This is a genomic window from Streptococcus sp. DFI.7.26 (genome assembly GCF_022240605.1).
In the GTDB taxonomy this organism is placed as follows: Bacteria; Bacillota; Bacilli; order Lactobacillales; family Streptococcaceae; genus Streptococcus; species Streptococcus xiaochunlingii.
The window spans coordinates 460,386-515,620 of record NZ_JAKOGN010000001.1; the positions used below are offsets into that span (position 1 = coordinate 460,386).

54 protein-coding genes, 1 pseudogene and 1 riboswitch are annotated in these 55,235 nt (G+C 38.9%); of the genes and pseudogenes, 10 read left to right on the forward strand and 45 right to left on the reverse strand.

Translation table 11 applies throughout. The annotated features are described in order from the left end of the window. The first annotated feature begins 102 nt into the window (after window positions 1–102). On the forward strand, window positions 103–744 hold the full coding sequence (locus L0M85_RS02335) for a hypothetical protein (protein ID WP_238656381.1): 642 nt from the start codon (window positions 103–105) through the stop codon (window positions 742–744). An 83-nt stretch (window positions 745–827) separates the two neighbouring features. Here L0M85_RS02335 and xerS read toward each other — a convergent pair whose 3' ends face one another. The 7 genes from xerS to L0M85_RS02370 form a co-directional block, all read right to left on the reverse strand. Continuing rightward, entirely contained in the window at window positions 828–1,898 is a 1,071-nt protein-coding gene (gene xerS, locus L0M85_RS02340) for a tyrosine recombinase XerS (RefSeq protein ID WP_003001539.1), read from the reverse strand. A gap of 192 nt (window positions 1,899–2,090) precedes the next feature. Beyond that, a complete protein-coding gene (locus tag L0M85_RS02345) occupies window positions 2,091–3,074 on the reverse strand; it encodes an acetylxylan esterase (protein WP_238656382.1) in 984 nt (327 codons plus the stop codon). A gap of 106 nt (window positions 3,075–3,180) precedes the next feature. Next, window positions 3,181–3,948 carry an alpha/beta hydrolase gene (locus tag L0M85_RS02350; protein WP_238656383.1) on the reverse strand — a complete coding sequence of 256 codons (768 nt, stop codon included), beginning with the start codon at window positions 3,946–3,948 and terminating at the stop codon, window positions 3,181–3,183. Window positions 3,949–4,014: 66 nt separating this feature from the next. After that, entirely contained in the window at window positions 4,015–5,586 is a 1,572-nt protein-coding gene (gene ffh / locus L0M85_RS02355) for a signal recognition particle protein (RefSeq protein WP_009731038.1), read from the reverse strand. A gap of 17 nt (window positions 5,587–5,603) precedes the next feature. Next, the gene (locus L0M85_RS02360) at window positions 5,604–5,819 is read right to left on the reverse strand and encodes a hypothetical protein (RefSeq protein WP_049514330.1); all 216 of its coding nucleotides are present in this window, start codon (window positions 5,817–5,819) and stop codon (window positions 5,604–5,606) included. Between the two features lie 2 nt (window positions 5,820–5,821). Continuing rightward, complete coding sequence (locus tag L0M85_RS02365; protein ID WP_003001435.1) at window positions 5,822–6,154, reverse strand: putative DNA-binding protein; 333 nt, start codon at window positions 6,152–6,154, stop codon at window positions 5,822–5,824. Window positions 6,155–6,312: 158 nt separating this feature from the next. Then, window positions 6,313–7,011 (reverse strand): GntR family transcriptional regulator, encoded by a 699-nt coding sequence (locus L0M85_RS02370; RefSeq protein WP_238656384.1) that lies wholly within the window; start codon window positions 7,009–7,011, stop codon window positions 6,313–6,315. Window positions 7,012–7,149: 138 nt separating this feature from the next. Between L0M85_RS02370 and guaA the strand changes: the two genes are divergently transcribed. After that, complete coding sequence (gene guaA / locus L0M85_RS02375; protein ID WP_006596353.1) at window positions 7,150–8,715, forward strand: glutamine-hydrolyzing GMP synthase; 1,566 nt, start codon at window positions 7,150–7,152, stop codon at window positions 8,713–8,715. A gap of 469 nt (window positions 8,716–9,184) precedes the next feature. On the opposite strand, the gene L0M85_RS02380 is transcribed toward guaA, so the two are convergent. The 4 genes from L0M85_RS02380 to L0M85_RS02395 all read right to left on the reverse strand — a co-directional run bounded on the left by L0M85_RS02380 (window position 9,185) and on the right by L0M85_RS02395 (window position 14,499). Then, window positions 9,185–9,742: a hypothetical protein gene (locus L0M85_RS02380; protein WP_238656385.1), complete on the reverse strand. Its 558-nt coding sequence runs from the start codon at window positions 9,740–9,742 to the stop codon at window positions 9,185–9,187. Window positions 9,743–9,751: 9 nt separating this feature from the next. Next, complete coding sequence (locus tag L0M85_RS02385; protein WP_238656386.1) at window positions 9,752–10,978, reverse strand: AAA family ATPase; 1,227 nt, start codon at window positions 10,976–10,978, stop codon at window positions 9,752–9,754. Window positions 10,979–11,466: 488 nt separating this feature from the next. Beyond that, complete coding sequence (locus L0M85_RS02390; RefSeq protein ID WP_238656387.1) at window positions 11,467–12,768, reverse strand: McrC family protein; 1,302 nt, start codon at window positions 12,766–12,768, stop codon at window positions 11,467–11,469. A gap of 3 nt (window positions 12,769–12,771) precedes the next feature. Continuing rightward, on the reverse strand, window positions 12,772–14,499 hold the full coding sequence (locus L0M85_RS02395; RefSeq protein ID WP_238656388.1) for an AAA family ATPase: 1,728 nt from the start codon (window positions 14,497–14,499) through the stop codon (window positions 12,772–12,774). Between the two features lie 331 nt (window positions 14,500–14,830). Between L0M85_RS02395 and L0M85_RS02400 the strand changes: the two genes are divergently transcribed. Beyond that, window positions 14,831–16,240, forward strand: a complete 1,410-nt coding sequence (locus L0M85_RS02400; RefSeq protein WP_238656389.1) for a hypothetical protein — start codon at window positions 14,831–14,833, stop codon at window positions 16,238–16,240. Between the two features lie 168 nt (window positions 16,241–16,408). On the opposite strand, the pseudogene L0M85_RS02405 reads toward L0M85_RS02400, so the two are convergent. After that, window positions 16,409–17,899, reverse strand: a pseudogene (locus L0M85_RS02405) (restriction endonuclease); the annotation flags it as partial. Between the two features lie 299 nt (window positions 17,900–18,198). Between L0M85_RS02405 and L0M85_RS02410 the strand changes: the two are divergent. Beyond that, window positions 18,199–18,504, forward strand: coding sequence for a hypothetical protein (locus L0M85_RS02410; protein ID WP_006596352.1), 306 nt, complete (start codon window positions 18,199–18,201; stop codon window positions 18,502–18,504). Between the two features lie 156 nt (window positions 18,505–18,660). Here the strand turns inward: L0M85_RS02410 and L0M85_RS02415 are convergent, their stop codons facing one another. The 10 genes from L0M85_RS02415 to L0M85_RS02460 form a co-directional block, all read right to left on the reverse strand. Further along, complete coding sequence (locus tag L0M85_RS02415) at window positions 18,661–19,674, reverse strand: DUF1002 domain-containing protein (protein ID WP_238656390.1); 1,014 nt, start codon at window positions 19,672–19,674, stop codon at window positions 18,661–18,663. 194 nt (window positions 19,675–19,868) lie between these two features. Then, the gene (locus tag L0M85_RS02420; RefSeq protein WP_023026820.1) at window positions 19,869–20,471 is read right to left on the reverse strand and encodes a lysozyme family protein; all 603 of its coding nucleotides are present in this window, start codon (window positions 20,469–20,471) and stop codon (window positions 19,869–19,871) included. Beyond that, complete coding sequence (locus L0M85_RS02425; RefSeq protein ID WP_238656391.1) at window positions 20,471–21,445, reverse strand: nucleoid-associated protein; 975 nt, start codon at window positions 21,443–21,445, stop codon at window positions 20,471–20,473. Before L0M85_RS02425 ends, L0M85_RS02420 begins: the two co-directional genes overlap by 1 nt. An 8-nt stretch (window positions 21,446–21,453) precedes the next feature. After that, a complete protein-coding gene (gene glyA, locus L0M85_RS02430; protein WP_238656392.1) occupies window positions 21,454–22,710 on the reverse strand; it encodes a serine hydroxymethyltransferase in 1,257 nt (418 codons plus the stop codon). A gap of 11 nt (window positions 22,711–22,721) precedes the next feature. Then, the gene (locus tag L0M85_RS02435; RefSeq protein ID WP_238656393.1) at window positions 22,722–23,153 is read right to left on the reverse strand and encodes a GNAT family N-acetyltransferase; all 432 of its coding nucleotides are present in this window, start codon (window positions 23,151–23,153) and stop codon (window positions 22,722–22,724) included. 10 nt (window positions 23,154–23,163) lie between these two features. Then, window positions 23,164–23,754, reverse strand: a complete 591-nt coding sequence (locus tag L0M85_RS02440) for an L-threonylcarbamoyladenylate synthase (RefSeq protein ID WP_238656394.1) — start codon at window positions 23,752–23,754, stop codon at window positions 23,164–23,166. Then, on the reverse strand, window positions 23,741–24,577 hold the full coding sequence (gene prmC / locus L0M85_RS02445; protein WP_238656395.1) for a peptide chain release factor N(5)-glutamine methyltransferase: 837 nt from the start codon (window positions 24,575–24,577) through the stop codon (window positions 23,741–23,743). Before prmC ends, L0M85_RS02440 begins: the two co-directional genes overlap by 14 nt. Then, window positions 24,577–25,656: a peptide chain release factor 1 gene (gene prfA, locus L0M85_RS02450; protein ID WP_003007273.1), complete on the reverse strand. Its 1,080-nt coding sequence runs from the start codon at window positions 25,654–25,656 to the stop codon at window positions 24,577–24,579. Before prfA ends, prmC begins: the two co-directional genes overlap by 1 nt. Window positions 25,657–25,665: 9 nt before the next feature. After that, entirely contained in the window at window positions 25,666–26,145 is a 480-nt protein-coding gene (locus tag L0M85_RS02455) for a GNAT family N-acetyltransferase (RefSeq protein WP_238656396.1), read from the reverse strand. A 21-nt stretch (window positions 26,146–26,166) separates the two neighbouring features. Beyond that, the gene (locus L0M85_RS02460) at window positions 26,167–26,751 is read right to left on the reverse strand and encodes a thymidine kinase (protein ID WP_238656397.1); all 585 of its coding nucleotides are present in this window, start codon (window positions 26,749–26,751) and stop codon (window positions 26,167–26,169) included. A 428-nt stretch (window positions 26,752–27,179) separates the two neighbouring features. Here L0M85_RS02460 and L0M85_RS02465 point away from each other — a divergent pair, with 428 nt between their 5' ends. Beyond that, complete coding sequence (locus L0M85_RS02465) at window positions 27,180–27,362, forward strand: 4-oxalocrotonate tautomerase (RefSeq protein WP_001117401.1); 183 nt, start codon at window positions 27,180–27,182, stop codon at window positions 27,360–27,362. Between the two features lie 38 nt (window positions 27,363–27,400). On the opposite strand, the gene L0M85_RS02470 is transcribed toward L0M85_RS02465, so the two are convergent. From L0M85_RS02470 to L0M85_RS02530, 14 genes are all read right to left on the reverse strand, one after another. Continuing rightward, window positions 27,401–28,747: an MATE family efflux transporter gene (locus L0M85_RS02470; RefSeq protein ID WP_238656398.1), complete on the reverse strand. Its 1,347-nt coding sequence runs from the start codon at window positions 28,745–28,747 to the stop codon at window positions 27,401–27,403. Window positions 28,748–28,862: 115 nt separating this feature from the next. Further along, window positions 28,863–30,125, reverse strand: a complete 1,263-nt coding sequence (locus tag L0M85_RS02475; protein ID WP_120701929.1) for a nucleobase:cation symporter-2 family protein — start codon at window positions 30,123–30,125, stop codon at window positions 28,863–28,865. Continuing rightward, window positions 30,125–30,706 carry a xanthine phosphoribosyltransferase gene (locus tag L0M85_RS02480; protein WP_238656399.1) on the reverse strand — a complete coding sequence of 194 codons (582 nt, stop codon included), beginning with the start codon at window positions 30,704–30,706 and terminating at the stop codon, window positions 30,125–30,127. Before L0M85_RS02480 ends, L0M85_RS02475 begins: the two co-directional genes overlap by 1 nt. Before the next feature lie 74 nt (window positions 30,707–30,780). Then, window positions 30,781–30,876: riboswitch (purine riboswitch) on the reverse strand. Continuing rightward, a complete protein-coding gene (guaC, locus tag L0M85_RS02485) occupies window positions 30,869–31,852 on the reverse strand; it encodes a GMP reductase (protein ID WP_238656400.1) in 984 nt (327 codons plus the stop codon). Its footprint overlaps the riboswitch before it by 8 nt. 179 nt (window positions 31,853–32,031) lie before the next feature. Beyond that, window positions 32,032–32,754: an alpha/beta hydrolase gene (locus tag L0M85_RS02490; protein WP_238656401.1), complete on the reverse strand. Its 723-nt coding sequence runs from the start codon at window positions 32,752–32,754 to the stop codon at window positions 32,032–32,034. Then, complete coding sequence (locus L0M85_RS02495; RefSeq protein WP_238656402.1) at window positions 32,751–33,311, reverse strand: sugar O-acetyltransferase; 561 nt, start codon at window positions 33,309–33,311, stop codon at window positions 32,751–32,753. The genes L0M85_RS02490 and L0M85_RS02495 overlap by 4 nt, the downstream gene beginning before the upstream one ends. A gap of 56 nt (window positions 33,312–33,367) precedes the next feature. Next, window positions 33,368–33,493 carry a hypothetical protein gene (locus L0M85_RS10015; RefSeq protein ID WP_023023285.1) on the reverse strand — a complete coding sequence of 42 codons (126 nt, stop codon included), beginning with the start codon at window positions 33,491–33,493 and terminating at the stop codon, window positions 33,368–33,370. 254 nt (window positions 33,494–33,747) lie between these two features. After that, window positions 33,748–33,948: a twin-arginine translocase TatA/TatE family subunit gene (locus L0M85_RS02500; RefSeq protein WP_156676812.1), complete on the reverse strand. Its 201-nt coding sequence runs from the start codon at window positions 33,946–33,948 to the stop codon at window positions 33,748–33,750. 2 nt (window positions 33,949–33,950) lie between these two features. Then, complete coding sequence (gene tatC, locus L0M85_RS02505) at window positions 33,951–34,670, reverse strand: twin-arginine translocase subunit TatC (RefSeq protein WP_238656403.1); 720 nt, start codon at window positions 34,668–34,670, stop codon at window positions 33,951–33,953. Next, window positions 34,660–36,342: an FTR1 family protein gene (locus tag L0M85_RS02510; protein ID WP_238656404.1), complete on the reverse strand. Its 1,683-nt coding sequence runs from the start codon at window positions 36,340–36,342 to the stop codon at window positions 34,660–34,662. Before L0M85_RS02510 ends, tatC begins: the two co-directional genes overlap by 11 nt. Further along, window positions 36,320–37,528: an iron uptake transporter deferrochelatase/peroxidase subunit gene (gene efeB / locus L0M85_RS02515; RefSeq protein ID WP_238656405.1), complete on the reverse strand. Its 1,209-nt coding sequence runs from the start codon at window positions 37,526–37,528 to the stop codon at window positions 36,320–36,322. The genes L0M85_RS02510 and efeB overlap by 23 nt, the downstream gene beginning before the upstream one ends. A 2-nt stretch (window positions 37,529–37,530) precedes the next feature. Next, a complete protein-coding gene (efeO, locus tag L0M85_RS02520; protein WP_238656406.1) occupies window positions 37,531–38,400 on the reverse strand; it encodes an iron uptake system protein EfeO in 870 nt (289 codons plus the stop codon). A 94-nt stretch (window positions 38,401–38,494) separates the two neighbouring features. Beyond that, window positions 38,495–40,036, reverse strand: a complete 1,542-nt coding sequence (locus L0M85_RS02525; protein WP_238656407.1) for a chloride channel protein — start codon at window positions 40,034–40,036, stop codon at window positions 38,495–38,497. 107 nt (window positions 40,037–40,143) lie between these two features. Then, the gene (locus tag L0M85_RS02530; RefSeq protein ID WP_238656408.1) at window positions 40,144–41,520 is read right to left on the reverse strand and encodes an FAD-dependent oxidoreductase; all 1,377 of its coding nucleotides are present in this window, start codon (window positions 41,518–41,520) and stop codon (window positions 40,144–40,146) included. 215 nt (window positions 41,521–41,735) lie between these two features. Between L0M85_RS02530 and L0M85_RS02535 the strand changes: the two genes are divergently transcribed. From L0M85_RS02535 to L0M85_RS02545, 3 genes are read left to right on the forward strand one after another with little or no spacing between them, the layout of a single operon-like run. After that, the gene (locus L0M85_RS02535) at window positions 41,736–42,659 is read left to right on the forward strand and encodes an FAD:protein FMN transferase (protein WP_342751243.1); all 924 of its coding nucleotides are present in this window, start codon (window positions 41,736–41,738) and stop codon (window positions 42,657–42,659) included. Between the two features lie 24 nt (window positions 42,660–42,683). Then, window positions 42,684–43,289: an NADPH-dependent FMN reductase gene (locus tag L0M85_RS02540; RefSeq protein WP_006596326.1), complete on the forward strand. Its 606-nt coding sequence runs from the start codon at window positions 42,684–42,686 to the stop codon at window positions 43,287–43,289. Between the two features lie 18 nt (window positions 43,290–43,307). Next, complete coding sequence (locus tag L0M85_RS02545) at window positions 43,308–44,543, forward strand: NAD(P)H-dependent oxidoreductase (RefSeq protein ID WP_126404272.1); 1,236 nt, start codon at window positions 43,308–43,310, stop codon at window positions 44,541–44,543. Window positions 44,544–44,573: 30 nt separating this feature from the next. Here the strand turns inward: L0M85_RS02545 and L0M85_RS02550 are convergent, their stop codons facing one another. From L0M85_RS02550 to brnQ, 3 genes are all read right to left on the reverse strand, one after another. Then, window positions 44,574–45,146 carry a TlpA disulfide reductase family protein gene (locus L0M85_RS02550; protein WP_238656409.1) on the reverse strand — a complete coding sequence of 191 codons (573 nt, stop codon included), beginning with the start codon at window positions 45,144–45,146 and terminating at the stop codon, window positions 44,574–44,576. Window positions 45,147–45,168: 22 nt separating this feature from the next. Continuing rightward, a complete protein-coding gene (ccdA2, locus tag L0M85_RS02555; RefSeq protein ID WP_006596323.1) occupies window positions 45,169–45,876 on the reverse strand; it encodes a thiol-disulfide oxidoreductase-associated membrane protein CcdA2 in 708 nt (235 codons plus the stop codon). 159 nt (window positions 45,877–46,035) lie between these two features. After that, the gene (brnQ, locus tag L0M85_RS02560) at window positions 46,036–47,355 is read right to left on the reverse strand and encodes a branched-chain amino acid transport system II carrier protein (protein WP_238656410.1); all 1,320 of its coding nucleotides are present in this window, start codon (window positions 47,353–47,355) and stop codon (window positions 46,036–46,038) included. Between the two features lie 193 nt (window positions 47,356–47,548). On the opposite strand from brnQ, the gene L0M85_RS02565 reads away from it, so the two are divergent. Then, entirely contained in the window at window positions 47,549–48,577 is a 1,029-nt protein-coding gene (locus L0M85_RS02565; protein ID WP_238656411.1) for a YdcF family protein, read from the forward strand. A gap of 30 nt (window positions 48,578–48,607) precedes the next feature. On the opposite strand, the gene L0M85_RS02570 is transcribed toward L0M85_RS02565, so the two are convergent. The 6 genes from L0M85_RS02570 to L0M85_RS02595 form a co-directional block, all read right to left on the reverse strand. Then, window positions 48,608–49,162, reverse strand: coding sequence for a GNAT family N-acetyltransferase (locus L0M85_RS02570; protein WP_238656412.1), 555 nt, complete (start codon window positions 49,160–49,162; stop codon window positions 48,608–48,610). A gap of 120 nt (window positions 49,163–49,282) precedes the next feature. Beyond that, window positions 49,283–50,713 carry an ABC transporter ATP-binding protein gene (locus L0M85_RS02575; protein WP_238656413.1) on the reverse strand — a complete coding sequence of 477 codons (1,431 nt, stop codon included), beginning with the start codon at window positions 50,711–50,713 and terminating at the stop codon, window positions 49,283–49,285. Between the two features lie 385 nt (window positions 50,714–51,098). Beyond that, on the reverse strand, window positions 51,099–51,269 hold the full coding sequence (locus L0M85_RS02580; protein ID WP_000873143.1) for a hypothetical protein: 171 nt from the start codon (window positions 51,267–51,269) through the stop codon (window positions 51,099–51,101). A gap of 780 nt (window positions 51,270–52,049) precedes the next feature. Next, complete coding sequence (locus L0M85_RS02585; RefSeq protein WP_238656414.1) at window positions 52,050–53,912, reverse strand: SAG1250 family conjugative relaxase; 1,863 nt, start codon at window positions 53,910–53,912, stop codon at window positions 52,050–52,052. Continuing rightward, a complete protein-coding gene (locus L0M85_RS02590; protein WP_238656415.1) occupies window positions 53,899–54,264 on the reverse strand; it encodes a plasmid mobilization relaxosome protein MobC in 366 nt (121 codons plus the stop codon). Before L0M85_RS02590 ends, L0M85_RS02585 begins: the two co-directional genes overlap by 14 nt. Window positions 54,265–54,273: 9 nt before the next feature. Continuing rightward, complete coding sequence (locus L0M85_RS02595) at window positions 54,274–54,633, reverse strand: SAG1252 family conjugative relaxosome accessory protein (RefSeq protein WP_000529539.1); 360 nt, start codon at window positions 54,631–54,633, stop codon at window positions 54,274–54,276. Between the two features lie 361 nt (window positions 54,634–54,994). Between L0M85_RS02595 and L0M85_RS02600 the strand changes: the two genes are divergently transcribed. After that, window positions 54,995–55,235, forward strand: a 241-nt coding sequence (locus tag L0M85_RS02600) for an ATP-binding protein (RefSeq protein ID WP_238656416.1), incomplete at its 3' end; no start/stop codon positions are given.

Below are 55,235 nucleotides of genomic sequence, written 5' to 3' on the forward strand. Positions count from 1 at the left end.
TTCATCAAAAGTTAGTTCATGACACGGCCTCTTTTCTTGATATTCAAAAATAATGAGAGTAGAATATAGAGGAAATCTGAACAAAAAAGGGGATCATATTCGATGATGAAAATTCCAGTTGAAAATCTTGGTCTATTTGAACAGTTAGATCGTATAGTAGTGGCTTTTTTTAGCAAGCAACAACCTTCAAGTCCATATGATTTGAATATCAGTATTACACAAGGACACCTTGACCAGAAAAAGCAAGTGCTAGAACCATTAGGCTATCAAGCTGTCCAACTACCATTAGGAATGGCTTTAGATAATATCATCCAGCAACCTCATTATCAAAACTTAATCATTGGTGGACTTGCTCCCGACGAAATTATAGTCAGCAAAGAAGAATTAATGCCTTTGAAAGATATTGTAGATAGTTTTTGTATTATGTACGCTGCAGCGAATAACAGACTGGAAAATAGTAAGGCTTATGAATTAATGAAAGATAAGACGGTTTATTTTATTGGTAAACTATTTACAGATTTTCCAAAAGCCGGTGATGAAATTGCTTATTTAGGAATTGATCGAATAGCGAGCGATGGTACACCATATGAAGCTGTTAAATGCTTTCTAACGGAAGAGAGTGCAGAGAAGTTCAATGGTGAAAAAAGACCTGTCACCCCTGCAAACTTGGCCTATCTAAAATCATTCTGGGGAAAACCAGTCATTATTGAGCCACACCGTAATTATTGGATCGAATTTTTATAGAAAGTATAAAAGAGCGGTAGATATTCAAAAAATCTATCGCTCTTTTTAAAACTAATATATTACATAATTTACGTTATGTAATTTTATAAACTATCCAAGGCATTTTTCTGCTCATCATTAACGATATGCGTATACAAGTCTGTAACTTGGGTGCTAGCATGTCCTAGCTGGTGGCTGACCAAAACCTGTGATTTGGTTGCATCATAAAGACGTGTTGCTAATGTATGGCGAAGCTTGTGGGGTGTCACGCGGACTTTGAAGTCTTCTGAATACTTGGCGACCATCTTTTCAACGCTAGAAGCATCGATCCGGTTTGGAACACCTCGATACAAGGTCAGAAAGAGAGCTGTATCAGTCTTTTCTGTCTTGTAACGTTTGTCTCGAATAGCGAGATATTGTTCTAGATAAGGCTTAGCAAAGGCAGCAACATTAACAGAGTCTCGTTTTCCACCTTTTCGAGTGACGTCAATGACCATCATCTTAAGATTGAGGTCACGAAGGTCTAGGTTAACGGCTTCAGAGAGACGGACACCAGAGGCAAGAAGGAGTGCGATAATGGCTAAATCTCGCTCTTTATTCTTATTAAAGGAGGATAAGGCGCGATTTGAGAGTGTTTGAGGGTACTCCTGGTCGATATAGTTAAGAAAACCTTCTGTTTCATCACCCAAAAAGAGCTTTTGTTTAATATTTTCAGCTCGAGCAGCCAAGGTTTCTTTCTTTTTCTTGGTAGCAACCTTCTTCATGACATTGCGGTAGAAATAAGGTTCCCCTTGCTCGTTTTCAACTTCCTCAGTCAAATACTTATAGAGACTAGACAGTGCAGAAAGGGTGCGGTTAATCGTTGTTTGGGAAACCCCGTTTTTTGTCGTATTGGCATTGAGCAGAGGACGTTCACGTAAGTAAAGAATAAAGGATTCCATGTCTTTCTTGGTCATGTGCTCCAGAACGTCTAAAGGGATCTCGGCCATGGTATCAGCATCCGATATACCAGATTCCAAAACCCAGGTAAAAAATCGATCGTATTCCTTTAAGTATTCGTACAAAGTTGTAAAACTGTATGGAACGGCCAGTTTCGATTGATAATATTCCAATACATACCAGGGCATGACTTGTTTGAGTTTATCAATCCGTTCTAATAAGATCTCGCGTTTCATGTTTTTCTCCAAATCTTTCTATACTAGTAGTATAGCATAGCTAGATAGATTTTTCAAGAAAATTATAGTTTTTCGGAAAGATGTTATAGGGTTTATATAGGACTGTTTTGTATCTCTTTCTATATTAGATCACTTTTAAACACAATAAAATCAGCAAATCACATGGATTTACTGATTGTTTTTTTCTGTAACTTATTTTTCTATATATCGAAATGGAATCTTGCTACCACAGAGCCAATTATAGACTCGATCATTGACTTGAACATTCATGGCCTCGTGAGCATATTCTGGCATGATTAAATGCTCTTTTGGACATTCTAATCGATTATAAATGGCAAACTGCGTTTCAGGATAACAGACATCATCATCTAGTCCGGTAATCATGTGAACCTGTCCTTTGATGCGATGAGCAAAGTTTTTTACATCAATATAGGCCAATGTCTGCATCAAACGATCTTCTGTTTCATGAAATGGATCATGGAACTTGAAATAACGGAAAAGCTCGTCATAAGCCTCGCTGGTGTTCCCAATCTCCAATACTCGTCTGAAATCTGATAAGAATGGATAAATGGCGACTGTTCGTTGTATACGAGGATTCAATCCAGCAGCAACCAGGGCCAAGGCACCACCTTGTGAGGCTCCATAGCTGGCAAGTTTGCTGTCGTCTACTTGAGGAAGGCTGGCTACAATTTCAATTAACTGGTAAAGATCTAAGTAGACATCCTTATAAAAGAGCTCATCCGGACCTTCCACGGCTCCGCGGATAATCTGTCCTTTTACCGTATTACCAAGTGGTGAACGGTCACCGCCGGTTGAATAGCCTGACTGCCCTCTCACGTCCATAGATACAACACCATAGCCCGCTACTGTATAAGCCAGCATGTCAGCCCAATCCCAACAACGACCCATATAGCCATGAAAATGGAAAATGACGGGAACCTTTTGATCCGTTTTTGGAAAAACAACCCGTGCATAAACTAGTCCATCTCGTGTTCCTTTAAAGGTTAATTCATAACAAATCACATTTGGAATGCTGAAATCTCGTTCTTCGAGCTTATATTCAGGCAGTTTAGTCATCTTTGCTAGGGCTTGATCCCAAAAAGTATCAAAATCTGCTGGAACCTCATCCCGTCCCTTATAATCTTTCATTGTTTCTAATAATTTGGGATCTTTCATAAAATCCTCCTTAAGTATGTGTAATCGCTACCAAAAATGTACCATATTTACTTAAGGATTGCAAGAGACAAATAAAAAATTACATAACCGAAATTATGTAATTTACTTATAGATTCAAAAATAAACTTAATTGTTTCACTAGATCTGGATTAGTGGGTAAAGCTGAATGATGAGCTTTACGACCGTTTAAATTCACTTCTGTATAGGCTTGTTTCTCAAAAATAGATTGTGCTGCTTGTGCACTAGAAAGGGGGACGATCCCGTCTGATTTTCCAGCAAAGCTACCGACAAAGTTAAGGACCTCTACTTCTTTTTCTAAGCGATGCTTCCATTTTTGAAAATCGTCATACATTTCCTGATTGAATTGGTAAGGACTGCCAATAATAGCGAGCTTGCTCACGGTAAGTTTTTTCTTTTCTAAAAAACCACTTTCCAATAAGCCAGTCAAAACTAGTCCACCATTGGAGTGCCCGACTGCCTTGAACTCTGTAAAATAATAGTAATCAAGGAGGTAGGTGATGGCGATCTTAAGGGATTCGATTTGCTGCTTGATATTGCTGTAACCATCTCGATTATTTTCAAAGCCAATCACAATCATCGGATTCGGCTCTTTTGTATTCAGTCTTCCCTCCATCTCTATAGACTCATCTTTATTGACTTTTATTTTTAAGAGACTCTGCTTTTTTCTAGAATAGCGATGGAGCATGCGGATGGTTCCATTGAAACGCTGAATACTGGCTGAACTACCAGGTACAAAGATAATCGGTCTGATCGGTGGTTTCTTCGACCCTTTTGGGAATTCAAAGGGCTTGCTGTGCGAAGAAAAGAGTCTTCCAAAGAAACGAATGAGTTGTTGAAATAGTTTTTTTAACATGTTTCCTCTAGTACTAGTTTCTAAAAGAACCCAGAACAGTGTGTTCCAGGCCCTTGCTAGAAATGATTATTTCCGCTTTTTCTTATTCTTGCGCATTTGTTTGGCCATCTTGTTCATCGCCCGTTTCATCATAAATTCACCGGCTTTTCCTTTGAGACCACCACCGAACATTTGGCTCATGTCAGGCATCCCAGCGCCTCCGCCAAGAGCTGACAAGTCAGGCATCCCGCCTTGTCCCATCATGCCTTCGAGGGCAGACATATCAGGCATGCCACCAGGCATATTCTTCGGCATATTATTTGGATTAAGCCCCATTTGTTTCATCATCTTGTTCATATCACCAGAGAGGACACCTTGCATCATCTGTTTAGCTTGGTTAAAGTCCTTGATGAATTTGTTCACTTCGACAAAGCTGTTTCCTGAACCAGCAGCAATCCGACGACGACGGCTAGGGTTCAACAAATCTGGATTTTCCCGTTCAGCTGGGGTCATGGATGATACAATCGCGCGTTTCCGAGCAATTTCTCTTTCATCAACCTTGAGGTTTTTCATGGCTGGATTGTTGGCCATCCCTGGAAGCATCTTGAGCAGATCTTCCATTGGACCCATGTTTTGAACCTGGTCTAACTGATCGATGAAATCGTTGAAGTCAAAGGTATTTTCCCGCATCTTCTCAGCGAGTTCAAGGGAACGTTTCTCATCGTATTCTTGAGAAGCTTTCTCGATCAGCGTCAGCATATCCCCCATACCGAGGATCCGTCCAGACATACGATCTGGGTGGAAGGTTTCGATATCAGTGATTTTTTCACCAGTACCAGTAAACTTGATTGGCTTCCCAGTAATCTGACGGACAGAAAGGGCCGCACCACCACGGGTATCCCCATCGATCTTGGTTAAGATCACCCCGGTCACTTCGAGTTGTTCGTTAAACTCACGCGCCACATTGGCCGCTTCTTGACCGATCATGGCATCGACGACCAAGAGGATTTCATTCGGCTCAGCAAGAGCTTTGACATCGCGCAACTCGCCCATGAGTTTTTCATCGATTTGCAGACGACCAGCCGTATCGATCAAGACATAGTCATTGTGGTTGGCTCTTGCTTGCTCCAAACCTTGACGTACGATCTCGACTGCAGGGACCTCTGTACCGAGTGAGAAGACAGGCACATTGATCTGCTGACCAAGCGTCTTCAACTGATCAATGGCAGCTGGACGATAGATATCGGCCGCAATCATCAAAGGACGTGCATTTTCTTCCTTGACCAATTTGTTAGCCAATTTACCAGCAAAGGTTGTTTTACCAGCCCCTTGAAGACCGACCATCATGATAATGGTTGGAATTTTTGGAGATTTGATGATGTCTGCTGTCTCAGAACCCAAAATGGCTGTCAATTCTTCATCGACAATCTTCACGATTTGTTGGGCGGGGTTGAGGGTTTCAATGACCTCATGCCCTACGGCCCGCTCGCGGACGCGTTTGATGAAGTCTTTTACAACAGGAAGGGCAACATCGGCCTCTAAGAGGGCTAGACGAATCTCTTTGGTCGCCTCTTGGACATCCGCTTCAGAGATTTTCCCTTTCTTACGAAGATTTTTAAAGACGTTCTGTAAACGTTCGGTTAAACTTTCAAATGCCATTATTTTCTCCTATTTTTTCAATTCAGTGGAAATCGTCCGAAATGTTGCAAACATTCTAGTTCTTCGGGTGTGACTTCTTTCATGATTTCATTTGGATATCCCCAACAGCTAAAACCTATTTGCATAGCTTTGGAGATATCATTGGGCGAGATAATTTGTAGTCGAGTAGGAAATACTCCCTCTGCGACTAATAGTTTGCAAGGTATTCCTTGATAAATGACGAGACTACCCATAATCACTCCCGATTGTCAATGCTTGATAAAATTTCAACCTGCTCTTGTAGAAAAGTATCTTCCGGATAGCGTTCTAAAATCTGATCAAAAATCTGACTACGAACAATGTAATCGGAATACATATGGAGTTTCATTTCGTAGTCCTCCAAAATCTTTTCTGTACGTTTAATATTGTCATAGACCGCCTGACGGCTCACTCCAAACTCTTCCGCAATCTCAGCCAAGCTGTAATCATCGGCGTAATAAAGCTCGATGTAGTTCATTTGCTTGTCCGTCAAGAGCGCTGCATAAAACTCAAAGAGCGCATTCATTCGGTTGGTTTTCTCAATTTCCATACCTTTCATTATATCAAAAAAGCCCGCCAAAGACTAGCGGGACTTACCTATTTTGCCTCACAAGAAACAAGGTGGGCAGATTCCAAATGGTTTAAAACAAAACGCTGTTTCCTAGCGAAAGACTCTTTTTTATCTTACGTAATATAAATTATGTAAATCTAATTATTTTCTAGATAAAATTCAAAGCGCTCTCCAACATACTGACTCTTTACATATTCAAAGGCTGTGCCATTATCTAAGTAAGAAACTTGCGTCAGGCCAAGGATGGCCTGTCCTTTGGGGATTTCTAGATATTCAGCAATCTTTTCTTTAGCCAAGCGAGCGTAGATGGTTTGTTGAGATTTTCCGATACGATAGCCGTGTTTTTCCAAGGTTTGGAAGAAATGACTGGTCACTTCTTCTTTTTTAAAGTTTTTGATAAATTTCTCTGGAATCGAGGCAACTTCATAAACAACAGGGACCCCATCCGCATAACGAACCCGTTCCATACGTACGATGGTTTCAGTCTTGTCGATACTAAGCTTATCTACTTCTTGAAGGCTTGGAATGGTGCGTTTGTATGATATAACCTGTGTCGAAGGGATCTTTCCTTGGGCCTTCATGATTTCAGTAAAACTGGTTGTCCCCCGCATCTTTTCCTGGACGCGCGTGCTAGCGACAAAAGTACCACTACCAACACGGCGTTCCAGTACTCCTTCTTCTACCAAAAGTGTAATGGCTTGACGGAGGGTCATGCGACTCACTTGAAACTTTTCTGCCAAGTCTCGTTCACTTGGGAGGCGCTGTCCAATTTTCCAGATTTTCTGGTCAATTTCGGCTTTAATTTGATCGTGGATTTGTATGTAAGCTGGAATCATATTGCTACTCTTTCTGTGTGTTATAACCTATTGTAGCGCAATTTTGTTAAATCTTCAATCCTAGTCAGTATTGATTGGTAATGAAGGGCCTTTTGTGTTAGAATAGAGGAAAAGAATTTTCTAGAAGAAGGGGAAAAGATGACAAACCTATCAACTGATTTGCATGATGTTGAAAAAATTATCGTGCTTGACTACGGTAGCCAGTACAATCAGCTCATTTCACGTCGTATTCGTGAGATTGGTGTCTTTTCAGAATTGAAGAGCCACAAAATTACTGCAGCTGAAGTTCGTGAAATCAATCCAGTTGGGATCGTTCTTTCCGGCGGACCAAACTCAGTGTATGAAGAAGGGTCTTTCGATATTGATCCTGAAATTTTTGAACTTGGCATTCCAATTCTTGGGATTTGTTATGGAATGCAGCTATTAACTCACAAGCTTGGAGGAAAGGTTGTACCCGCAGGGGACGCTGGTAACCGTGAGTATGGTCAATCTGAGCTAAACTTAGCTGAATCTTCTGCCCTCTTTGAGGGAACACCTGATAAACAGTTGGTCTTGATGAGCCACGGTGATGCTGTAACAGAAATCCCTGCTGACTTTGTCCGTACAGGTACTTCTGCTGACTGTCCTTATGCATCGATTGAAAACCCAGACAAGAAAATTTACGGTATCCAATTCCACCCTGAAGTTCGGCACTCAGTTCACGGCTATGATATCCTTCGTAACTTTGCCTTGAATATCTGTGGTGCCAAAGGTGACTGGACAATGGATAACTTTATCGAGATGCAAATCAAACAAATCCGTGAGAAAGTTGGAGACAAACGTGTCCTCCTTGGCCTCTCTGGTGGTGTTGACTCTTCTGTCGTTGGAGTTCTTCTCCAAAAAGCGATCGGGGATCAATTGATCTGTATCTTTGTAGACCACGGTCTTCTTCGTAAAGGAGAAGCTGACCAAGTCATGGATATGCTTGGTGGTAAGTTTGGTTTGAACATTGTCAAAGCAGACGCTGCCAAACGTTTCTTGGACAAGTTGGCAGGTGTATCTGATCCTGAACAAAAACGGAAGATTATCGGTAACGAGTTTGTCTATGTCTTTGATGATGAAGCAAGCAAGCTGAAAGATGTGAAATTCTTAGCACAAGGAACACTCTATACAGACGTCATCGAGTCAGGTACGGATACTGCTCAAACTATCAAGTCTCACCACAACGTGGGTGGTCTTCCAGAAGATATGCAGTTTGAACTCATCGAACCACTCAACACTCTTTACAAGGATGAAGTTCGTGCCCTCGGAACAGAACTTGGCATGCCAGACCACATCGTATGGCGCCAACCATTCCCAGGCCCAGGACTTGCGATCCGTGTCATGGGTGAAATTACTGAAGAAAAACTTGAAACAGTCCGTGAATCAGATGCTATCCTTCGTGAAGAAATCGCTAAAGCTGGTCTTGACCGCGACATCTGGCAATACTTCACTGTTAACACTGGCGTTCGTTCAGTAGGTGTTATGGGCGACGGTCGTACTTACGACTACACCATTGCTATCCGTGCTATCACTTCTATCGATGGTATGACAGCTGACTTCGCTAAGATTCCTTGGGAAGTTCTCCAAAAAATCTCCGTTCGTATCGTAAACGAAGTTGACCACGTTAACCGAATCGTCTATGATATCACAAGTAAACCACCTGCAACTGTTGAGTGGGAATGATTTATAAACATGATTTGAAGTGAAATGGTTGTTTTAACAGCATTTTCGGTTATTATAAAAGGTTAAAAATCAATCAAAATCGATTGGTTCCCCACCAAAAATCCCACCAGAAATATTCTGATGGGATTTTTTTATATTAAATTTTCGTTTCCTAAAATTTAACGCTTCATATTTATTTTTAAAAGAAGTTCCTCAAACTAAATCTATAGTTTCCCTGAGTAAAACTCTTTTCCTTATAATTAATTGAAGTTATCTAGAATTTATGATAAAAATATTGAACTTGAAATATTTTGATGTTTTACGAGCTTTCTTAAGACGTGTTTTTCAGCAACATTCTTCTATGTATATAAATATGGTTTACCTAGTATTCCTACTACTTTAAGTTTTCAATTATTCACTTATACAAAAATTTTTAAAGCTTGATAATAACAATAATAAGTTTTTAAATCTTAGAAGAAAATAATTTTGTTTATTTCTTGTATTCATCTTTTAATAAATCATAAAGTGTTAGAAAACCATTTGGAATTGATGATTTTTTAATACTATGTACTTTCTTTATGGCATCTAGAAGTTTACTAACATCTGAAAAGTATTCTTTTACAAAGTCATATGACTTCACGTTGCTAAGTTTTAATTTTTGCTTACAATAATCACTTGGTTTAGAATGGCCTGATCTATTAAAATCTTCATTTTTTTCTTCACTAACAATTATTAGTAACTCGATTTCAGGAGGTGTAATTACATTTATAACTTCAATCTTTTCTTCAAAAATTTTTCTATACTTAGCAGTTCTAAGATTAAAATTTTCTCTTTTTGAATCTAATATCCTGAACAAGGCAATCTTAGATCCATAATCTTTACCCATGTATTTATCACAAAATTCCTTTGCACTTCGAGTTTTTATTGGACCATTATTAATCAGGTATTCATCATTTTCAATAATAAGATAATGATTCTCTAATAATATTTCGATAATTGCCTCTTCAGCAGCCCCTTCACAAATAATCGCACTATATTTTTTTGGCATATTTAAGACCTACTTTTTTAAGAATCTTTCTTTAATAATATTTCTTAATGAATTTTCCGACGAATACTGTGGAGTGGAATTATCAATTATCCCTTTAATAAAGATATCACCTATACTTATATCATTTCTTTTAATAATGTTTGAAAACTTTTCAATTTCAATTTGTCTCTTTTTTCTTACAATATAGATTGAATCATTTCTAGGAATTATATCTAACAGTTCTGAATAATGAGTAGAATAAATCAGAATGGCTCCATTTGGATTCATTTTTCTATCCAAAAACAGATTAATGAAAGTAGAAACAATTTCTCTATTAAAATGATTTTCTAATTCATCAACAATTATTACTCCACCTGAACGTAATGTAAAGAACGCATCCATAAACAAACCAAGCCCTTTAACTGTACCTGATGACAAAATGCTATGTAACTCAGATATAGAGTCAAGTTCAATTGAATTAACTTGATCTTTAAACTTAAGTTTAACTCTTAAAGTCTTATTTTCTTCATTTTTTACGAATTTTAATTCCTCAATACTTGGATCCAAATAGGTAATTAATTCATGTGGAATATTACCAAAACCGCTCAGAACATTAAAGTTTGTATAACTTAGTGTATCTTTATAATATAATTTCTCAATCTTTTCTAAATTAAAGAGAATATTTATTATGCTAACATCAGAACTTAAGCCTAAATGTATTTTATCACCATTATTTCTTGTTATTATATTTTCTTCCTTTATGGAAGTGAAATTAAATATTTCTTTTTTTGAGCGTACTGGTTTTGCCTTCTTTGATGAAAAAGTCTCATCAACGAAAAAGTATTTATATTCTCCCTCTTCCTCATCGTATCTTCTAGAAATGACCGATTCTAATTTATTAATTGTTTGGTTACCATTTTTTTCGTCATAAAAAAATATTGTGTATTTTACTTGTTTATTATTCTCTAGATGTAAAATATTACTAGCGTCAGAATTTTCCAAGATCACTCTTGGACTGTAGTTTATAGATTTAGCTTGGATGATATTAAGCGCAACTATTATAGCATTTAGTATTTGAGTTTTACCAGAAGCATTTAACCCAGTAAATGTAAGAGTTCTATTAGCATAGAAATTATTAAATAGATGGATCAATTCGTGTTTCTCATCTGAGCTAACTCGTGCTTCTGAGAAAAAGTCTATTTCAATTTTTTTATCAAATAAAGCGACGTCTTCAATTATTATTTTCAATAATTTCATTTCATTACTCCTAATTATTTTTATATAACTATTTTATATAAATTCTCCAAATAAAACAACATATAACTACTGATTTTTGTAATTATCTGTTATTTTTGATAGAATACATTATTATATAGGGGAAGGTGATTCATTTTTTTTTAAGTTCTAGCAGTTCTTAACCAGCTTTATTACTTATAAAAACACTAATTTTAACCATTTTTAAAAAATTTTAAAAGTAAAGTGGCATAAAAAACTAAAAGCTCAATTTGTTATAGATTTTTATATTGATAGTATTTTTGCAAACCTATTCATAAGGTTTCTACGTAAACAACACTGATAATTTTAAACCAAATTTGTAAGCGACTAAAGTTGCAACAACTAGGATAATTGCTCCAATATAGTAAGAAAGTAAAAAAAAGCACACCGAGATGTGCTCTTTTCTGTTAATAATCTTATCCTTATTATTTTGATACTAAAACTAAACTGAAAGTAAATACTCTGAGTATTCAAAGATTTAATTTATCCAAAAATTGTTTTTCGCTCTTTCCAATTTTCTCAACAAAATCTTCGTATCTACTAGCTTTTGGTATTTTGAGTCCAATCTTTTCTACTCGAACATCTTCATTTTTTGTAGGAATGACTTCAGTTCTTACTCCTGTCATTAAATAAAGTATTTTATGATGTTCCTCTTTTGAAGGATGGAAAAAATACGCTTGTTTACAATCAAATCGAAACATGTAGGATAAAATCTGAGAATAGTCGCTGTTTTTAATATTTTTTTGAGGTTTATATTTTGCATCTGCAACTACTCGATTATCTGGTAATTTCCCTATAAAGTCAGGGTAAATTTCCCCATTTCTATTATTAAAATAATAATGAGGCATAGTACCTACTTTATTTTGAGGATGATAAAAGAGATCTTTTATTAATAAGTTTAGATACTCTTCCCATAACCAAGCAATATCTATAATGATTCCATGTACTTTCTGGTTGTTAGCTCCGAATCCAATCATTTCATCAGTCAATATTTGAAGGCATAGAGTCTGCAACTGAGTGTATTCTTCATAGAATCCATGTTTTATAGTATTAAATTTATTCTCAAATAACACATCTTCTAAATCATAATGAGAATAACTTGGAGTTAACTCTTTTATCCTCTTTACATTATTTCGAATAGTTGAACTTTCATTTAGTAAAAAAGGTCTTGTAACTTCAATTTTTTCAATGGTATGTCGAATCAATTGATTTAATTTATTGTCGAATGAATACTCCCGAGTATTGTATGCAACATTTCTAACAAAAGGTACATTCTGTCTAATGTGTCTGTTAATATCCAACTGACCTCGAACATTACTATCATTATAGGAATGATAAACATATTCCTTATAGAAACCTTTTCTCATAGCTTCCTCTAAATAATAAGGAAATAAATACACTAAAAGATCATAATAAGAATGATTATCAGATGATGAAATTTCATTAATTGTTACATTATAGTGAAGCACTTTTTGTAACATATAATTTAAAAAATAATCCTCATCTTTCGACTCAAAAAACCGAGTATGAATATGGACTTCATTCTCACCATCGCTCAAAAATCCCACTATATTACAAGTCCTAGTTTTACCATTAAACGTCCTAAATATGCAATTATCCTCATCCAAATCAGCAGAGTTCTTTAGTAATGGCGGAAAAATGATAAACCTTTCCTGATCTAAGGTAGATAAAGATTTATTTGCTAGTTCATTAATAATCGAATGGCCTACATTACTTTGTTCAATCTCTGCGTTATCACTTATTTTAAGCATAAACTAGTCCTCACTAGTTCCAAAATAAGCGTTTTCCAAGGCTCTCATCTTATCATTAGCTAGTCTTTCACCACGGAAATAATCATTTAATAGTGGTTTTAACTTATAATCCCAAAGATTTTTTATTGATAGTGTTCCTTCATCGAGATTCTTAAAATAACTAGCACCAATCTGATAATCATGAGTTAAATGTCCTTCTTCAACAATTGCATTATTCAATCGATGCATTATTTCTTTTGTTTCTTCATTAAGACCCATATTTTGAGCAGAATGATCCGCTGTAATTTCCACAAAAGTAAATCTACGCCTCATTGCAAAATCAAATGTTTCAACTGAACGGTCTATATCATTCATTGTCCCTATAATATAAACATTTTCAGGTATATATAACTTTTCCTCAGAATTATAAGGTGTGCTTACTGCTCCTTTAATTCCACGGTAGTCTGGATCTATAGAAAAGAAGAGTTCTCCAAAAATCTTTGAAATTTCACCACGGTTTATCTCGTCAATGATAAAGACAAATTTATCTTTATCGTTCTTAACTTCACCAACAATATAATCTTCAAGTCCAAACTTTTCTTTCAAGTGTTTAACAACTGCTTTTCTATAATTGTCAAAACCCCCTTCTGGAACACCTGGTAAACCTCTATAAACATTATATATTTGATTATAATTAAGATATTGGGTGGTACCTTTTTTGAAGATGCCTTGTACACCATTGTTATCATAAGAAACTATATTCCCCATTGGCTTACCAGTCAATGTTTTTAATTCATTATACCCTTGTGAAGTTTCCATCGCTTCAGTAACTGCTTCAAAAAATTTACCCCATGCTTGAGCAAAGTTATCTTGACGGTCTGTAGTCTCAAATTTTTGGGCTTTTCCAATAAATTCTTTGAACTTCCCAGGTTTTAGAGTAAAACCAATTTGATTATTCTCTGCCTCTGAAGGACGAAATCCTTCAACAAAATCAGTGTAATCATATGAAGGATGAAATTGAACAAAATCAATTTGATTGATTTCATCCTGTGAAAGACTATTAATATCACTAGTTCTACCGTTAGAAACAATATTTGCTGCAATCTGTTTAGAAAGATAGGTTTTACCAGTTCCCGGTGCTCCTCGAAATACTATGTTTTTTGAAGATAATAAAAGATCGGAATAACTCCTTATATGTTCCTCTATAGCCATTATTTGTGAATTAGACTCCATAGTTTCATTCTCCCCGTCTTTGTCTTTATAAACTAAAATAAATTTATCACCTTCAGTCCCAAATCTCTTCAAACATTCCTTTACAAATATGAGAGTTGAAAATATGTTCCAACAGTAAAAAAATAGAGTAGAGCCGCCCTCACAATGATAGCCAACATATTCAATTGTATTTCTTTTCCTTTTGAATTCAGATTCACTAGAAAATATGCCTCTAATCATCGGACTAGATGGATTATATTGACACACCGGAAAATTTTCTCTTTCCTTTTTTGAAAGTTCCAATATTTTTTTTTCGAATATTTGACATGCTAGACGTGGTAAAACCTGATTAGACTTGTTTCTTTCTCTCTTTTTTTTATTTCTTCTAATTATTTCATCATTTGAATTTATAAAGAACACATCTAAAAATTCGTAATTGTCTCCCAAGCTTAAATCATCCATTGTGAAGCGGCTATCCGTTGACTTAATCTCATTACTAGATATTGTTAATTCATACTTTTCTAATTTACCCATATTCACACATTACATCCTTTGTTTACTACTATTTTTGATTCTATATAATGATTATATCATATAAAGTAAATTTAATTTCTAATTATTAAGCTTCAACTGTTTAGATAAGTTCTCTATACTCTTCTTAGAATCTTCAATAGTAAATAAACAATAAAAATGTTTCGATAGATAACTATTCTACATTACGTAGAAAGGATTCACCAATATATTTTATTGGACTAGAAAATCAAACGATTCTGTGATAGACTAACTATAATAACAAAACATTTTCTAGTAATCTATCACAAATCCACTCAACAAATCTCTTATTTTTTGTGATTATAAAAAAGGAAAAAATATGGTAAAAAATACAAACGACTTTAATGAGATTGATATATTAAAAAAAAGTCTAGAACAACTTGAATCGCCTTGGGAGTTTCAAGGAAATGAGAAATCTGTAAAAGTTGAAACTAGTATAATTGAAGATGTAAACTATAATTTTTTAGGGGTTATTAATGACTTCTATTTTATAGAATCACTGGATAAGCTTGAAGAATTTGAAAAACAAGATTCAGATATAATAATTACCTTAGAAAGAATATCCAATCATCATAATTTTCTTCTTTTTCTAAAGTATTTTTATCAAACTGAATTAAAAAATTATTTAGATTATCTAATAAATATTAATCCTAAGACAAAGGAAATCTCACTTAATTTTTATGCTTTTAAAAACGTCTCAGAAGTTTGGAATTTTCTTTTGTCAAAATCAATAATTGATAAATATCCTTTAAAATTATTAGTATTAATTGAACTTTATAAAAATCTTCTAAACAGTAACGAAGATAAAGAATCTACTGATATTGTTTTTTCAGACGAATATACTGTTAGTAATATTAATAATAATTTAAGCCAATTCGAATCTCAATACGATTTAAAGAAATATTTTAAAATAATAGCAAGCTTGACTTTTATTATTGATAGCATTACTACTTCATTGAATATTTTAATAAAGAATGTACAAACTTCTTTATTATTATTTTATAAAAACAAATCCAACTCCAAACATGCATATTCTATTTTTAGAGAATTATCTTCAATAGAATCTACAGTATCCACATTCGAGGATAAAATAAGGACTGAGGAACTATGTACTTTTTATAAGAAAAAAGTTAACTGCTTAGCATCTGCATCATATAATAACGAAAAATTTATAGCTATTAATGGATTAGATACTGATAGTATCAATACTGATAATAAGTATGAAAAAATAATTCGTATTATTCAAGAGTTGGCAAAACCTGCGGAATTTAAGTCTATACAGATTACTGATGAAGTAAAATACTATTTAGACCCTACTATTGAGATTGAATATACGAGAAATAACATTACATATAAAATGTTTAAGAATTATAAAAAGAATTATAATAATCAGGCTAATGTAAATCATAAGAAAATAAGTGACGAAAATAAAGATAATATTTTTAATGATAAGAACAGAATGTTTACCTGTTGTGAGAGGAAATTGATTGATAATTTAATAGAGGAGAGTACTGAAAACGAATATCCAAATATAGAACTCATTATAACAATGGAGCCATGCCCACTTTGTAATAGAACAATTGAATTTTTAAAGAGAGAAAATAAACTTGAACTTAAAATACGTCACTCAGAAAAAAACTCTAATTTACCTATAGATATAATTAAAGAATATGATGATTTTGCTATTGAGATTCTAAATTCTGAACAACAAAAAAAGAAATCAGATTAATCGAAAAGGATTTAGTCTACGTCTTACCGAACTAAATCCTTTACTTAAATTATTTTTTTAATATTTGAGGTCAAGTTAAAACTTGACCTCTTTTTCTATTCACTTCATGTTTTAGATACGAAAAGCATTTGCTTAATTTGTAAGATTTAATTACAATCAACTAGAATCTTACCCAAAATATTTATCTACCAATTCCTGAATCCTACCTTCTTTGGCAGCTGGAATAGTATCTTCTAAAACAAAATTCTTTCTACTGATATCTTGGGAAAGATTTCCAAAGATAAAATTAGTCGAAATATTATAGATAATCTCCGACGGTGCGAATCCATAAACTTGATTTTCTAAGATATGTTTTAAGCGTTCTTCAGAATTTGGAAAGGCTTCTTTCAAGCCTTCGCTATTATATAGTCGCTTAACAAGCTCTGCAATATAGAGGCCTGACTTCATGTACAAATCAATAAATGTCTTAGATGGATCATCAAAGATTCCTGGGTTTTCTTTTTCAAGATCATCTACCATCCTCTTCACCAGCCGTTTAGGAGTGAAAATCTGGTTGGTCTTTTGCGGTGGAATATAGTCAAAGATATCTTCTTTTTGATCTTTATAATAATCCGCCAACTCTTCTTTCTTACGAAGAAATTCTTGAATGGCTTCATCAAATGTTGCTCGATCAAAGAGATGTCCTGCAAAATCTTGCCCACCATCTCTCAAATAACGAAATTGGTCAATCGTAATTCCAGTCACTTCAAAGAAGACATTCTCAGGAACAAAAGTGTCAAAATTATCAAGAGTTAGAGATTGATTGCCATAGGCCATGATAAAACTTGGAATTGTTCGTGCAAATCCTCGAAGGTGATCCCGGATTTCATCTTGAGCAGTTTGTTTCAACTGTTCAACACGTTTGACTTCAACCTGTTCGATAAACTTCTCAGGCATCTTTTCCACTTCTTTTTTGAGTGTTTGTTCTAGTTTTTCTTTATGAATGAGATTATTTTCTTCTATTCGTTTTTCAAGATCTTCTTGAATCTTATCTTTCTGCTCCTTATCATTTGCTTTCTTGAGCTGTTGCTGCACCTCTTCCTTGATATGTGCTTCAGTAATTTTACGTTCTATCTCATTTTTTCGAACTTCGTTCTCAAATGTTGCTGCAATTTGTTTCTTGATGTGGTCTGTTTCCCGAGTTTTCAGATCATATCCAGCTTTCAATTCTTCTACAATTACCGAAGAAACTGTCTGGCTCAAGTCATTGACTAGTTGTTTTTGAGTTTTGTCCTCATCTTTTGTGACTAGTTCAACAACAGACTGTCCATGTCCATAAACTTTTTCACCAAAAAGTCGCGTTTGTTGATTGACAACAATTTCATGGTCAACAACTGCATTACCCTTGTCATCCACTTTAACATCTGAAAAATCTAGTAAATCAGAAGGTGTTTGTAACTTCCCTTCCTTTTCTACTGGAAGTTCATTTAAAATGTCTAGAACGGTTTGACTGGCTTGGAAAATGCCACTGATATTATCAAAAAGGAGATTGGACATAAATCCTCGCTTGAGGACTTCTCTAGCTTTTATCTGACGCGGTATAGTCAGAACTGCCTTAGCATCAATCTCAACCATCTTACCAGCACGATCCTCAGCTATAACAGGGAAGAAATTTAGTACATTTCAATGGGAACCAAGCAATTTCAAAATAACATTCCCACCAAAAAACAATTAACACCTTAAAAAGCCTGTTTTATAAAGCTTTTTGAGGGGACTGCAACCATTGAGTGGGAGTAGAATGACTTGACAACATAACGCTTGAAATCATTGATTTCAGCGTTTTTTTTATATAAGTAAGACAACATTTATAATCAAAATGCCCCAAATGAAAAAACCTCTTGTATGAATCTAGCGCTTATGTTATGATAGTTTAAAACTATTCCTTTTGAGTAAGGAATTCATAAAGTTAGGAGAATCAAATGTCTGAAATTACAGTTTCGCGTCAAACTGGCCTTGTAGGTGTATTAATGAAGGTAAACGTTTATATCAATGGAGAATGTGTTGCCAACTTAAGCAAAGACGAAACCGTTACACTACCGCTTCCTGAAGGGCTTGATATGGTTAAGCTCTACGTAGATCAAAGAGGAGCCTTCACACGTTCTAAGGAAGTGATCGTAAAAGCTGGTCAAACTGCTGTTATTAAAGCATCAGCTATGAAAACACTTCTAGGTATTTTCGGAAAAATCTTAGGTATTCCTTATCTCTCAATCGAAGTAACAGATTAAGAGAGTGGGATAGAAATCGGTAATTCGTTAGAATTCGATTTCGTCGTCCCACCTCCGCACAGCTTAGTAGAGCCCACTCAACCACTGCGTCTTGCTCGATAATCCAAAGACAATTGATAGGCTAGGACTTTTGTCCCAGCCTCTTTTTTGTAATCTTTATTTCTTCTTGATTTGATGACGATGAACATGATAAACAATTAACCCGATTCCTAGGAGTACCAGAACTCCCAGTCCAATCATAGGATATAGAGGAATATTGTTGGTATCTTTCAATAGTGTCTCCGTATCAAGTTTAGTTTCAATCGTGTTAAAGCTATCTCCTGCCTTCTCAATAATATCCTGTTTTAGAGCTTTGAGGGACTTGACTAGTTTTTTATCAGAGCTTAGCTGACTATTCGAAAGCTTGTTAGCAAAATCAACTAATTGTTTGGTTTGTTTATCCGTTATAGCGCCCTCTAGTTGGTAGTTTTTTAGAATCTTTGTAACCAGCTTTTGAAAATCTTTTTTCTCGAGCTTTTTGTCTTGATTCCTTCCTGTTAGCGCTGCGATTTTAAGATCGATGACAGCAACATTGAGTTTATCTTCATGGAAGGCTTTTTTACGGGCACTCTCTTTATAGATCGATGCAAGCAGGGATAATTCTTCTTGAGCGAGTGTTTTATTTTCATCAGAAATCGTGCTACCATTTTGCTCAAGGGAGTATGCGACCGCTGCAAGTGAGCTTAAACCTGAAGCTTCTGTTGGAGATGCAATCGTGACATCTGCACGTTCTATACCAAGAGTAGTTAGAGCATTTCGGTTCATATCCGCGGTTACTTCTGTTATATTTTGAGGAGTGACAATGTGCACGCTAACGGGCGCTTTCTTGGCTTGTTTCTGTAGTTTAACGGAGGAATAATGATCTCCATTCTCATCAATCGTAAAGCTTGTATAAGCAGAAGGATCCATGGTTTTCCATTCCTTATCTATTTCCTCGTTATACATCAAGAGACTAAGGGTTTGCTCAACTTGAAATTCATCCAATGATGAGCCAATGACATAGTCAGGTTGGCTGTATTTTTGATCAATGACTTTTTGGATGGTTGAATTGGCAAAAACTGTTGAAGAGCTTGCAAGGAGTGCAAACCAGCTTGCGATAAAGATTCCAATAAATTTCCTGACTGGTTTCATACTTTCTCAATAACCCCTTTTAGAATACTAATACGTTTTCGGACAATAAAAAGGAAGCAGGTTTTATCCCTTTGTCTCCTTTTTAGTTTATCCTTTTTATCTTAAGACTGGCTTACAGCTTCTTTAAAAACAGATGACAGTTTTCTCCATAAAAAAACAAGGGATTCTTCCCTTGTTTAGAGTGATTGTTTGTATTAGAACCAGGAAAAGAGTTTCATAATGAACTGATTCATTTCAACGAGACGTGAATAATAATAATTTCCCCCATTAACGTAGAGCTCTGAGCCATGTAAAAATGAAATAGGATGGAGATAAAGATAGGTCTTACCTGTGACATTTCCAAGACTTGGTGCAACCACTTCTTTTGAGTATTTACGAGCTAATTCAAGACTATTTTTTCCGCCATTTTTTGCTACATATTCAATGTAATCCTGTCCAAAATTATAAGCCTGAACTGCTGTCCAGGGATCAACCCCCTTCTCCTTTGCTTTTCGCAGATTCTCAGAGAGGGTTTGAATCCCTTGCCGGATACTTTCTTTGTTATTGGTGATAGAATTTGTCTGGCCTGTTGCACTTTCGCTGGCCTGCATGACATCATCTTCCTTACCCTTGGTCTCTGTATAAATCATAGCAAGGATCAGATCTTCATTCGTACCGGTATCTTCTTCAGCCAGTACTTCACGCACTAGGGTACGATAAGTCATGACCTGTTTGACATCCCGGTGTATCTGATAGCCCTTGTATATGAAAAAGACGAGCAAGAGGCAAAAGAAAATTTTTATGATTCGTTTCATCATTATTTATTCTGAATGTCCTCTATATTCTTGATGAGGATCGAGTAGGTCCCATTTTCATTCTGAATGAACTCTACCGATTCAGCATCTTCGTAAACATGGTTAGGGACCAAAAGCTCAATTCCGTTTGAAAGGGAGAGTTTTTGGTTTTCAAATTTCTTCAATTGGCGGCTGGCATCAATCTCATCGAAGCGAACAGGATCTGGAATAGTCTCTTTCACCTGATCGACAAAACTGAGTCGAGCTGTTAAGTTGTTATCGAACAAATCATTGGCTAACTTTTCAGGTGACAATTCATTCTCTTCTTCCAGTTGGTTGAAAATTGCTGATTTGACCTTGGATTGGAACTGAAAATCATCTTGTTGGAAGTTCTCAGCAATCCGTTGGGCCGTTTTTTCGATTTTTTTGATCGATTTTTTAGGTGAAATCTTGGGTTGCTCCTGGAGGAGATTCTCAGAGAAATAGTTCAAGAAAGTCCCATTGTACTTGATTCGTTTTTCAATCAAATGGTACTTGAGACTTTGAAGATTGATGACCAAGGCTTCATCGGCCCCCGTTCCAAAGCCAGGTAGATTGTTTTGCGTTAGCTTGATTGGGTTATCTACTTCTCCTCCAAGATGGGTCAAGGTTTCCCGTAAGGCGATCCGAAGAAAGGCAAAGTGTTCCACTCCTTCTTTTGAGAATTGGATGAACACCAAATCGTTGGTCTTTTGATTCTCAGAGACGATAAATTCTTCTTTCCAGCGGTTGGCTACGGCTACTGAAGTTTCTAGCAGGTCATCCGAAATCATCTCAAGAAAAGGGTTATCCTCTTCAAAGATACCTGTCTTGGCCTCATCAGAATAGACCCGTTCTATCTTTTTGCGCAAGTATTCCTCAATTTTTGGTGTGATATTGAGGAATTTGTCCGCTAGATAAAGATCAGTATCGTCTGGACTAAATTGATGAATGATGGCTTTTTTTACGTAAATATCCATAAGATGGTTTAGTCCTCATAAAGTGGAAAGGCATCCGTCAAGGATTTGACTTGGCCACGCACTTCTTCTAATACAGTTGGGTTATCTGCGTTTTTTAAAGTTTTGATCATCAGTTCAGCCACAGTACGGCTTTCCTCTACACCAAAGCCACGGGCTGTAATGGCTGCTGCCCCAATTCGAATCCCACTAGTCTTAAATGGAGACAAGGTTTCGTAAGGGATGGAGTTCTTATTGAGGGTAATGTTGACCTCGTCCAGTAAGTTTTGCGCCACTTTCCCATTTTCAACGACTTTAGTCACATCAACAAGGAAAAGGTGGTTCTCAGTTCCGCCTGAAATAACACGGAAATCAGGATCTTGTAAAAAGACATCAGCCATGGCCTGACTGTTTTTAATCACGTTAGCGGCATACTCTTTAAAGGCTGGATCGAGGGCTTCTTTGAAAGCAACGGCTTTGGCTGCAACGACATGCTCTAGTGGTCCTCCTTGGATACCAGGGAAGATGGCAGAATTAATCTTCTTAGCCAAATCTTCATCATTTGTCAAAATCAAGCCGCCACGTGGGCCACGAAGAGTTTTGTGAGTCGTCGTAGTCGTGATGTGAGCATAAGGAACTGGGCTTGGATGAAGACCTGCAGCGACCAACCCAGCGATATGGGCCATGTCAACCATGAGTTTGGCTCCTACCGCATCTGCAATCTCACGGAATTTTGAGAAATCAATGATGTGAGAGTAGGCTGAAGCACCTGCTACAATCAACTTTGGCTTGACTTCTTGGGCTTGTTTTAAGATAGCGTCAAAATCTAAGAGTTCTGTTTCCGGATCTACGCTATAAGATACAAAGTTATAAGTTTGCCCTGAGAAGCTTACAGAAGCTCCGTGAGTCAAATGCCCACCTGCAGCCAGATCCATTCCCATAACAGTGTCTCCAGGCTCTATCAAAGCCATATAGGCAGCACAGTTGGCCTGACTTCCTGAATGAGGTTGAACATTGGCAAACTTAGCCCCAAAAATTTCCTTAGCGCGTTCGATGGCCAGGCTTTCGATGACGTCTACGACATCAGTCCCACCGTAGTAACGACGACCCGGATAGCCTTCTGCGTATTTATTGGTCAGGATAGACCCTTGTGCAGCCATAACCGCCTTGGAGACCACGTTTTCAGAAGCGATTAATTCAATATTGTTTTGTTGACGTTCCTCTTCTTTGGCAATGGCATTCCAAAGATCTGCATCATAGGCTTTAAAATCTTCTTTGTCAAAAATCATAGGTCTTCTCCTTAAATAAATTTTATAAAACGTTTTTGTAGCTTATCACAGCTATAACCGACATGTTCGTAGAAGGCGTGAGCTTCGGTGCGGTAATCTGCAGAATTCAAGCGAATAAAAGCGTACCCACGTTGATTGGCTTCTACTTCTAAACCTTGAAGCAAGGTTTTACCAATCCCTTTACCTTGTTGACAGGGCAAAACGGCTAAGGCCAAAATATTAAAACCAGGTTCTGAGTAGAGAGATTGGTACACTTCTGCATGAACATAACCAAGCAGTTGTTGGGTCTCGCTATCTTCAAACCCGATGAAAAAATGATGTGAATCTTGGGATAATTTAGCTAGTTGCTGGCCCGTTTTCTCAGTAGAAAAAGAATAGCCTAATGCTTGCTTGTTAATCTGACACAAAGCTTCCACATCCGTTAATAACAGGTTACGTAACATCTTTTTCCTCCTAAAAAGGAATCTCTGGTACACGCTCAAGTATCTCCGAACGTGTAATGGCACCCTGACGCAAGATTCGAGCTTTAGGACCTGTGAGGTCTAGAATAGTTGAATCCTGCCCAGTTAGAAAGCTATCGTCTTCAAGTCCTAAAACACCATGGCCAAGTTCCTTAAGAATTTGCTGGCACTGGGTACCGCTAGCTCTCCCTGAGAGATTGGCAGAAGGTCCAATCAAGGGACCTGTTTTACGAATTAATTCCAACGTCTTTGGATGGGCTGGCATCCGAAAGCCAACCGTAGCCATTCCAGAATTGATCCAGCACGGGACTTCTTCATTAGCCTCAAGGATGATGGTTAAAGGGCCTGGTAAAAAACTTGCAACCAATCTGGATAGGTAGTGTGGTTGATTCTTCGAATAAAATCGAATTTCTTCTTCGCTGGCAACATTGAGGTTCATAGCCTTCTCACGGGGGCGCTGCTTTAGAGCGTATACCTGATTAACCGCTGCTTCATCCAGTGCCTTGGCAAAGAGTCCATAGACGGTTTCAGTCGGTAAGACAACTGCATAACCAGCTTCTAATTCTTTCTCAAATAGATCCATTGTCCACCACCACCATTCTATCCTGTCCAAATTGGTCTTTCAAAACGCGAACTCGTTTGTTGGGAAAAGCCTCTTGAAAGAGTTCCTTTACTTTTTCTCCTTGCTTATAGCCGATTTCTAGATAGATTTTTCCGTCTGGTGTTAAAACACTTGGTGCTTGCCGGGCAATCTTTTCGTAGATAGCATAGCCGTCTCTATCCGCAAAGAGGGCTAAGTGGGGCTCAGAGGCTAAAACGTTCTCTCCAACTTCATCTACATCATCCCGAGAGATATAGGGAGGATTAGATACAATCAGGTCATAAGTACCTTCTATCTGGTCCAGAACATCTGAAGTTTTGAAATCAACTACTGCTTCTAGCTGGTTAGCATTTTCTTGAGCAAGCTCCAAAGCATTTTCTGACACATCACTAGCTTGAATCTTCCAGGAAGGTCTAGCAAGGGCTAAGCTAATCGCAATGGCGCCACTACCTGTTCCGATATCCAGAACTTGTAAGGTATCCCCATCATTTTCTTCCAGAATGAGAGCGACCAATTCTTCCGTTTCAGGTCGTGGAATCAGCACGCGCTTATCAACCGTAAAAACATGGCCACAAAATTCGGCGCTCCCAATAATATACTGGGCAGGGACGTGATTTTTCAACTGCTCAAAGATGGAATCAAGCAAGGCCTGATCCTCTACTTCCACTTCTTTTTGCAAGGCAAGGACAAAGTCTGTAAAGGTCCAGTTTTTTAAAGCACGATATGCGAAGGAGAGGCTTTCTGCTTCCTCTCCAACGGCTATTAATGCTTCTTCATACTGGGCTAATAATGGTCCCAACAACATTATTTGTTTAACTCTTCTAGTTTTTGAGTTTGATCATATAAGACCAATGCATCGACCACTTCATCTAATTTACCAGATAAGATAGTATCCAGTTTTTGAAGGGTCAAGCCAATCCGGTGATCGGTCACACGGTTTTGAGGGAAGTTGTAAGTCCGGATCCGCTCTGAACGGTCACCAGTCCCGATAGTAGACTTCCGCTCAGCGTCCTGCTCGTCTTGGGCAATCTGAGCGAAGTGGTCAGCCACACGCGCACGGATGATCTTCATGGCTTTTTCACGGTTCTTCTGTTGGGTCCGTTCTTCCTGCATCTCTACCTTGATATTGGTTGGCAAGTGGACGATACGAACGGCTGTTGCAACCTTGTTGACGTTTTGTCCACCCGCACCAGATGCGTGGTAGATATCGATCCGAAGATCTTTTGGATCAATGTCGTACTCGACTTCTTCGATTTCTGGCATGACCAGAACTGTGGCAGTCGATGTATGGACACGACCTTGGCTTTCAGTCACAGGAACGCGTTGTACCCGGTGGGCACCAGATTCATACTTGAGTTTTGAATAGACAGATTGACCAGATACCATGGCCACTACTTCTTTGATCCCACCAACGCCATTGTAGGAAGCTTCCATGACTTCAAAGCGCCAACCTTGGCTTTCCGCATATTTTTGATACATCTGCAAGAGGTCGCCAGCAAACAACTGGGCTTCGTCTCCTCCTGCTGCCCCACGGATTTCCAAGATAATGTTCTTGTCATCGTTTGGATCTTTTGGAAGAAGTAAAATCTTCAGTTTTTCTTCGTACTCTTCTTTTTCAGCCTTGGCATCTTTCAGCTCTTGCTTGGCCATTTCTTCCAAATCGGCATCTCCGCCTGCTTCCTTGATCATTTCTTCAGCATCGACGATATTTTGAAGCACTTGCTTGTACTCTCGGTAGGCTGTCACTGTGTCGCGAGTGGAAGCCTCTTCTTTTGAAAGCTCCATAAAGCGTTTGGTATCAGAGACCACATCTGGGTCACTCAATAACTCTCCTAACTCCTCGTATCGGTCTTCCACAGCTTGTAGTTGATCATAGATATTCATGTTTGCTCCTTAATTCTTGGTTGTTAGATCATAGATTGCTACAAATTCGTCTTCTATGACTTGGCCAGTTTCTTTAAATCCAAAATGGAGATAACAAGATCTCGCATGTTTATTTTCTGGTTCATAAGATAACCAAAGACTTGTTGCTTTTCCAGCTGGCTCTGTTCGAACAAAGTCAATGACTGCATCCATAGTCGGTTTAAAATAGCCTAAACCTTGAAATCGTTTATCTATCATAAAACGAAATAACAAGTAGTTCCCCTTACTGATCCCAATTTTCCGGTCATAGGCAATCATAACAAAACCAACTAATACTTCCTTATCATAAACTGCTAAGGGAGCTATAAAATTACCATTTTTATCATATACATAAGCTTCAGCTAAACTAATGGAATTGGATGCAATAAAATTCCTTTGGTTTGGATGAACTTCAAGATTTAAAACGTCAAAATAATTTTCAATTGTAATATATTTTAAACAAATAGACATTTTTATCCTCTCTAAAACGTTCTAGACGCTTTCAGTTGGTATGTCCGGATTAAAATAATGCTTGCGGCAAACGGAGATATAGGTCTCATGTCCACCGATTTGGATCTGCTCTCCATCGTAGACAGGTTTACCCGCTTGCGTACGCAAGACCATAGTCGCTTTACGAGAACAGTATTGACAAATGGTCTTGATCTCCTCGATCTTGTCTGCTAGCAACAGCAAATGTTCAGAACCCTCAAAGAGTTCATTGCGGAAATCATTTTTTAAACCAAAGGCCATGACGGGCACATCCAGTTCATCAACGACTCTGGCAAGATCATAGACATGGTGACGTTTCAAAAACTGTGCTTCATCGATTAAGATACAGTAGGGTTTTTCTTCTAGCCCTTGGATATAACCGAAGATGTCTGTCTCGTCTTCAATTGCGATGGCTTCCCGTTTCATACCAATCCGGCTAGAAACAACTCCAAATCCATCGCGCGTATCGATGGCAGAGGTCATGATGACCACGCTTTTACCTTGCTCTTCATAATTATGGGCCACCTTCAAAATTTCAATGGTCTTCCCCGAGTTCATCGTCCCATATTTATAATATAATTGTGCCATTTTCCTTCTGATCTCTCTAAAATGTGTTTCATTATATTATAACACGGGCCGTAAATTAGGGCAACTTATAGAAAGTCTCTCCATTGTATGGGAAGCTTCCTCAGGAAGATGATTCGGAATCCTATAGAGCCTCACTTCTCTTGTTCAATCACGCAAAAATTTAACTTGGTTGCCACATATTTTTCGTAATTTGAGAATAAAAAAAGCGTCTATCATTTCCCTGACAAAATGACAAACGCATGGTGAGAGACCACTTCTCACAAATTAATTATACCATAATTCCTGAAGCTATGTAAGTAGGTAGTACTAAATATTGGTAAAAATTTTTATATGGTTATTGAATCTATACTAGTAGGATCTACATAGGCTCCTCCTTTTTATGTAAAATGTGATAAAATAAGGTTAAGATTTATGAAGGAGGTGGTGCAATGCCATTTGTACGTATTGATTTATTCGAAGGGCGCACCTTGGAACAAAAGAAAGCTCTGGCCAAGGAAGTAACCGAGGCTGTCGTTCGGAATACAGGTGCTCCCCAATCTGCAGTTCATGTCATTATCAATGATATGCCTGAAGGAACCTATTTCCCCCAAGGTGAAATGCGCACTAAATAAACAAAACAACCAGAAGCGTATTCTGGTTGTTTTTGTTTTTAAGAAATTTGGTATTTCTTTTGAATCTGCCATAGGCGTATCTGGTAACAAATACCACTAACGACAATGCTCGAAATTAAACCAATCCAGTAGGCGTACGGACCTAAGTTAGTGACATGATCTAAAAAGATCCCCAAGGGAATAGAGACACACCAGTAACTAAAGACACCAAGTAGGAAGGGAACGGTAGTGTCCTTGTAACCCCGAAGAATCCCTTGAATTGGTGCTGCGACCGTATCCGCTATTTGGAAAAGGAGACTATAGGTCATGAAAATGGCTGTCTGATGAATAAATTTTAAGTCAGTTCCATAGAGTCCTGCCACTTGATAGCGATATAAATAAAGAAAAGCAAGGGTAAAGAAGGCAAACCCAAACGCTGTCCATCTTCCAATCCTGCAATATTGACGAACGACATCGGGACGATCAGCCCCAATCTCGTAGGATACAATAATAGCCATGGTATTGGAGATGCTAGCTGGAAAAGCGTACATGAGAGTTGAAAAATTCATGGCTGACTGGTGACTGGCAATAGTCATAGATGGGAATTTAGCCATGAGCAAGCCGACTACAGAGAAAATGATCACTTCAGAAAACACAATTCCACCAATCGGTAAGCCCAATCGAATCGTCTCTTTCATCTCTTTGAGATTGAGAGGTTGAATCTTCCATAGTTGGTAGATAGCTACTTTAGGGTGCTTAAAGAGGATCAAAAAAGCAATGATGAGAAGGACCCAGTAGGCCAAGGATGTCCCTAGTCCCGCTCCTGCTCCTCCTAGCTCAGGTAGTCCAAAAGCTCCATAGATCAACATGTAGTTAAAACTAGCATTCAAAGGCAATAAGAGGAGCATGAGGTACATGGATAAGCGAGTGAGGCCCAACGTATCCAGCAAGGAACGGACCACACTAAAGAGTAAGAGGGGCAAAATTCCTAGAGATAGAAAGGCTAAATAATGGGTTGCAATCCCAGCTACGATACTTTCTAAACCAATTTTTCTTAAGACAATCGGTGCAATCAGCAAGACAAAAGCAATCAAAAGGACAGCCATCATAAAAGAGAGATAAATGAATTGATAAAAATCAGAAGCGATTCGTTTTTTATTCCCCTGCCCTAAATGATGACCGATAATTGGCGTTAAAGCTGACACAATCCCCGTTAAAAAGGTAAAAAAGGGATTCCAAAGACTAGTGGCAGTCGAAACTCCAGCTAAGTCCAAGGTATTGTATTGTCCTGTCATGGCTGTATCAACAAAACTAGCAGAGTAGTTAGCAAGTTGATAGACCAGGAGAGGGATAAATAGACTGACAAACAAGCGCAAGCGCTCTTTAAAATGATGGGTTAAATACATGGTAGGACTCTCTTCTTATCAAGTTATATTTTTCTCTTCCACTCTACTATATGTCTCCTTAAATGTCAAAAAAATTAAAAAACTGAAGATCTAACAGATCCTCAGTTTGTTTAGATTATTTTTTGTTGCGGTTCAAGATGGCGTTGAGAATAATTGCCAAGACGCTGGCAACGACAATTCCATTTGCAAAGAACATTTTAAATGCACTTGGAAGGCCGTTAAAGAGAGTACTATTGTTCAAACCGACTCCTGCTGCTATCGATACAGCCGCAATGAGGAAATTGTGCTCATTGTGTTCAAAATCGACACGAGCCAGAATCTGCATCCCCTGAATAGATACAAAACCAAACATAACCAGCATGGCTCCACCAAGTACTGGACTTGGAATGATTTGTGCCAAAGCTCCAAACTTAGGAAGGAGACCAAGGAGAACGAGGAAGCCAGCTGCATAGTAGATTGGAAGACGAGTCTTGATACCAGACAATTTCACCAAGCCTACGTTTTGTGAGAATCCAGTGTAAGGGAAGGTATTGAAGATACCACCGAGAAGTACGGCCAACCCTTCAGCGCGGTAGCCATTACGGAGGCGCGTGCTATCAATTGGATCTTTTGTAATATCCGAAAGTGCAAGATAAACACCAGTCGATTCCACCATTGAAACAGTTGCGATGATACACATCATAACGATTGAGGTGATTTCAAACTTAGGAGCTCCAAAGAAGAACGGTGTTGGAACATGAAGAATAGGGGCCTGATCCACGGGCGTAAAGTCCACCAAGCCCATAGAAGCTGCAATAGCTGTCCCAACGATCAACCCAATCAAAATAGAGATGGATTTGATAAAGCCTGTCGTATAGATATTAACCACGAGAATGATGAGAATGGTAATCACGGCCAAAAACAAACTTTGAACCGTTGGTTCTGCTGCATTGTTTCCCATGTTCCCAATCGCAACTGGAATCAAGGTCAAACCGATTGTGGTAATGACAGATCCTGTCACAATAGATGGGAAGAGGTTGGCGATTTTAGAGAAGAATCCTGAGACCAGAACGACGTAAATCCCTGAAACAATCAAGGCACCAAACATAGCCCCACTACCATGGCTAGCCCCAATCATGCTAAGAGGTGCCACAGACTGGAAGGCCACCCCGAGGACGACCGGTAGACCAATCCCGAAATGTTTGTTTAACTGCAATTGCAGAAAGGTAGCGACCCCACACATAAAGATATCTGTAGAGATCAGATAGGTTAGTTGGTGGGCATTATAGCCCAAAGCACCCGCAATCATGATTGGCACTAAAATAGAACCCGAATACATGGCCAATAGGTGCTGCAAGCCTAGAATGGCTGCCTGTGAATGGTTTTCTTGCTTTTGCATTAGATGTCTGCCTCCTTGAATACAACTTGACCATTTTCAAAACGGTCCAAACGAGCTAGGGATACAACTGGGTAGCCGAGTTCTTCTAACAGTCCACGGCCTTCTTGGAAGGATTTTTCAATGACGATGCCAACTGCTTCTACACGTGCCCCAGCTTGTTCGATAATCTGGATCAAGCCTTTAGCTGCTTGGCCATTTGCTAGAAAGTCATCGATGATCAAGATGCGATCATCTGGTGATAAAAACTTGCCAGCAATGGAAACGGTACTGGTCACTTGCTTGGTAAAGGAATAGACTTCTGCTGTCAAAATCCCTTCATTCATCGTAATATTCTTTGCTTTTTTAGCGAAGATCATAGGAAGTTCTAAAGCCTCTGCGACATAGAGGGCAGGAGCGATTCCGGAAGCCTCAATGGTGACAACTTTAGTCAGTCCAGCATCTTTAAAGCGATTCGCAAATGACTTCCCAATCTCTTTCATCAGCTGGTAATCCACTTGGTGGGTCAAGAAGGAATCAACCTTAAGGATATTCTCTCCCAAGACATTTCCGTCTTTTAAAATACGTTCTTCTAATAATTTCATGTTTTCTCCTAAACACTTTGGAACAAAAATAGAGACTTACAAAGTAAGCCTCTAGTGAATACAGGAGTCCCTGTATCAATCTTAGACTTACTTATTGTTAGGTGTTCCGGCACCTTGTAGAGACCTTGCGCCAATCCGCAAGATAAATAAGTAATTGTAGTTTTAATGAGAGTCACCATTCCAGATTGAATTCTTTACGATGACATAATCGACATGCTTGAGATCAGCAACCTTGCGGCCTCCAGCATAGGAAATAGAACTTTGCAAGTCTTGCTCCATCTCTGTCAAGGTATCTTGCAGATGACCTTTGGCTGGAAGAAGGATTCTCTTACCTTCAACATTCTTATAGGCCCCTTTTTGGTACTCGGAAGCAGATCCATAATACTCTTTAAAGGATTCCCCGTCGACTTCAACGGTTTTACCTGGGCTTTCAATGTGACCTGCAAAGAGTGAGCCAATCATGACCATGCTGGCACCAAAACGAATGGATTTCGCAATATCTCCATGGGTCCGAATTCCACCATCTGCAATAATCGGCTTGCGAGCTGCTTTTGAACACCAACGAAGAGCAGCTAACTGCCATCCGCCAGTACCAAATCCAGTCTTCACTTTGGTAATACAGACCTTACCAGGACCGATCCCGACCTTGGTAGCATCTGCTCCAGCGTTTTCCAACTCGCGAACAGCTTCTGGAGTTCCGACATTTCCTGCGATGACAAAGGTATCTGGTAATTCCTTCTTGATATGCTGGATCATTTGGATGACACTATCTGAGTGTCCGTGAGCGATATCGATGGTGATGTATTCAGGGGCATCGTCCTTGAGTTGAGTCACAAAGTCGTACTCATAGTCTTTTACTCCAACTGAAATGGAAGCAATTAAGCCCTGATCGTGCATACGTTTGATAAAGGGAATGCGACCAGCTTCGTCAAAGCGGTGCATAATGTAAAAATATCCCCCTTTAGCCAGTTGCTCGGCCACATCCTCATCCAGGATAGTCTGCATGTTGGCAGGTACCACTGGTAGCTTGAAGGTGTGCTTACCAAACTGAACGGTCGTGTCAGCTTCTGCACGACTTTTGATAATACACTTGTTAGGGATTAATTGAATATCTTCGTAATCAAAGATTGGAAATTCGTTTAACATTCGGATTGGAATCTCGTTTCTAAATTTTAAATCGTGATGCGTCATCACTACGCCTTCCGACGTTTCCATTCAAGATTATAGCAAAGATACGGAGTCGATTCAATTAGAATGCTGATTATTGAATTAATGTTCGGAAATTACTAGACGATTAGTTAGAGAAACTTCTATATTTGAGTTATTTATGAACAAATCTGAAGCCAATTGATGATTTTTTTGCTGACAAGCTCAGGAACTGCTGTATAAAAATCGTGACCGTGATCCTTTAAGAGTACCTTCATAATAGAAGGATCCAAATTTTCAAGTGCTATAGTTCTCCAATCGGGCTCTTCTTCGTATTTAGGTCCGATGAATAAGGCCTTGGTATCCGTTAGTGGAGCTTGAAAAGATCGAAGCTCCCTTCTGACTCTCAGCAGGGAAAGAACGGCTTGTGGATCCATATCCAGTTCATAATGATGGAGTTCAGGATTCCAACGATAACTGGATTGAATAGCTTTTATAGCGGCTTGCGAAGGATTGTCAGTGTCTCCAAGTTCACTTGCAACAGCTTCCTCTAGAGTTGGAAATACCTGTTGCTTCAGATAGGCGAGTGTCTCTTCGATTTCCTGCTCTAGTGGTAAGATCTGGTCCATATCTAGATAGCCACCATCTAGCAAAATCAGGTGGGTAATTTGTGGAACATTGGTTGCTAGGTATCGAGCCAAGTCTCCACCCAGTGAATGGGCAATGATACAAGTCTTTTCATTAGAATCCGTATGGGCTTCAAACCAATCTACTAAATCTTGGGAAGATTCCAGCTTTACCTTATAGGGATCTAGATAGGTGATGGGGTATGGAAAGCAGTGAGCAAATTCGCTTATATGATTTTCGTTACTTCCGAGTCCTCCGATAAAGTAAAACTTCACTCTTTCACCTCTATTTCCTTAATGATTCTGGCTGGATTACCAGCTAGGACTACATTATCCCCGAAGGATTTGGTCACCACTGCTCCTGCTCCAACGACGACATTATCGCCTAAGGTAACGCCTGGAAGGATGATAGCTCCACCACCCGCCCAGAAGTTATCTCCAATCGTTATCGGAGCTCCATATTCTTTTCCTGCATTCCGTTCATGCGGATCTAGGGGATGGAGAGGGGTAAGAAATTGGCAATTGGGACCGATCATGGCGTTATTACCAATCCTGATTGGGCAGATATCCAGCATAGTTAGGTTCCAGTTGGCATAAAAGTTCTCTCCCAAGTGGATATTGACCCCATAGTCACAAGCCAAGAAGGGGTGCAAGGATAGATTTTCTCCAGTAGATCCGAACCAACTTTTTATAAGTTGACTCCGCTTCTCACCGTCTGCTTCTTGGTTAAAGGCAAATTGCTTTGTCCGAGCTTCTTGTGCTAACTTCCTCAATTCTGGATCCATGGGACTGTAAAACTCGCCAGCAATCATCTTTTCATATTCCGTTTTCATAATTATCTCCGTCATATAGTAAAAAACCACTCATAGTGAGTGGGCTTGTTTATCTCTTAATGGTACATCAGGTAGCCATCGAAGAGCTCAAATATTTTTCCTATCGCTCGGAAAACAAGAGCCGCAACAAGGGCAACCAGCAAGAAGTAAGCTACAGCAAAAATCACACTAATGATCATCATGACACACTCCTTTTTAATGTACTTTTTCCACCCTCTATTATACTCCTGGCCAAATTTAGATTCAAGGAAAACGCTATCAAAAGTTGATTTGTTTTCAATTTGTAATTTACAAAAATTTTCAGACGGTTCAATAATAACAAAAAGCAGGATTCATACTTAGATATCGTTTTAACGATCTACTCCTGCTTTTGCTATTATTGAAAATGAAAGAACAAAAGATAGTTCTGTCAGAAAATATCATGAAAGGCAAGCTATTATTCTTCTTCAGTCTTGCCAGTCTTTTCTTTGTCCTCTTCTTTTTCAGCAGCACCATTGTTGACGGCTGACTTGAATTCAGAGAACATTTTCCCAAGTGAGTGCCCTAGCTCAGGCAAACGCTTTGGTCCAAAGATTAAGAGGGCTCCCAGGATGATTATAATCAGTCCTGGTGCACCGATATCACGTAAAATTCCCATATTTATCTCCTTTTTTGTATGCGGTTGTAGATGATGCGACTGATACCCAGACTTACTTCGTAAAGCAAGATCAGAGGCACGGTCATTGCTAAATCACTGATAAAATCAGCTGGCGTCAGGACGACTGCCAGTACTAGCAATAGAAAGTAGGCTATTCGACGATAGCGCCTTAACCAGTCTGGTGTTAAGATATGAATCGAGGTCAAAAAGGCTACAAGGACCGGCAATTCAAACAAGACACCCAAAGGCACTGTCGTATGAAAGATGAAGGCCAAGTAGTTCTGTGCCGTTAACTGAATGGTAAACTGGCCTTGTCCTAACGTTAAGAGTACCTCTAAGATAGCTGGACTAACTAGATAATAGCCAAAGACCAAGCCTAGCAAGAAACATATCAAACTAGCGGGCACATAGAGCAAAATAGCTCCTGCTTCTCCTTTTCTCAAAGCTGGCTTTACAAATTGCCAGACTTGAAAGAGGGTGAAGGGCAGGGTGATGGTAAAAGCCATTAAGCTTGCCAACTGAAGGTAGATGCTTAAAATGTCATTAGGGCCAAGGACCAAGAGTTTCTCTCGAAATCCAGCCGTCAAATAGGCATAAAGCTGATCAGAAAACAAGAGGGCTCCACAAAAGACAAGGAAAAAACAAAGGATACAAGCGATGAAGCGTCGTCTAAACTCGCTTAAATGCTCTACAATAGTGAGCCTTCTATCTTCATTTTTCATGTTGCTTCACCGTCACAATCCCGACAATAAGAACGAATAGAACTTGGCAAGCAAGAACTTCCCAGCTCGGATAGATTCCCGCCCAATCGATGGTTGGGAAATTACTCAAGATATGATTTGGAAGCATGTTGGTTAATTGGAGCGCGTGCAGGCTCACCCCTAGCATCTTAAAGGCTAGGGCATAAATCATCCAAGTCAGGAGGAAGAAAATCTTATGTGGCTTGACCAGATGGCTTGCCTTGGTCATGAGAATGGCAAGAATGGCTAAAACTGCAAGAGCCAAGCCAATTCCTAGGAAGAAATCAAAGGGGCGAATGCGAGGGAGGATTCCTACATAGAAGAGAATGGTTTCAGCTCCCTCACGGAAAACAGCTAAGAAACTGAGGGCAAACATGGAAATGAAACTTCCAGTTGCTGTCACAGCCTTCATCTGACTTTCCATAAATTGGTTCCATTTTTTTACTGAGGACTTGCGATGCAGCCAAATCCCAATGACAATCATCATCCCTACTGCGATGATCCCTACTGCTCCTTCGATGACCTCACGGTTGGAAGCCGAGGTAACAGCTGGGAATAAGAATTGAAGAGCTACTGCAATGGCTGAACTGGCCAGGATTCCTAGAAGAGCACCTGCATAAACCCATTTCAAGCCTTTGAATAGTTTTGCTGACTTGAGAACGGTCACTAAAGCCATGACAATCAAGAGCGCTTCGACTCCCTCGCGTAAGAGGATCAACATAGCGTCAACCGCAGTATAGGAAGCGGTGGTATCAATAGCAGATAGATCACTAATCAGAGCTTCCAGTTGCTTTTGATACTTGCTTTCGTTCCCCTTGACCATGATGACAGGACTTTGACTTTCCACCCGAGTATAGAGACCAGGATTGGTCGTGCTGACATCGCCCTCGATCGTTGGCCAAATGGTAATGAACTCCTTCATGACTTGACTAGCTTGGCTAGGTTCATTGGCTTGGAAGAGGCTCAGAGCTTTCTTAAGGAGCTTGATCCCGTCTGAAAGGGTCAAATTGGAGCTTGTTTCCTCAATTTTTTCCCCACTGATAAATTGATCCAACACATTTTTTAGGTCATTGTAAGAAGATTGGATGGAGTCAAAGTTTGTAGGCTCTGTTTCGATCGCACTTCTCAAGAAGGAAATGGCTGTTTCTACTTTTCCGTAATAAGCGGTACTGTGATCTCTGACAACCGCTTCATTCCGGGTCCAGGTGTTGTTTAAATCAGCGTAAGCCTTTCGTGTCTTTTGGAGATCCTTTGCTGTGATCGCCTCTTGAAGCTTCTCAAAGTAAGGTTTCAAACGAGTTTCTAGCTTCTCTTTTTCAGCATCCAGATCGACTGGATTTTGCTCTTTTTCAAAGGCTAGCAAGGAAGTGGAGACAGTCACCAATTGCTTTTCTGTGATCTCGCCTTCCAAGTCCAGACTTTTCTGGACTTCTTTTCCTGCCTTGGAATCATGATTGGCTTTCTTCAGAAATTCTTCTTTTATCTCTGCGACAAGAGTGTGAGCTTTTTCTTGATCCTTATCCCGAACTGCTGTCGTTGCATCAGTGATTTTGATAAAGAGATCACTATAAGACTCGGCTTGGACAGGGGTGACGATGAAAAAGAGACAGGCTACTAGGACGACTAATAATTTATTCAAATAAGTCTTGACCAATGTACCCTCCTTCCTTCACACCTCCGAAGCAGGCAAAGAGGCCACTGCCAATATGGGTCACATATTCATTCATCTTATCGTCTGCCCCAAGATTGGTTTGGATTTTCACAAAGCGGTCTGGATCCTTTTGAAAGGCAATAAAAAGCAATCCTGCATCAAACTGCCCCGTTTTCGGATCAATCCCATCAGAGTAAGAATAAGAGCGTCGCAAAATTGGCAGATCCACTTCTTTGGCCAAACGGACATGTGAGTCAACTGGTAAGAGGGAGAGGTCCACTTCGTCAAACTCGTTTTTCTTTCCAAATGGTGCGCCACTTTCTTTATAGCGGCCAAAGGTGTTTTCTTGCTCCTGCAGGTTGGTCCGGTCCCAGGTCTCTAGGTGCATGATAATCCGGCGGACAGCCATATAAGAACCGTTTTTCATCCAGTCTTGACTATCAGCCCAAACGACCTTATCAAAATCTTTCTCTGTCGTAACATTGGCAGTCCCATCCTTGAAGCCAAAGAGGTTTCGGGGTGTTTCCATGCGATCCCCAATAGCAGCAAATCCTGATTGGCTCCACTTCATGGTCACCTTGTTCCGTCCTTTACGGATCAGATTGCGGACAGCATGAAAGGCCACTTGCTCATCATCTGCACATGCTTGGATAACGATATCACCACCCGTATACTGCTCTCTCAACTGTTCCTTAGGAAAAGCTGGCAGATCCCGGAAGAGTTTGGGACGCTTCTTCTCAAGACCTAGTTTGGTCAAAAAGCTTGCTGAAACACCAAAGGTTAGGGTGAGGCGGTAAGGATTTAGTCCGACAGTTTCCCCAGTGTCACTTGGTGGCAAGAGAGCGTTGGAACCATCCTTTTTGACCAGTTCGCCATTGACTAATTTCTGGCTATAATCTGTCCATTCTTTAAACAACTGAATCAATTCGTTTTTATCTGTCGTCCGGAGATCCAGCACCACAAAATAGATATTCTTCTGCATGGGCGTGGTAATCCCTGCCTGATGCTTACCGTAAAAACTAATTTCTTCTTGACCGTCTGCGATATTCCTGGAGCCTTGCTCCTTATTAGCGAAAAAAGCAGAAGCACCGGATAGACCAAGTGCTAAGCCTGCTCCCCCAATACCTGCTTTTTTCAGAAATTCGCGACGATCCATCTTCTTTTCAAAAAATTTATCGTCTTTTGTCATTGTTATTTACCGTTTAAAATGATTCCCATTTGAGAGAGTGGTTCCCCCAATTTTGTAACTGCTTCTGCTAGTTCTTTGGTATCTTTTTCTGTTAGATCTGTATATGATTTATAGTTGGAATCATCTGTCATATATTTGTCTAACAGGTCATTCACCGCCTTGAATTCTGTTTCAAGGGTTTTCACTAGCTTGGCATCCTTCTTCTCAATAAGAGGTTTGAAGAGAGCAAAGATCTTCTCAGCCCCTTCGATATTGGCACGGAAGTCATAGAGATCTGTATGAGAGAAAATTTCTTCTTCCCCAGTGATTTTTTGTGTCGCCACTTCATTCAAGAGGTCAACCGCACCAGTCAACATCAAATCTGGCGTCACTTCTACTGTCGCAATCTTAGCTTTCAGCTCTTTGATATCATTGACCAATTGCTCTGCATATTTTTCTGTTCCCTCGGTGGTGTTTTCTTCCCACAAGATGCGTTCGATACGGTGGAAGCCAGACCAACCTTCTTCTGATTTGTTTTCGTCAACATAGTCAACTAAACGGAAGTCAATCTTGACATCAGACTCCCCAAAGCTTTCAGCGATCGGTTCAGAGCGTTCATAAGACATCCGAATCAAAGGATAGACCTTCTTGGCTTCTTCTAAATCACCACTTTTGAGGACTCTTTGAAATTCCTCTGTATCTTTTAACAATTGATCGATTTGGCCTTGTACAAACTCCTTGTATTCACTTGTCGCTTGATCCAAGGCTTTTTGGTCTTCTTTAGACAATTTCACTGTCGAAGAGGAAATATTCGTAGTTGTGTTTTTTGAAGATGTATTGGCACAGCCTGCTAATAAAGCGACTGATAAGAGTGCTACTGCAAGTTTTTTCATGAGTCTTTTCTCCTAGATTCGTTTTTTACGTGGTCTATTATAGCAAAGATTTTCTCATTTTTCAACAATTGTCAGAAAACTTTAATAAAATGAATTAGAGGAGCAATTCTTTCACGCGACCAATGTCTGTCTCTTTTACTACCAAGTAGATGCTATCTCCTAGATAGAGGCGGGTGCTACCATGTACTGTACTATTTTTGCCATTATGCTGATGAGTTGTGATCAGGAGGTCCCTCGGTAGGTCTAAATCTCGAACCTGACGGCCTGCTATTTTCTCTGATACTGGAATTTCGATCAGGGTTAAGACATCTGAACCGCTGGTCACCTCAGGCATCAATTGCTCCAGCATGGCTTCGTAGACAGGAGCTCCTTTTACTAGATCCATGGTAATGTAAGCTGTCAAAGTCACCAAGCCAATCGGCATCAAAGTCCGAATATCTCCTACCATTTCGGTCACTAGAATCATGGCTGTCAAGGGCGCTTTTGAAATGGCACTGAAATAACCACTCATTCCTAAAATGACAAACAAGGGGAGTTGATTAGAATGTATGAGACCAAACTGCAATAACACTGTAGCAACCAAGGCTCCTAAGACAGAGCCAAGAGCTAGAATCGGAAGAAAGATGCCACCAGGAAGACCACTACCGTAACTGATCATACTCCAGATAAAACGAATAGCAAAATAAAGGAACAAGGTCTGGACGCTAAGAGGAATGTGGGCTAGGTCTAAAACTAAGTGGTGACCACCTCCCAGTAGATGAGGGAAATAGAAACCAATTGGTAGAATCAAAAGAAAGGCAAAGATGGAACGATAAGGAGCTGTTACATGAAGCCAGTTGCCTAGTTTTTCATAGACACGTCCAATATTTAAAACAGCTATTTCATAGAGATAGCCAGATAGTCCGAGAAAAATACCCATGGCAAGAAAAATCCAATAGCTGGATAAATCGATATGGGGGATGTGATCGGGCATGTTTAAAACAGGAGTTTGACCGAAAACGTTGAGAGAGACAAAGTTGGCGACCAAACTAGCAGCCAAGGTAGATACCCAGAAGACTCGAGAAAAGTGATGATAAACTTCTTCTACTACAAAGAGAAGACCCGCAATCGGAGCGTTGAAAGCTGCTGCCAAACCTGCTGCAGACCCACTTGCAATCAAGGCCCTTTCTTCTACTGGACTAAGAGCAAGTTTTTTAGACAAGCCCTTTCCTCCCATGGCGCCAAGCTGGATACTTGGACCCTCACGACCTAACATCAAGCCACTTGCAATTGCTAGGATTCCTAAAATGTATTTCTGCCAAAGTGTGGTCCACCAATCTATTTGAAGTAATCCTTTTAATTCTGCTTCAACTTGGGGAATACCGGAGCCCTTTACGTTTTGGTTCTTTTTGATCAGTTGGCTTGCTAATAGAATAATAAAAAGATACATAGAGAGGATGATGATCCAATTGATCGGACTTCTTCCAAGATCTTTATATAACCCCTGAACAAAATGAAAGAAATGCTCAATAAAAAAACGAAAACTCGAGACGATCGCGCCAACTACGAGTCCCACTAAAGCACCTCTGCTAACCTGAGATAAAATAGATCTTGAGGTTGATTTAAATTCTTTTTTGATTTGCTGACTTTGTTTCATAAATTTTCTTAAACTCCAAGATTGATTGTCTTTATTATACTATTTTTCGTAGCTCCTGAGTATAAGATCATCAAAAAAACGCTCGAATGAGCGTTTTTGGGACAACATTATTTAGCAGTAAGTGCTGCCATTGTGATGTAGTTGTATGGTTTGTTGAAGTGTGGTAAGAAGAACAAGTCTGTCAAAGCCAATTTTTCAATTGTTACATGTTCTTGAATTGCCAATGAGAACATGTGGATACCCATTGAGATTGCAGCATCGCGTGATACCATTTGGGCACCAAGGATTTCACGACTATCTTGATCATAAACGATCTTGATAGCAACTTCATGGTTGTCATGTTTGATAAATTCTGGTTTTTGAAGATCGTTGAAGCCAGTTTCAACAGCGTTGTATCCTGCTGCTTTTGCTTTTTCAAGAGTCAAACCAGTTGAAACCATGTGAAGACCATAGATAGAGATACCGTTAGAACCTTGCACACCGATTCCTTCAAGCTCATGTCCGCAAGCGTTATAAGCACCTACGATACCAGTACGTACCGCGTTTGATGCAAGAGCAATGTAGCTAGTGTCTTTACGAGCATTGTCATAAACAGTCGCACAGTCACCTACAGCGAATACACCTGGGATAGAAGTTTCTTGTTTCTTGTCTACAAGGAAGGCACCGTTACGGAAGAGTTCGATCTTACCATCAGCAAGTGCAGTGTTTGGGCGGAAACCAACTGCAAGGATAACCATATCTACATCAAATGTTTCTTTGTCAGTGATCAAGCGTTCTACTTTATCGTCACCTTCGATAGCTTTAACAGTTTGACCAAGTGCCAAACGGATGTTGTGGTCTTCCAAGTTTTTAGCCATCATTTGTGTGAAGTCTTTGTCATAGTATCCGTTCAATACAGTGTCAACGATATCAACAAGGACCACTTCTTTTCCAAGACGTTCGAAAGCTTCAGCAAGTTCAACACCGATGTATCCACCACCGACAACAGCGATACGCTCAAGGTGTTTGCTCTTATCTTCAAGTTTGTTAATAACTTCTTCAGCATTTTGGTACAATTTAACGAATTGTACGTTTTCAAGAGTTGCTTTGAATTCACGGTTACCTTTAACAATTTCAACACCTTCGATTGGTGGCAAGATTGGAGTGGAACCAGTTGCGAAGATCAATTTTTCATATGATTCTTTGTGTTCTTTACCTTCGACTTCTGCAGTCACAACTTTGTTGTCGTAATCAATTGAAAGAACTGGAGAGTTCATGTAAACTTTAGCGCCTTTAGCTTCTAATTTTTCTTTATCAGAATAGAACAAGCCTTCAGGTCCATCAATTTGTTCACCAATCCAAAGAGCCATTCCGCATCCAAGGAATGAGATGTTTGAGTTTTGGTCAAAAACAACGATTTCATTTTCGTTTCCAAAATTATCCAACATTGTGTTGATACATGCAGTTCCAGCGTGGTTAGCACCCACAACTACGATTTTACTCATAGAAATAATCCTACCTTTAATTTTATTTACCATACAATTATAACATAAAAATGGTATCGTTTCCAATTTTTTTGCTTACAATTTGTGATATTATTTTCAAAACCATTTGCATAAGTCCTGAAAAATGTCAATAAATTTGCTCGGGGGGATTGTGAAATGGCTTTCTTTTTGTTAAACTTGAAGTAGGTGAATATTGGAAAGGTGGTTTACTATTTGTGGAACTAACTAGTCGATCAGAACGCCTAATGGGCTCCACCATAACCGTTTCGATTTCTCATCAACAAGCTGACCAAATACTGGCCGATTGCTTTAGTCTCCTGCGATCCTATGAGCATCGCTTTAGTGCCAATGACTCTTCTTCTGAATTGATGGAGGTCAATCAAAAAGCTGGCATTGAACCCGTAAAGGTTCATCCAGATCTTTTTTCACTGATTGCTCTAGGAACCAGCCATAGTCAGGCGCAAGGAAGTCATTTAAACATTGCGATTGGTCCACTTGTACAAACCTGGAGAATTGGTTTTTCAGATGCTAGGAAGCCTGATCAAGTAGAAATTGAACAAGCCCTAACAGTCATTGACCCTCATCAGATTTGCTTAGATCCGAATCAACAAACTGTTTTTCTCAAAAGAAAAGGGATGAAAATTGATCTAGGCGCTTTAGCTAAGGGATTTAGTGCGGATTTACTAGCTAGTTATCTCAGGAGTCAGGGGATCGAGCAGGCTTTAATTGATTTGGGGGGCAATATCCTTACCCTTGGTCAAAATCCTGTCAGTCATCGGCCTTGGCGGATTGGGATTCAAAATCCTCAACTTCCAAGAGGAGAACATTTACTAGTTCTATCTGTAACAGATAAGTCTGTCGTGACATCTGGTACATATGTTCGTCATCTTGAAGTAGATGGCCAGTCCTTCCATCATATTTTTGATCCCCAAACCGGCTATCCTATCGAAACGGAACTGGCAAGTCTCACGATTATTTCTGATCGATCAGTCGATGGGGAGATTTGGACCACGCGCTTGTTCGGTGAAGAACCGACCAACATTTTAAATATTGTTGAAACCTTACCTGGCATGGATGCTATTCTCGTCTATCAGTCAGGTCGCCTCGCCTATACCAGTGGGCTACATGATTATTTGTAATTTTAATTTCAGAAAGGAATTTCCATGACAAAACTTATTGCGATCGTTGGAACAAACTCCAAACGTTCAACAAACCGCCAACTACTTCAATACATGCAAAAGCATTTTGCTGATAAGGCTGAAATTGAATTGGTTGAGATCAAAGATATCCCTGTCTTCAACAAGCCAGCCAACAAACAAGTCCCTGAAGCTATCTTAGAGATTGCTGCTAAAATCGAGGAAGCTGATGGTGTCATCATTGGCACACCAGAATACGATCATTCCATCCCAGCTGTCTTGATGAGCGCCCTTGCTTGGCTATCTTATGGAATCTACCCGCTCTTAAGCAAGCCAGTGATGATCACAGGTGCATCATATGGAACACTTGGTTCTTCTCGTGCGCAATTGCAGCTTCGTCAAATCTTGAACTCACCAGAAATCAAAGCAACTGTCCTTCCAGACGAATTCTTGCTTTCTCACTCTCTTCAAGCGTTTGATCAAAATGGTGACTTGGTAGACCTTGATGTCATTAAGAAATTGGATGCCATCTTTGATGACTTCCGTATCTTTGTAAAAGTTACTGAAAAACTGCGCAACGCTCAAGAACTGCTTCGCAAAGATGCCGAAGACTTCGACTGGGAAAACTTGTAAGATAGGAGACATACTAGCATGAAATTTGTAGGACTTGTAGGATCGAACTACGACCAATCATATAACCGCAAACTTTTGGAATTCATCCGTCGTCACTTCAAGATCAAATTTGAATTGGAAGTTCTTGAAATCGATGAAGTTCCAATGTTTAACCAAGATGAGAAATGGGACGAAAGCTTCCAATTGCGTCTCCTCAATAATAAAATTACCCGTGCTGACGGTGTCATTATCGCAACACCTGAACACAACCATACTATTTCAGCAGGACTAAAATCTGTTTTAGAATGGCTCTCCTATGAAGTGCATCCTTTTGAAAGCAAACCTGTCATGATTGTGGGTGCTTCTTACTATGACCAAGGGACTTCTCGTGCCCAAGTCCACCTTCGTAAGATTCTAGATGCTCCAGGTGTCAATGCTTATACCCTTCCAGGAAATGAATTCCTTCTCGGAAAAGCGAAAGAGGCTTTTGATGCAGATGGTAACATCACGAACGAAGGAACAGTTAAATTCCTTGAAACTTGTTTAGATAACTTTGTGAAATACGTAGGAGTCGTTTCTAAATTGAAAAAACCAAAACCAATTGAACCAGAAGATTTGGATTGCGGAAAACCAATCGCTACTACCATCACTGAGGTTGACCCAGATGATCCAGATTGGGTAGAAAAAGTTGCAGAAATTACAGGTGCTGTATCAGGCGATACTTATGTCAAATTGGACCACGGTATCCTGACTGTTAATCAAATCGATATGTTCTTGAAAGCTATGCCTTTCGAATTGACATATGCTGATGATAACAACCAGTTCCTCTACTACAACAATGCCCACCAAGATCCAGATACCATGTTTGCAAAACGCGTGCCACCTCAATCAGGTAGCCGGATGTCAACCGTTCACGGTTCTCTTCCACCAGCACGTATGAAAAACGTTGAATGGGTCATCGGTACTCTTCGCAACGGAAACCAAGAATATGTTCGTACAATTGTTCCAGGGTCTCCTGAAGGCGTGATCAATACTCACAACTATCAAGCTATGTACTATCCAGATGGTTCATATGCTGGTATCAACGAAATTGTCTTTAACTTCCAGCCATGGTTGGACTGGTACCTTCAAACAACTGGTCAACGCTTAGTAGGCGGTAGCGGACCATTTGCTCCTGCTGGCGGCCATGGGGATGCAGACGCTACTTCAGGTGCTTCAGATGCTGGAGGACACGGTGACGCAGCTGCTGATGCTACATCTGGTGCAAGCAACTAATAAAAAAATGAAGCTTTACGCTTCATTTTTTTATTTCAACTCTTTGATAATCTTCTTGGCATCTTCGTTTGAAATAGCCCCTAATTGAACATGTCCAATCTTTCCTTGGCTATCGATAAAGACCTCAGTAGGGATCGAACGAACCTGGTAATCCATAAAGGCAGATCCGTCTGGATTGTACAAAACAGGCACTGATTGATAATCTTGTTGGGCAAACCATTCAACAAACTCATCTTCTGTTTTTTCCCCTTGCATTCCAGGCGCCATAACCGTGAGAATCTCAAAGTCCCGGTCCTTTTCTTCAACTAATTTATTGAGTTCAGGCATGCTTTGGCGACAAGGACCACACCAAGTCGCCCAGAATTTTAAGTAAACCTTTTTACCTCTGTAGTCAGAAAGTTTAACCGTGTTCCCCTTCATATCCTTTAGCTCAAAGTCACTCGCTTCTTTTCCTACTAAAGGATGTTTGCTAGCGGTTGTGTTGGTCATTGATTGATTATCCATGGATTGATTGTTCATGCCACTTTCGGACTGATTCATAGAGCAAGCAGTCAGGATAGATAGAGAAAGAAGCGAAAAACAAGCGTATTTAATAACTTTCATAATGAGTAAACCTCCATTTGATTTATGAAAAGATAGCAGACAAGCTATTCAATTGTCCCAAAAGTAACAAAATCCCCATAATGATGATGATCAAGCCACCAATTTTCTTCAGTAACAAGAGATGAGGTTTTAGACGATTAAAGTATGGGAGAACGATTCCAGATGCTAGAGCTAGGAGTAAGAATGGAATAGCCATCCCTAATGTATAAATGAAAAGGTAAACGGCTCCCATAAGGGCATCTTGGCCATTGGATGCTGCTAAGGCAAGTACAGAGCCAAGAACAGGACCGATACATGGCGTCCATCCAAAGCTAAAACCAAGTCCAAGGAGAAAAGCTGAAAATAATTCATTCTTGTGCTTGTTTGCCCCGAAATCCATTGTCTTCTGTTTCTCTAGGAAATTAAAATGAAAGACTTCCATCTGATGAAGACCAAGGATAATGATCAACGCTCCCATCAGGTAACGGAACCAGTTGGTGTACATGATCTGACCAAGCAAACCTGCCCCAAAACCAATGAGGAGGAAAATAACAGAAATCCCTGCGATAAAACACAAGGTCTTTACAATCCCATGCCAGCGAATCTTTTTCCCAAAAATCTGAACGGATTTTTCCTGATCGCTTCCTAGCAAGACGCCGATATATACCGGAAGCAATGGAAAGACACAGGGAGAGAAAAAGGAGAGAATGCCTGCCAGAAAGACCGTAAAGGAGAAAACAATTTGATTCATAAAACACTCCGTATATTGATATGCTACACCTAGTATAACACTCCAACAGCTAAATTAAAAATTTCTGCTACGCTTTGATTATTAAATATTCATTTAGAAACTAGTTTCAAAACCAAACAAAAACTCCAAAGAACATAACTTTGGAGTTCAATTGACTACCTATTCCTCTTCTGCACTTTGTTTATTTGGCAAGAAAAGCGAAAGGACAATACCAACTATTGCTGGTAGTAACCATGGGAGGGATTGAGCAGCAAACGGCAAGTGCTTAATGATGTTTGCTAGTCCTGCAAGTTTAAAGGTACTTGACAGAACATCTGCAATCGCAACCAAGCTAACTAGAAACATAGTCAGCTGCATTCCTGGTTTTGATAATTGAGTAAATTTATTTACAATCACAATTAACACAATAGTAATGGTGATTGGATAGAGGATCATCAAAACAGGCAATGAATAGGCAATAATGGCACTCAAACCAAGATTGGCAATGGAGAATCCAATCAAGGTAAAGAGAGTTGCATAGACCTTGTAAGAAATTTTAGGGAAGGTTTTATGGAAGAATTCCCCTGTCGATACGATCAAACCGGCTGTTGTTGTGAAACAAGTCACCGTCACCATACCTGCAAGGAAGATTTGAGCAACTGGGCCAAAGATAGCCTTGGTAGCTTCTGAAAGGACATAAACACCCTTATTGGCATCGGAAGCCATCACTTCTGCTGGAATTGGGAAGTGATTTCCAAGATAACCCAATCCAATATACAAAATACTAAAGCCAATGGCTACAACGATGCCAACAATCCAGATCGTTTTAATGTATTCTTTCTTGCTGGTGAAACCAAGTTGATTAAGAGTAGTCACTGCAATGACGCTAAAGGCTACTGAAGCAAGAGCATCCAAGGTGTTATACCCTTCAAGGAAACCTTGACCAAAGGCAGATGCTTGGTAGGCTTCTGTTGCCACTTGAGGCGCGTGTCCGCTGTACTTGAGAGCACCAAGGACAACGAGTACAACAATCAAGATAGCAAAGACAGGTGTTAAAATCCGACCAATACTATCTAGGATTTTAGAAGGATACAAGGCAATCAAATAGGCCAAACAGAAATAAATCAAGGTAAACATAAAGAGACTCAGTCTACCACTTGATTGTCCTAACAGTGGAGCGATACCAACCTCGTAAGAAACAGTAGCTGTTCTTGGAATGGCAAAGAAGGGACCAATAGACAGATACAAGGCTACCAGATAAACGATGGCAAACCAAGGAGCAATTTTTCGTGAAATCTCATGGATATACCCTTTAGGATTGAGTGTACCAACAATCAAGGTAATAATCGCAATCCCTACTCCTGATAAGACAAATCCAGCAATAGCTGGCCAAAAATGGCTACCCGACTGGGCACCTAGCGCAGGTGGAAAGATCAAATTCCCTGCACCGAAGAAAATACCAAATAACAGCAAACCTGTTAAGGAACCTTTTCGTAACATGTGTTCTCCTTTACATTTTTCAATCTTTTCTAGTATAACAGCTTTTATCCGCCACGGCAATTCTTTTTATCTGAATCTATTGAATTTCTCATGACAGTTGAGGCTTTCAACAATATTGAACGGTTGTGGAGTTAATGAGCACGTTTTAGTCAATTGTGTTACAATTGAACTACTACTACATTTAGGTGTCATCATGTTTTTTTATATATTCTGGTTGGTTCCAGCTACCATTTTTTTATTTTTCTTTTTGAACGACCGCAGACGACTGATCAATGCTTATCTTTTTTCAATAAGTTTCGGCATTTTTCTCCTGATTTCAGCACTTTTACTGGTCGTACGAACAAGGATCTGGTTTAACCAGCAGATTGGTATCATTGTTTTTTCAGTACTTGCTATCCTTGTTTTACTCAGCATTATTTTCTCAACTATTTTTCTTCTTTTTAACGGCCGTCAAATGATATCTTTTGAAGGCAAAAGGTTGGCTAACCTCCTCTCACTCCTATATGGGATCTTTATTATCGGCGCCTTGGCGCTACATTTCCTTCCTGATTTCCCTGGAAAAGATATCTTGATTTACCCAACAGACTTCGCGCTCTTTTACTCGACCTTTCTTTATCTCTCTTATGTCTTTTATGGGACCTTTTGTAATTACTTCCCTATCAGTAAGGAACCGGATGTTATCATCGTCCTTGGCTCCGGTTTGATTGGGGATAAAGTCCCACCACTTCTAGCCCAGCGTCTAACTAAAGCAAAGACTATCTATGAGCAATTCGAGGGGCGACCAAAACTGATTGTTTCTGGTGGACAAGGTGCTGATGAGTTAACCTCAGAGGCGGAAGCTATGGCAAGCTACCTGATGGAACAGGGTGTACCACAGGAAGACATTTTGATTGAGGATCGTTCTCGAACGACTTTTGAGAATCTGACATTTAGTAAGGCTATTCTTGAAGATCATGGACTAGGAAAGAGTGTCCTTGTGGTGACCAATTCCTTTCACGCTCTTCGGGCTGGTGTCTTTATGAGACGATTAAAAATCCCTGGACGCAGTGTCGGTTCAAAAACAGCTTTTTATTATCTCCCATCAGCTTGGATCCGAGAAACGGTTGGGCTAGTTTCTATCTATTGGAAATGGCATGCTGCTTTCTTAGCTTTTCTATTTCTGCCTTGGTTCTTTTCACAAATCATGAGACTGATTGAGTTCATTATTCAGCATCTAAACTAAAAACCATGGGATAACCCATGGTTTTCTTGTCTAATGATCACTAAAGCGTCTGTATTCAATACGGAAATCAAAGTAATTCTCTGCTTGCAGCTTATGGAAGATGTCCCGATAAGCCTCTTCATCAAATTGATCGCCTCGATAAAGAATCTCAAAACTCAGATCATCGTATTCTAAAAAGGCATTGGCTGTTTTGAAGCCGTTCCGCAAATAGAAGTCCATCCGAGCCCGTCGTTGTTCTAGATTATCACATTCTTCATCCAATCGCTCAACTTCTAACAACATGGTCCGTTGGTAAAATTCCACTAATTTTTCAATAATTTCTTGACCATAGCCGTGACTCCGCAAGTGAGGCATAATGGCAAAGAAACTGACGTAAAAGGCCTTAGCATTTGAAATAGCAAAGGCAAATCCGACAAATTCATCCTCATTGTAAAAAGCGAAAAAGTGAGCGTCGTCATTATCCGTATAGCGTAAAAACTCCGATAAAGGAATCCGTTCCTCTTCTGGAAAAGCTTCAATGTTAAGCCTTTCGACCTTATCCAAATCTGGGAACGTTTCAGTGATTAATTGGCTGGTTAAGCGCATAAAGCCTCCATTTCTGCTACGATTATAGCAAATAAAACAACCACCTTCAAGAAATCCGACTTCTAACAAAATGAAGTGTTTTGCCTAACAAAAAAGAGCGACTGCTCTTTTTTGACGTTTTTATTGAGCTTCTACTTTCTTGGAAAATTGGCTCATGTACAAGTCGTAATAGAATCCTTTTGCAGCCAAGAGAGACTCATGATTCCCTTGTTCGATGATTTGCCCCTCTTTAAGGACTAAAATCTTATCCGCTTCTTGGATTGTAGACAAGCGGTGAGCAATGACAAAGCTAGTCCGTCCCTTCATCAAGTTCTTCATAGCTTTTTGAATCAAGAGTTCCAGACGGGTATCCACTGAAGATGTCGCCTCATCCAAAATCAAAATTTTAGGATCAGCTAGCAGGGCGCGCGCAATGGTCAACAACTGCTTCTGTCCCAAAGAGATATTACTAGACTCTTGGTTCATCTCCATATTGTAGCCCCCCGGAAGCGTCCGGATAAAGTGGTCTACATTGGCAGCCTTGGCAGCAGCGACAATCTCTTCGTCTGTTGCATCCAAGTTTCCAAAGCGCAGATTTTCTTTAATGGTCCCTTCATAAAGCCAAGCATCCTGAAGAACCATCCCAAACTGCTTGCGATAATCTTGACGAGATAGGTCACGGATATCATGTCCATCTACCGTAATAGCCCCCTTGGTCACATCGTAGAAACGCATAAGAAGATTGATGAGCGTGGTTTTCCCAGCCCATGTCGGTCCGACAATGGCCACCATCTCACCAGGCTTGACCTCTAGGTTAAAATCACGGATCAATGGTTTATCTTCCACATATTGGAAGTCCACATGATTAAAGCTAACCTGTCCAGTCAATTCCTTGTCCAGAGCTTCATTTTTACCAAGTACTTCATCTGGTTCATCAAGTACTTCGAAGACCCGGTCCAGTGAAGATTTGGCACTTTGCAAGGTTCCAGCTAACTGGCTCAAGTTTTGAATAGGCTGATTGATCTGCCAGACATACTGGACAAAAGCCTGCATGTTCCCAACTGTCAAACGACCTGCAAGAACTTGAATGGCTCCGATAACTGCGACCAAAAGATAGGTCAAATCAGAGATTGCATTCAGAATAGGCATCATCAGTCCAGAAATAAAATTCGCTTTAAATCCAACTTGCTGCAGACGACGGGTAATGTCACGGAAATCTTCTTGCGATGATTCTTCCCGTACATAAAGTTTTAAGACGTTGAAGCCACTCAAGTTTTCCTGAACAAAACCATTTAAAGCCCCAAGGACATCAGCTGCTGCGATAATTAAATCGGCACCAATCATTATCTTCTTCCTATCATGACGATCCACTAGCACACCAATGGCAGGTCCCAAAATCGCATAGGGTAAAAAACCTACTAATGAAGCCATAGACAAGACCATCGCAGATCCTGTTTTTTCTGTAAGGTAAAAAATAATCGCCATTTGCAGGATGGCACTAGTGATTAATGATACTGCTTGCCCTGCCCATATTGCATAAAATTTTCGTTTCCAATTGTTGTATTTTTCCATTTATATTATCTCCTGCATATTATTTTGCTTGAATTTCTATTTTGAATAGCATTCTAGGCAATAAAAAATGCAGGCCAAACCCCACAATGTGGCTTTTGGTCTGCATACATACAATTTGGAAACATTCATATTAAAGACATAGTTAAATAAAGGTATAGTTAAATAACCAATATCCTCACCGTAACTAATGAATGCTCAATATCGTATAAATAAGCACAACAAAAAAGCCTATCATCGGGTATAGATTCTGCTTTTTTTATTGCCAGCTTATCTTAAACGCATTGAGGCTGTCATAGTTTCGGTTCCTCCTACATCTTTGTTTATATCAATTTATAGTATAACACAACAAGATGATATGTTCAATATAAAAGTTATGGAATGAGACTCATACTTCCAATTCGATGCCAGATTTAAAGGATATGACGAAGTTTTCTTCATAGACTGTAACGCTCTGGATTATCTTCCTTAGTAGCAAGCGATTAGCTTTCACAAAATCTTCTGTTTGTAGTTTTAAAAATTCATCAGGATTTTCTAACTCAACCTCAAAATATTTCATTTTACATTCCCTCATTTCATTTATTGATAAATTGAGTTTGCAAAAAAGAGTGGACAATTTTTGTCTACTCTTAACCTTTAAAATAGTTTTTTTTAATCGATTTGAAGTTGCCTAAATTATTACTTATTCGGTAAAATGAAGTATTGCTTTCAACAGATTTCCTTCAACTACACTTCACTTGATTCAAACAAGGTGGGTACATTTCTATTCCCACAAACTCCTTGTCAATGGAAACAAACACGTACCCACAGGGTAAATGGAAATAGAAACTGATAATTTCTAGCTATCACTTCTACTCATTCCAAAAATTTTCTCACTCTGATACTTACCCACCATAAAGCAAAAAGCCTTGCAATCAAGGCTTTCATTATCCCTTTCGTTCAAAGGTTTCTAAGCTTTTACGAGCAGAGCGACACACTCAGCGGTTCGCTATCTCCGTTCTGTCTGCGTGCTAGCACTTGTCAATCACGGACAGCTATCGCATGGGCGGAAGTAAATGCTAATCTTCGTCGTTTTACTCCTTGACTAGCAAACTTACCGCCTCAACATGATGTGTCTTTGGAAAACAAAGAATTAATCTCATCTAAAAAAATAACGGTATTGTGTCAAATGGTTGAGGTATTTCTTCTACTTCTTCTTTCGTTTCTAACACAACTTCACCCGATTTCACTCCAATTACTTTAGTCGTTTTAATAACTGTATCAGTAATTAGTATCTTTGCATCAATAAATCCCTTATATATCAAGTTTTTCTATTAGTCGTAATATGTACTCAAATCCTTTAAAATTCAATTTCAATTTTATCTCTAGAAATTCGATGTTTATTTATATCAAATTGTTTTAAATAAATTTCCAGTTTTCTAACTGATTTTTCATATAGATCAATTTGCTGAATTAGTTGTTTATTTAATTTTGCAACCTCATATTCTATATTCTTTAAAGTTACATTCTCGGGAATATTTAGTTTTGATAATTCATATCTTACTAACTTCCTACTACTCTTATCTATACTTTTATGATTAATAAACACTTCCGCCATCTTGTTTAAGGTGGCGATTTTTTCATTTATTTGAGTCAGTTTGATGTCTATCTCTGCTATTTCTGCGACCAGTTCGTCTTTGATGACCTGGTATTTTTTGTCTGTCTCTGTTAACTCAATCAAGAGGTTAATCTCAGAAATCTTTTCTTGAAGTCTTTCAACAGTCGGTCGTCTGTATGGTATTGCTCGACTATCGTTGGTTAGCTGTCTAATCAAGGTTCGTCCTTTTATATACTGATTCTTATCCGAATGTTCTTTGTTATAGATAAAGTATGAGGTTGTCTCACGGATATAGACTTTATATTTTGTCTGATTCTCTTCTTCAAGAATATCTAATTGATAGTTAGGAATGAAAATAAAACCGCTCTGCTTTACACCAAAAGACACCTTGATATAAACGCCCTCATCAACTAACTTCTCTATTTGGTGTCCTGCAAGTTCCACTTCAAATTCGTGAACGGCATCTCGCTTCTTCTTAAATTCCTCAAAGGCTTCCTCAATTTCTTCAGTGGCTACCTTCTCCTTATCACGTTCTTCTTGAAAAGCATGGTACTGCTCCTGTAAATTCTCTAAGCCTTCTGAATCACCGACTTCCTTATTTTTAAAATAATCTTGAAAAAAATTGACATCATATAATTTCTTATCACTTATTTTTTTATGACTCAGACTGAATTGCTTTCCATTTTCTTCAAGTATAAAGATTACATTTTTTTGTTTTAAGTCAATGGTTAGATTCAATTCTTTTGCTTTTGTTAGTAACTCTTCTAAAGAATTGACACGGTTCAACAAAAATTCTAAACGACTTTCAATCTCTTGCTTGGCAAAATGTGTACGAAAAAATTCTTCATCATATAAATCTCGTTTGCTGAGTTGGCGTCCTCGAATTGGTTTTGTCATTGCTCTATCCGTCATCATGAATCGACTATGCTTCTGACTAAAATCAATATGAACATGTAACTGCACCGCTTTTTCTAAAAAATCATCAAAGGACTTTGAGTGCTGCATCAAAAAATAAAGGCGTTGCTTCAATTCAAATTTATGACTAGACTGCCTATATTTTTGATAGTCACGGTAGGAGAAACGTTTTTCAATAATTTTCGCTCCAGCCACTTTAGAAATACGATCTGAAATCATACGAAGGTTTCGTTCCAAGGCATAATTCCATATCAACTTTTTATCTGAATTACGGTCAATGGCGTTGATTAGGATGTGATTATGAACATGATCATTGTCTGTATGAGTTGCCACGATGAAACGAAAACGGCCCCCTGTTAATTCCATCATGGTCTCATAACCAACGCGGTTAATTTCTTCAGGTGTCAGATTATCTTCAGGAGAAAATGATTGAATGAGGTGATGGGCATGGATATTTTGTTGATGTTTTTCTTGTCGGTCATTTCTGGATTCGTACAACTTGTCGTTATTGGTAAAGTTGACATTGTACATTTCTACCATTTCTTCATAGCTAGGGAAGTCTAAATAATTGCTCATGCCAAAATCAGATACCAATTTCAAATTGTCCGTTTTATCAGGATTGAGAATATACTTAATTAAACGCCTACGATATTTTTTTCCGTGTGTCGCAAAGTGTTTAGTGACTACCATAGAGCTCCTTCAATCTTTTCACTTCCACTTGAAATTCTTTCTCTACGCCAGTAATTAACTCACTAACTCCCTTACTCAATTCTTGTAACTGTTCCTGAGAAATCAAATGGCTTTGATTGATTGCACGCGCAATTTGATTAATGTTATTTCCAATCCGTCTCAATTCAAATACTAACTGGTCATAGGTATCCGTGTTAATGGTGACAAATGACATATTGGGATTCAACAACACTTTTCTGGCATAGACTGAAAAATTTTGACAGTGACTCTTGTCGATTCGCTCATTCAATTGATGTAACTCTGAATCTGTTAGAAATATTTTTTTGAGATTGGTACGATAACGATAAACCATAGTAGCCTCCTATCTCATGTATTTTTCACGAAATCCACGACTGAGCGGCTGTACTTGATTGACTTCCGCAATCAATTCTTGAACGCATGTCAGTAAGATTGAAACGTGTTCTTGAGTCACTTGGTGATTTTCTCTTGCGACAACTAGAACTTCATGCACATCTCGACTAATTTGTTCAAACTTTTGAGATTGCCAAAGGGAAAACCAACTTTCAAAAATTCTATCCTGATAATTCTTTTTCAACAAATTTTGACGAAGAAATTCTGAGAAACTATCCAGTTTTTGTTCCCTCATCATTTCTTTTATCTGTTTTTCTTCTTGTCTCGTGATCCTAAATTGCTTACGGATTAACTTAATTTCTTGTCCCATCCTACTATCCTTTCAACATTATACTTGTCTGACAGTGTCAGGCTGCCTCACATTGTCAGTACGCTTCCTAAAGACCTCACTCTCTTCTTGTTCGGTCTTTGCGAGCTCAGGCATTGTGGTCACAATACCCAAAAAATCATATCGCCAGCCGACCAAAACCTTTCTGTTTTGACAGCCAACGATAAGATAACTTGGTGGCTTCGCCCCCAAACCCCCATAGAAAATCAAAAATTGATTTTCTATGAATGATATTAGGATAACAGGGAAGATTTGGAAAAGATATCACAGCTAATATAGTTATGATTGACTTTCTCTGATTCTATGATAAAATTTCTGTAAACTAATATTTGGAGAAATAAAAATGCTGAGTCTAGATCAAATACATTTACTATTGAATACTCCTGAAGATGAGTTTCATGATTTTAAACAAAAATGGCATCATTCTAAAACTGAATTGGTGCGTGATATCTTAAATTTTGTCAATACATCACATCATGAAGATTGTTATATCATCTTTGGAATTGATAATATCACTTTAGATATAATCGGTGTAAACAATGATGATAATAGAAGAAATGAAGAAGATCTAACAGATTTACTAC

What these genes read in the sequence shown, in the direction of transcription:
- L0M85_RS02500 (WP_156676812.1), bottom strand. Translation starts at nt 33,948, where the DNA reads ATGGGAATTTTACGTGATATCGGTGCACCAGGACTGATTATAATCATC.
- L0M85_RS02585 (WP_238656414.1), bottom strand. Translation starts at nt 53,912, where the DNA reads ATGGTAGTCACTAAACACTTTGCGACACACGGAAAAAAATATCGTAGG.
- L0M85_RS02550 (WP_238656409.1), bottom strand. Translation starts at nt 45,146, where the DNA reads ATGAAAGTTATTAAATACGCTTGTTTTTCGCTTCTTTCTCTATCTATC.
- L0M85_RS02370 (WP_238656384.1), bottom strand. Translation starts at nt 7,011, where the DNA reads ATGATTCCAGCTTACATACAAATCCACGATCAAATTAAAGCCGAAATT.
- L0M85_RS02465 (WP_001117401.1), top strand. Translation starts at nt 27,180, where the DNA reads ATGCCATTTGTACGTATTGATTTATTCGAAGGGCGCACCTTGGAACAA.
- L0M85_RS02480 (WP_238656399.1), bottom strand. Translation starts at nt 30,706, where the DNA reads ATGAAATTATTAGAAGAACGTATTTTAAAAGACGGAAATGTCTTGGGA.
- L0M85_RS02420 (WP_023026820.1), bottom strand. Translation starts at nt 20,471, where the DNA reads ATGATGAAACGAATCATAAAAATTTTCTTTTGCCTCTTGCTCGTCTTT.
- L0M85_RS02495 (WP_238656402.1), bottom strand. Translation starts at nt 33,311, where the DNA reads ATGAAAACGGAATATGAAAAGATGATTGCTGGCGAGTTTTACAGTCCC.
- L0M85_RS02575 (WP_238656413.1), bottom strand. Translation starts at nt 50,713, where the DNA reads ATGGAAAAATACAACAATTGGAAACGAAAATTTTATGCAATATGGGCA.
- L0M85_RS02390 (WP_238656387.1), bottom strand. Translation starts at nt 12,768, where the DNA reads ATGCTTAAAATAAGTGATAACGCAGAGATTGAACAAAGTAATGTAGGC.
- L0M85_RS02435 (WP_238656393.1), bottom strand. Translation starts at nt 23,153, where the DNA reads ATGTTACGTAACCTGTTATTAACGGATGTGGAAGCTTTGTGTCAGATT.
- L0M85_RS02335 (WP_238656381.1), top strand. Translation starts at nt 103, where the DNA reads ATGATGAAAATTCCAGTTGAAAATCTTGGTCTATTTGAACAGTTAGAT.
- L0M85_RS02425 (WP_238656391.1), bottom strand. Translation starts at nt 21,445, where the DNA reads ATGGATATTTACGTAAAAAAAGCCATCATTCATCAATTTAGTCCAGAC.
- L0M85_RS02415 (WP_238656390.1), bottom strand. Translation starts at nt 19,674, where the DNA reads ATGAAACCAGTCAGGAAATTTATTGGAATCTTTATCGCAAGCTGGTTT.
- L0M85_RS02540 (WP_006596326.1), top strand. Translation starts at nt 42,684, where the DNA reads ATGACAAAACTTATTGCGATCGTTGGAACAAACTCCAAACGTTCAACA.
- glyA (WP_238656392.1), bottom strand. Translation starts at nt 22,710, where the DNA reads ATGATTTTTGACAAAGAAGATTTTAAAGCCTATGATGCAGATCTTTGG.
- tatC (WP_238656403.1), bottom strand. Translation starts at nt 34,670, where the DNA reads ATGAAAAATGAAGATAGAAGGCTCACTATTGTAGAGCATTTAAGCGAG.
- L0M85_RS10015 (WP_023023285.1), bottom strand. Translation starts at nt 33,493, where the DNA reads ATGATGATCATTAGTGTGATTTTTGCTGTAGCTTACTTCTTGCTGGTT.
- L0M85_RS02345 (WP_238656382.1), bottom strand. Translation starts at nt 3,074, where the DNA reads ATGAAAGATCCCAAATTATTAGAAACAATGAAAGATTATAAGGGACGG.
- prmC (WP_238656395.1), bottom strand. Translation starts at nt 24,577, where the DNA reads ATGTTGTTGGGACCATTATTAGCCCAGTATGAAGAAGCATTAATAGCC.
- L0M85_RS02595 (WP_000529539.1), bottom strand. Translation starts at nt 54,633, where the DNA reads ATGGGACAAGAAATTAAGTTAATCCGTAAGCAATTTAGGATCACGAGA.
- L0M85_RS02580 (WP_000873143.1), bottom strand. Translation starts at nt 51,269, where the DNA reads ATGAAATATTTTGAGGTTGAGTTAGAAAATCCTGATGAATTTTTAAAA.
- L0M85_RS02545 (WP_126404272.1), top strand. Translation starts at nt 43,308, where the DNA reads ATGAAATTTGTAGGACTTGTAGGATCGAACTACGACCAATCATATAAC.
- L0M85_RS02530 (WP_238656408.1), bottom strand. Translation starts at nt 41,520, where the DNA reads ATGAGTAAAATCGTAGTTGTGGGTGCTAACCACGCTGGAACTGCATGT.
- ffh (WP_009731038.1), bottom strand. Translation starts at nt 5,586, where the DNA reads ATGGCATTTGAAAGTTTAACCGAACGTTTACAGAACGTCTTTAAAAAT.
- L0M85_RS02365 (WP_003001435.1), bottom strand. Translation starts at nt 6,154, where the DNA reads ATGGAAATTGAGAAAACCAACCGAATGAATGCGCTCTTTGAGTTTTAT.
- prfA (WP_003007273.1), bottom strand. Translation starts at nt 25,656, where the DNA reads ATGAATATCTATGATCAACTACAAGCTGTGGAAGACCGATACGAGGAG.
- L0M85_RS02440 (WP_238656394.1), bottom strand. Translation starts at nt 23,754, where the DNA reads ATGGATCTATTTGAGAAAGAATTAGAAGCTGGTTATGCAGTTGTCTTA.
- L0M85_RS02565 (WP_238656411.1), top strand. Translation starts at nt 47,549, where the DNA reads ATGTTTTTTTATATATTCTGGTTGGTTCCAGCTACCATTTTTTTATTT.
- L0M85_RS02470 (WP_238656398.1), bottom strand. Translation starts at nt 28,747, where the DNA reads ATGTATTTAACCCATCATTTTAAAGAGCGCTTGCGCTTGTTTGTCAGT.
- ccdA2 (WP_006596323.1), bottom strand. Translation starts at nt 45,876, where the DNA reads ATGAATCAAATTGTTTTCTCCTTTACGGTCTTTCTGGCAGGCATTCTC.
- L0M85_RS02410 (WP_006596352.1), top strand. Translation starts at nt 18,199, where the DNA reads ATGTCTGAAATTACAGTTTCGCGTCAAACTGGCCTTGTAGGTGTATTA.
- xerS (WP_003001539.1), bottom strand. Translation starts at nt 1,898, where the DNA reads ATGAAACGCGAGATCTTATTAGAACGGATTGATAAACTCAAACAAGTC.
- efeB (WP_238656405.1), bottom strand. Translation starts at nt 37,528, where the DNA reads ATGACAAAAGACGATAAATTTTTTGAAAAGAAGATGGATCGTCGCGAA.
- L0M85_RS02455 (WP_238656396.1), bottom strand. Translation starts at nt 26,145, where the DNA reads ATGTCTATTTGTTTAAAATATATTACAATTGAAAATTATTTTGACGTT.
- L0M85_RS02350 (WP_238656383.1), bottom strand. Translation starts at nt 3,948, where the DNA reads ATGTTAAAAAAACTATTTCAACAACTCATTCGTTTCTTTGGAAGACTC.
- L0M85_RS02400 (WP_238656389.1), top strand. Translation starts at nt 14,831, where the DNA reads ATGGTAAAAAATACAAACGACTTTAATGAGATTGATATATTAAAAAAA.
- L0M85_RS02475 (WP_120701929.1), bottom strand. Translation starts at nt 30,125, where the DNA reads ATGCAAAAGCAAGAAAACCATTCACAGGCAGCCATTCTAGGCTTGCAG.
- guaA (WP_006596353.1), top strand. Translation starts at nt 7,150, where the DNA reads ATGACAAACCTATCAACTGATTTGCATGATGTTGAAAAAATTATCGTG.
- L0M85_RS02525 (WP_238656407.1), bottom strand. Translation starts at nt 40,036, where the DNA reads ATGAAACAAAGTCAGCAAATCAAAAAAGAATTTAAATCAACCTCAAGA.
- efeO (WP_238656406.1), bottom strand. Translation starts at nt 38,400, where the DNA reads ATGAAAAAACTTGCAGTAGCACTCTTATCAGTCGCTTTATTAGCAGGC.
- brnQ (WP_238656410.1), bottom strand. Translation starts at nt 47,355, where the DNA reads ATGTTACGAAAAGGTTCCTTAACAGGTTTGCTGTTATTTGGTATTTTC.
- L0M85_RS02385 (WP_238656386.1), bottom strand. Translation starts at nt 10,978, where the DNA reads ATGAAATTATTGAAAATAATAATTGAAGACGTCGCTTTATTTGATAAA.
- L0M85_RS02460 (WP_238656397.1), bottom strand. Translation starts at nt 26,751, where the DNA reads ATGGCACAATTATATTATAAATATGGGACGATGAACTCGGGGAAGACC.
- L0M85_RS02570 (WP_238656412.1), bottom strand. Translation starts at nt 49,162, where the DNA reads ATGCGCTTAACCAGCCAATTAATCACTGAAACGTTCCCAGATTTGGAT.
- L0M85_RS02590 (WP_238656415.1), bottom strand. Translation starts at nt 54,264, where the DNA reads ATGGTTTATCGTTATCGTACCAATCTCAAAAAAATATTTCTAACAGAT.
- L0M85_RS02360 (WP_049514330.1), bottom strand. Translation starts at nt 5,819, where the DNA reads ATGGGTAGTCTCGTCATTTATCAAGGAATACCTTGCAAACTATTAGTC.
- L0M85_RS02380 (WP_238656385.1), bottom strand. Translation starts at nt 9,742, where the DNA reads ATGCCAAAAAAATATAGTGCGATTATTTGTGAAGGGGCTGCTGAAGAG.
- guaC (WP_238656400.1), bottom strand. Translation starts at nt 31,852, where the DNA reads ATGTTAAACGAATTTCCAATCTTTGATTACGAAGATATTCAATTAATC.